Raw genomic sequence first — 56,136 nt, forward strand, 5'->3', positions numbered from 1 at the left:
CCAGGCCTTCCTTCAGCGCGGTGGCCTGCGCCTCGCTGGCGCTGACGTCGATCACCACGTAGCCCACCTTGGCATCGGTGCGCAGGAACTGGCCGTCGATGTTGACGTTGTGGCGCGAGAACAGTTCGTTGATCTTGGACAGCACGCCCGGCACGTTGCGGTGGATGTGCAGCAGGCGCAGGCTGTCGGGATGCTCGGGCAAAGTGACCTCGGGGAAGTTCACCGCCGACAGGGTGCTGCCGTTGTCGCTGTAGCGCACAAGCTTGGCGGCCACTTCGACACCGATATTGTCCTGCGCTTCCAGCGTGCTGCCGCCCACGTGCGGGGTCAGGATCACGTTGTCGTGTGCGGTCAACGGGGATTCGAACGCGTCGCCGTTGCCCTTGGGCTCGATCGGGAACACGTCCACCGCCGCGCCGCCGATCTGGCCGGAGCTCAGCGCCGCGTCCAGAGCGTCGATGTCGATCACGGTGCCACGCGAGGCGTTGATCAGGTGCGCGCCGTGTTTCATGCGCGCGATTTCCGCCGCGCCGATCATGTCCTTGGTCGACGGCGTCTCCGGCACATGCAGGGTCACCACGTCCGCGCGTGCCAGCAGGTCGTCCAGGTCGATCGCCGCGCGCGCGTTGCCCAGCGACAGCTTGGTTTCGATGTCGTGGAAGATCACCTGCATGCCCAGCGACTCGGCCAGCACGCCGACCTGGGTGCCGATATGCCCGTAACCGACGATGCCCAGCACCTTGCCGCGCGTTTCGTGGCTGCCGGCGGCCGACTTGGACCACCCGCCGCGATGGCATTCGGCATTCTTCTGCGGGATGCCGCGCAACAGCAGGATCGCCTCGGCGATGACCAGCTCGGCCACGCTGCGGGTGTTGGAGTAGGGCGCGTTGAATACCGGGATGCCGGCCAGTTCGGCCGCGTCCAGATCGACCTGGTTGGTGCCGATGCAGAAGCAGCCCACCGCGATCAACCGCTTGGCATGTGCCAGCACCTGCGCGCTCAACTGCGTGCGCGAGCGGATGCCGACGATATGCGCCTCGGCGATGCGGGCAATCAACTCGTCTTCCGGCAACGATTTGGCGTGCAGCTCGATCTGCGAATAACCGGCGGCGCGGAACACATCCACGGCAGTCTGGCTGATGCCTTCCAGCAACAGGACGCGGATGTCCTGCTTGGGAAACGAGGTTCTCTTCGGCGACATGGGGGGAGCGCATTGCAGCAATCGGGTCGGCAACTATGCCAGATGGGCTGCGCGATGGGGCGGTCGCAACGCAGTGTTTGCGCAGGCAAAGTCCTTGCGGTGCAACGGTTTCAGCTGAATCCAACACCGCCTCGGCCGCACGCCGTGCAGCTGGACGGGGCTGGCGCGCACTGGCACGCTGTGCGGTTCCTACCGCAGCGCCGTGTGCCATGACCGATCCCCGCATCCTTTCGTTGCAACAGGCCGTGCCGGCGTTGCGTTTGAAGACCGAGCCGGCCGACCTGGAACACTACGGCCGCGACTGGACGCGGCGCTGGACGCCCAACCCGCTTGCGATCGCCTTGCCCGGCTCGGTGGACGAGGTGCAGGCGGTGCTGCGCTGGGCAAATGCGCATGCGGTGGCGGTAGTGCCCTCGGGCGGGCGCACCGGCCTGTCCGGCGGCGCGGTGGCCGCCAACGGTGAGCTGGTGCTGAGCCTGGAGCGCCTGAACAAGCCGCTGGAGTTCAACGCGGTGGATCGCACGCTCACCGTCCAGGCCGGCATGCCGCTGGAGGCGGTGCACAACGCCGCGCGTGAGCATGGGCTGGTGTATCCGGTGGACTTTGCCGCACGCGGCTCGTGCTCGATCGGCGGCAATATCGCCACCAATGCCGGCGGCATCCGCGTGATCCGCTACGGCAACACCCGCGAATGGGTGGCCGGCCTGAAGGTGGTCACCGGTGCCGGCGAGCTGCTCGAACTCAACAACGCGCTGGTGAAGAATTCCAGCGGCTACGATTTCCGCCATCTGCTGATCGGCTCCGAGGGCACGCTCGGCGTGGTGGTCGAAGCGACGCTGCGATTGACCGACCCGCCGCCGCCCAGCAACGTGATGCTGCTGGCGCTGCCCTCGTTCGAGGTGCTGATGCAGGTGTTCGCCGCCTTCCGCGCGCAGCTGCGGCTGGAGGCGTTCGAATTCTTCACCGACCGCGCACTGGAGCACGTGCTGGCGCACGGCGCGCAGGCGCCGTTTGCCGAAGTGCATCCGTACTACGTGGTCACCGAGTTCGCCGCCGGCGACGCGGCGCAGGAAGCCGCGGCGATGGCGGCATTCGAGACCTGCATGGAGCAGGGCTGGGTCAGCGACGGGGTGATCAGCCAGAGCGATGCGCAGGCCGCGCAACTGTGGCGACTGCGCGAAGGCATCACCGAGGCGCTGGCACGCTACACGCCCTACAAGAACGACGTGTCGGTGCGCATCTCGGTGATGCCGGCATTCCTGGCCGAAACCCAGGCGCTGCTGCACGATGCGTATCCGCATTTCGATGTGGTGTGGTTCGGCCATATCGGCGATGGCAACCTGCATATCAACGTGCTCAAGCCCGATGGCACCAGCCAGGCCGATTTCGTCGCGGTCTGCGACCAGGTGACCAAGTTGCTGGCGCAGGCCTTGCAGCGTTTTGGCGGCAGCATCTCTGCCGAACATGGCATCGGCCTGGTCAAGAAGGCCTACCTGTGGAGCACGCGCTCGGCCGAGGAGATCGCCTTGATGCGCGGGATCAAGCATGTGTTCGATCCTCATCTTTTGCTGAATCCCGGCAAGCTGTTCGAGATCGACGACGCGCCTGCCGCTGCACGTGCCGGTTAGTCTTTCACCACCTTCACATGGAATCGATACGCCAATGATGCGCTCCCTCGTGTTTTGCGCCCTGACGCTGCTGCCGCTGGCAGCCGTTGCCTCCAGCCTGGCCGGGACCTCGGCCGGCGCATCGTCGGCCGGTTCGTCCAATTCCTCCGGCAGCAGTTCCGGCGACGACAAGGTGGTGGCCGATGCACGCGAAGATGCGGCCGGCTTCGTCGCCAGCAATGGCGCGATCCGCGGCGTGCGTCTGGAAGCGGCGCTGATTCAGCTGCGCAGCCGTAGCGATGCGGCGCGGCTGTCCAGCGACCTGGAACTGGCGCAGTCCATCCTGGCCCAGTGAGGTCTCCACGCCGGTGCTGGTGGCTGTGGCTGGCCGCAGCGATCGCACCGGCGGTGCAGGCCGAACCACGCGTCGATGTCGATCCGCAGGGCCTGTCGGCAGTGCAGATCGAGGCCTCGCATGCCTTGGTGCAGCAGGTTGCGCAGCGCCTGCCGCCGGCCTGGATGCAGCGTATCGACGCACCGATCCAGCTGCAGTGGCGTACGGATTTGCCGGCACACGTGCATGGCCGCGCGATCGGCCGGCGCATCCTGCTCGATCGTGCGCTGCTGGATGCGTGGAGCACGCAGGCTGCCGCTGCGCAGGCCGACCCCGGTGCACCGGCCACGCGCGCGGCGATGGCGGCGGTGGTGCACGAACTGGCGCACGTGCTGGACCGTGGTGCGCACGGTGGCCTGTCGCGCGACCCGCGGCTGCGCGATCTGGCTGGCTGGCAGGTGCGTCCCTGGCGGATCGGGCGTGGCGCAAACCGGTTCAGCGATCGCAGCCCCGACGATTACGAACGCCGCAGCCCGGCCGAATTCGTCGCGGTGAATCTCGAACACTACGTGCTCGATGCCGATTACCACTGCCGGCGTCCGGCGCTGGCGGCCTGGTTTGCCGAGCAGGTTGGCGCCATGCCCGATGCAACGCGCTGCGAGGCGGCGCTGCCGTATCTGCAGGCCGACAACGATGCCGGCGCAATGTCGCTGTTGGCACTGGATCCAGCGCGTGTGTACGCGGTGGACTATCTACTGGCCGAGGGCAATGCGCAGCCGATGAGCCGCTGGGGCCACAGCATGCTGCGTCTGGTGATCTGCGCCCCTGGTCGTGCGCCCGGCCCCGATTGCCGTCTGGATCTGCAGTATCACCGCGTGCTGTCGTTCCGCGCCTTCGTCGGCGATGTGCAGATTTCCAGCTGGCGCGGGCTGACCGGCGCGTATCCTTCGCGGCTGTTCGTATTGCCGTTGAATCAGGTGGTCGACGAATACACCAAGGTGGAGCTGCGTGCCCTGTCGTCGGTGCCGCTGAAGCTCACGCCCGAGGAGATCGCCGCGCTGCTCGCACGCGCCGCGCAGGTGCACTGGAGTTACGACGGGCGCTACTACTTCATCGGCAACAATTGCGCGGTGGAGACTTTCAAGCTCCTGCACGACGGCGTGCCGCGGCTGGCCGCGGCCGGGCTGTCGTCGATCACCCCGCGCGGCGTGCGCCAGCGGCTGCACCGTGCCGGCATCGCCGACCTGCAGGTGCTGGACGACCGTGCGCAGGCGACTCGCCAGGGCTATTACTTCGAGTCGGCGGCGGCGCATTACCAGGCCATGTTCGAGGTGATCCGCCGCGGCCTGCCGCTGCCGCAGACCAGCGTGGAGCAATGGCTGGACGCGCGGCCGGACGCACGTGCGCAATGGTTCGAGCGCGGCGGTCTGCGCGAGACGGCTGCAGCGTTGTTGCTGGAACAGGCCGCGTTGCGCCGCCAGGAGTTGCTGGCACGCGATGCGCTCAAGCGCCTGCTGACACCCGGCGCAGCCGGGCGTGACTCGGTGCAGGGTCAACTGCAATCACTATTTGCGCGGCAGGCCCAGCTCAGTCACCCGGCCACGTTGTTGGGCAGCGCCGGCTACGGACTGCCGCAAGCAGACGAGCAGCTGGACCTGAGCGCGCGCGTGGCGCAGGAAACCGGCGTACTGGTCGACGGCTGGAAACAGCTGCAGGCACTGGGGCGGCAGCAACTGCCGGCCGAGGTCCGCACTGGATTAGAGCAGGGCGAGGCAAATGTGCAACGTCTGCGCGCCCGCCTGCGCGTGCTAGCGCGGGGTGATGCGGCTGCCGGCAAACTGCGGTCAGGGATGGGGATACCTCTGCAGGCGCAATAGCGGTTCGGACTACGCGGGGGAGGGCGGTACCGGCCCCTCTCCCTGCGGGGCGAGAAGGCGCGGCGTGCGCGCCACCGGCGCGCGGAGCGGGGATTGGGGTCAAGGGACGGGGCGAAGCTCCCGTAGAGGTCCAACTGCATGAGGCTTCGCCCGTCCCCTCATCCGGCGCTTTGCGCCACCTTATCGAGATGGGAGAAGGGATGCGCTGTCGTCTGCAGCTGCAAGTCCCAGTTTCCAGTGCTCCGGCCAGGGACGACGCATGCGCCAGCTGGCACCTGTCACACCAGCCGGCGCAGCTCAGCCAGTCGGTTGCAGATCCGCCTGCACCGAATACTTACGCAGCCAGGCGCTGACCTGCGCGTTGTTGCGGTACTGCTGCATCAGCTGTGCAAGCCGTGCCGGTGCCGGCGTGCAGAACTGCGCGATCGCCACGTCGATTTCGTGGCGACGATCGGCGTCGTACGGCTCCTCGCCCGCGAAGTGCTCGCAGGTGTCGTAGTCCTCCACCAGCGTGCGCACATCCTCCGGCATGCCGCACAGGCCGGGCGGATGTTGCAGCCACTCCTCGTCCAGCTTGGCGTCGGTGCAGGCCACCGGCGCGGGCGTGGCTGCGGACGTCGGCGCCGTAGCCGGAGCCGGTTGCTCCGTGCAGGCAGCCAACAGCCCCAGCGCAAGGATCACGACCGGCGTGCGCATCAGTCGGCGCGGCCCGCGAATTCGCCGGTGGTGGTGTTGACCAGCACGCGCTCACCGTTGGTGATGTACTCGGGCACCATGATTTCCAGGCCGGTGTTGAGCTTGGCCGGCTTGGGCCGCTTGGTGGCGGTGCCGCCCTTGAGTTCGGGCGGGGTTTCGATCACTTCCAGCGTCACCGTCTGCGGCAGTTGCACGGCCACCGGCTGGTCGTCGATCACCTGCACGTAGATGCCGGTCAGCCCGTCGGTGATGTAGCCGGCGTCGGTGCCGATCACCTCCGCATCCAGCGTGTACGGCGTGAAGTCTTCGTCGTCCATGAACACGAACGCCTCGCCATCCTTGTACGAGAACGTGGACAGGCGACGCAGCAGTTCCACTTCCGGCAGGTTGTCGTCGGCGTCGAAGCTGGCGTCGGTTTTCACACCGCCCGGCACGCTGTACATGATGAAGCGGAAGCGCACATTGCCGCCGCGGCCCTGCGGCGAGCTGCGCTCGATGTCGCGGATCTGGTAAATGCCGCCGTTGTATTCGACGACGTTGCCTTTCTTGATGTCGTTGGCTTTCATGGGAATCGGGAGTTGGGAATGGGGAATCGAAAAAGCCGGGGGCCGGGACACTGAGAGCAGGGCGTCGTTACGATTCCCCATTCCCAACTCCCGATTCCCGCTACTTGGGTGCCAGGCGCACGCCGCCGTCCAGGCGAATCACCTCGCCATTGAGATAGCGATTGCGCAGGATGAAGGCGACGGTGTCGGCATATTCGTCGGGTTGGCCCAGGCGCGAGGGGAACGGGATCGCCGCGGCCAGCGATTGCTGCACCGCCTCGGGCATGCCGTCCACCATCGGGGTCCAGAACACGCCCGGAGCGATCGTCATCACGCGGATACCGAAGCGCGCCAGTTCGCGTGCCATCGGCAAGGTCATGCCGACCACGCCGCCCTTGCTGGCCGCATAGGCGGCCTGGCCGATCTGGCCTTCGTAGGCGGCCACCGAGGCGGTGTTGATGATCACGCCGCGCTCGCCGTCGTCGCCGGCATGGTTGTGTTGCATCACGTCGGCCGCGGCCTTGGCCACGTTGAAGCTGCCGACCAGGTTGACCAGCACGGTGGTGCGGAAGGTCGCCAGCGGCATCGGCGCTTCCTTGCCGAGCACCCGCCCCGAGCCCAGGATGCCGGCGCAATTCACCACCAGGTTGAGCCCGCCCAGCGCCTGCGCGGCCTGCGCCACGTTGGCGGCAACCTGCGCCTCGTCGGTGACATCGGTGGCGACGTACAGTGCGTTGCCCGCACCGAGCAGCGCCAGCGCCGCGTCGGCCTTGTCGGCGTTGACGTCGAACAGCGCGACCTTGCCGCCATCGGCCACGATGCGCTGCGCCACGGCCAGGCCCAGGCCGGAAACGCCGCCGGTGACGATGGCAAGAACAGAAGAAGGCTGCATGCGGTGGTTCCTCGGAGATCCTGGAGGCCGGTGATGCCGGCAGGCGAACGGGTGACGACGCAGCCGGCGATTCTAGCCGAAGCGTTAGTGCGACCGATCCTGTAATGGAGCGGGCGCGGCGACGGTGGCATGCCGGACTGGCGCCTCAGTCAGCTGCCGCCAGGGCCTTGCCGACCTTGCTGCCGGTCTGGCGGCCGAGCAACTGCGCCAGCCAGCGGCCGGTGTCGGCGAGGGCTGGCAGGTCGATGCCGGTCGGCATGCCCAGCCCGTGCAGCAGGTACACCACGTCTTCGCTGGCGACATTGCCGCTGGCGCCCTTGGCGTAGGGGCAGCCGCCGGTTCCGGACACCGCCGCATCGACCACGCGCACGCCTTGCTCCAGGCAGGCGGCGATATTGGCCAGCGCCTGGCCGTAGGTGTCGTGGAAGTGCACCGCCAATGCCGGCATCGGCACCGCCTGCGCCACGGCGGTCAGCATCTGGCGTGCCTTGCCCGGTGTGCCCACGCCGATGGTGTCGCCCAGCGAAATCTCGTAGCAGCCCAGCGTGTACAGCCGTTGCGCGACATCGACCACGTCGGCCACCGGCACCTCGCCCTGGTACGGGCAGCCCAGTACGGTGGAGACGTAACCGCGCACGCGCACGCCGTCGAGGGCGGCCTGTTCCAGGATCGGGCGAAAGCGTTCGATCGATTCGTCGATGCCGGCGTTGGTATTGGTGCGATTGAAGGCCTCCGATGCCGCGGTGAACACCGCCACTTCCCGAGCACCGGCGGCGCGTGCGCGCGCATAGCCCTGCAGGTTGGGCACCAGCACCGGATAGGCGATGCCCGGCGCCTGGGTGATGCCGGCGAACACCTCGGCCGCGTCGGCCAGTTGCGGCACCCAGCGCGGGCTGACGAAGCTGGTCGCCTCGATGCTGCGCAGCCCTGTCGCGGAAAGTCGGTCGATCAGCGCGATCTTGTCGGCGGTGGCGATCGGTGTGGCTTCGTTCTGCAGGCCATCGCGCGGGCCGACTTCGACAATGCGCACGAAGTCGCTCATGCCGCACCCTCCGGCAACCAGGCCGGGCTGCGCTTGTCGAGGAAGGCACCCAGGCCTTCCTGGCCTTCCGGGGAAACGCGCAGGCGTGCGATCCACGCGGCGTTGGCGGCGTCGATGGCGTCGCGGTCGGTCGGCGGCAGCGCCGCGCGCACCAAGGCCTTGGCGCTGGCGGCCGCCAGTGGCGCGGCCGCCAGCAACAGGCGGACCTGGCGCTCCACCGCGATATCCAGTTGGTCGGCGGTGACCAGTTGATGCAACAGGCCCAGCAACTGCGCGGTGGCCGCGTCGAAGATCTCGGCAGTGGCGAACCAGCGCCGCGCCTGGCGCGCGCCGATCGCCGCGATCACGTACGGCGAAATGACCGCCGGCAGCAGACCGAGCTTGCTCTCGGTCAGGCCGAAGCGCGCCTCGGTGCAGCCGATGGCGATATCGCAGCACGCCACCAGGCCGACGCCCCCGCCGAACGCCGCGCCGTTGACGCGCGCGATGGTCGGCTTGGGCAGTTCGTCCAGCGTGCGCATCAGGCGCGCCAGGGCGAGCGCATCGGCCGCGTTGTCGGCCTCGCTGGCGCCGGCCATGCCGCGCATCCAGTTCAGGTCGGCGCCCGCAGAGAACGCGGCGCCGGCACCGGTGATCACCACCACCCGGATCTGCGCTGCCCGGCCGGCCTGCTGCAAGGCGTCGGTGAGCGCGCTGATCAAGGTCGCATCGAAGGCGTTATGCACCGCCGGGCGGTGCAGACGTAACGTACGGACCGCTCCCTGGTCCTCCACGATCAAGCCGGTGTCCTGCATTGCGTCAACGTCCATGAATGGGATGCGAACCATGATAGTGGCACGGGTCGGCCGAGCCATGACGCGGTGCGTCGATGCTAGAATTGAGAACCATTCCTAACAATCAGGCCGTCTTTGTGACGTTGTCCGACATGCCTTTGCATCGCGCCGCCATTGTTGAATCCGTGGAGGAGCGTCTGCCCAACGACACGATCGCCAGGCGGCTGCGCGAATTGGGCTTTGTCGCTGGCGAGGAAGTCACGGTACTGGCGACCGGTCCGGTCGGGCGCGAACCCTTGCTGGTGCAGGTCGGTTACACGCGGTTCGCCCTGCGGCGCAGCGAGGCGGCCCGCGTGCAGGTGCGCGTCGATGGAGCGCAGGCATGAGCACCGCAACCGTCCCCATGCGTCTGGCGTTGGTCGGCAACCCCAACAGTGGCAAGACCGCCCTGTTCAACCAGCTGACCGGCAGCCGGCAGAAGGTCGCCAATTACACCGGCGTCACCGTCGAACGCAAGGAAGGGCATTTCCGTGCGCCGTCCGGGCGCGACTTCGCGGTGCTGGATCTGCCGGGCGCCTACAGCCTGCAGCCGGCCAGCCTGGATGAAGCGATCACCCGCGACCTGTGCCGCGGCTTCTATCCCGGTGAGCCTGCGCCGGACGTGCTGGTGTGCGTGATGGATGCGACCAACCTGCGCCTGCATCTGCGCTTTGCGCTGGAGCTGCGCGAGCTGGGCCGGCCGATGATCGTGGCGCTGAACATGGTCGACGCCGCGCAGCGGCGCGGCATCGTCATCGACCTGCCGGCGCTGGAACAGGCGCTCGGGGTGCCGGTGGTGGAAACGGTGGCGGTGCGCCGCGGCGGTGCCAAGGCCCTGGTCGAGCGGCTCGATACGCAGGCGGCCAGCCTGGCCGCGCCGTCGGCCACGCCACCGGCCGACGGCAACTACCACGCCCAGGTGCGGCAGATCCTGGGTGCGGCAGTGACCATGCCTACGCGCACCTCGCGGGTGGACGATGCGCTGGACCGCTGGCTGCTGCATCCGGTCTGGGGCCTGGTCACGCTGGCGGTGGTGATGTTCCTGATCTTCCAGGCGGTGTACGCCTGGGCCAACCCAGTGATGGACCTGATCGATGCCGGCACCGCGATGCTGGGCGAGTGGGTGGGCACCACGCTGCCGGAGGGCCCGCTCAACAGCCTGCTCAAGGACGGCATCATCACCGGTTTGGGCGGGGTGATTAAGTTCCTGCCGCAGATCCTGATCCTGTTCGCCTTCATCCTGGCGCTGGAGGAGTCCGGCTACCTGCCGCGCGCGGCCTTCCTGCTCGATCGCATGATGTCGGCGGCCGGTTTGTCCGGGCGCTCGTTCATCCCGCTGCTGTCGAGCTTTGCCTGCGCGGTGCCCGGCATCATGTCCACCCGCAGCATCCAGGACCCGCGCGACCGGCTCGCCACCATCATGGTCGCGCCCTTGATGACGTGTTCGGCGCGGTTGCCGGTGTATGCGCTGCTGATCGGCGCCTTCATTCCGCAAAAAACCGTGTGGGGCATCTTCAATCAGCAAGGCCTGATCCTGTTCGCGCTGTATGCCGCGGCCATCGTCAGCGCACTGCTGGTGTCGTGGACGATGAAGAAGTGGCGCCGCGACAAGAGCGAGCATCCGCTGATGCTGGAGCTGCCGTCCTACCGCCTGCCGCATCTGCCGGACCTGGCGCTGGGGCTGTGGGAGCGTGCGATGATCTTCCTCAAGCGCGTCGGTGGCATCATTCTGGCCCTGACCATCCTGCTGTGGTTCCTGCTGTCGTTTCCGGCCGCGCCGGCCGACGCCACCTTGCCGGCGATCGATTACAGCTTCGCCGGGCGTATCGGCCATGCGATGGCGATCTTCTTCGCACCGCTGGGCTTCAACTGGCAGATCTGCATCGCGCTGATTCCCGGCCTGGCCGCGCGCGAAGTGGCGGTTGCCTCGCTGGCGACGGTGTACGCGCTGTCGGCTGCCGACGACGATGCCGCCGCGCAGGCCCTGTCGCCGCTGATCAGCGATGGCTGGTCGCTGGCCACCGCGCTGTCGCTGCTGGTCTGGTACATCTATGCACCGATGTGCATCTCCACGCTGGCCACGATCAAGCGCGAAACCAACTCGTGGAAGCAGATGACCATCAGCGCGGTGTACCTGTTCGCGCTGGCCTACCTGGCCTCGCTGGTGACCTACCAGCTGGCCGTGCTGCTGGGAGCCGGCTGAGGTGGATCTGTCGCTCACCTTGCAATACGTGGTCATCGCCCTGGCGGTGTTGCTCAGCCTGTGGGTAGTGATGAAGAAGCAATTTCCCGGCACGCTGCGGCGCCTGCGTGGCGCAGTGGCGATCGGCCTGTTGCGCGATGGGCGGCCTGCATGGATGCGGGCGCTGGGCCGCCGCGTCGCACCGCCGGCCGCGCAGAACGCCGCGGCCTGTGGTGGCTGCGACAGCTGCGGGCCGACGCCGCCCCGTCGTCACTGACGCACTGCATCCCCTACACTTGCGCGGCCGCAGGACGCGGTGGTGCAGGGGACGCAGATGCGGTTGTTGGTGTTGTTGGCGACCCTGGCGGCGGTCGCCGGTGTTTACAACTATGGCGGCAATGCGCTGGACGAAGCGCAGGTGCGCGATTTCTACGCCGCGCACGACAAGGCGATGCGTGGTCAGGACGGCGAAGCGCTGTGTGCGATGACCGCGCCGGCGTTCGAAATGGTGGTGCTGTACCGCATGGATTCGCATCAGCAGCGGCAGACCACCACACGCGAGCAGTACTGCAAATCCAATGGCGAGTGGGCGCAGGTGCTGCGTCAGATGCGTCATGTGGCCAGCCCGGAAGAGGTGATCGACTACAAGCAGTCGATCAGCCTGCCTCATGCCGCAGGTTCGGCAGGCTTCTCGGCCAGATCGCGCTTCTCATAAGCGGTAACGATGCGCTGCACCAGCGGGTGGCGCACCACGTCGCGCGCCTCGAAGAAGGTGAAGCTGGCGCCGTCCACATCGCGCAGCACCTCGATGGCGTCGCGCAGGCCGGACTTGACGTGCTTGGGCAGGTCGATCTGGGTCAGGTCGCCGGTGACCACCGCGGTGGAGCCGAAGCCCAGGCGGGTCAGGAACATCTTCATCTGCTCGATGGTGGTGTTCTGCGCCTCGTCCAGAATCACGTAGGCATCGTTGAGCGTGCGGCCGCGCATATAGGCCAGCGGCGCAATCTCGATGACGTTCTTTTCCAGCAGCTTGACCACCTTCTCCACGCCCAGCATCTCGTACAGCGCGTCGTACAGCGGGCGCAGGTACGGGTCCACCTTCTGGCTGAGATCGCCAGGCAGGAAACCCAGCTTCTCGCCGGCTTCCACCGCCGGGCGCACCAGGATCAGGCGCTGTACGCGCGATTCGTTCAAGGCTTCCACTGCGCTGGCCACGGCCAGGAAGGTCTTGCCGGTACCGGCCGGGCCGATGCCGAAATTGATGTCGTGCGTGGCAATCGCATGCAGGTACTTGGCCTGGTTGGCGCCGCGGCCACGCACGGTGCCGCGCTTGACCTTGATCGCCACGTCCTGGGCCACGTAGGAACGATCGACCACGTGCTCGACATTGGCATCGTTCAGGCGCAGGTGGATGGCGTGGTTGTCGAACGTGGTGGCGGCGGCCTCATCGTACAAGGCCGTCAGCAGCGACTGCGCGGCGGTGATCGCCGGCTCCGGGCCGGTGACGCGGAAGATGTTGCCGCGGTTGGCGATCTCCACGCCGAGCTTGAGTTCGATCTGGCGCAGGTGCGCGTCGAACGGGCCGGCCAGATTGGCCAGGCGCTCGATGTCGTCGGGTTCCAGGGTGAAGTCGCGATGTGCAGGTGAGTTCATGGTCGGATCGGACCGCGCACGCATGCGCTGGTCGGTTGGGCGGCAGACGAGGGTAGCGCGCAGCGTGTGATCCCACCAACACGCCCGGCCGCTGCAATCACCCGGTCTGGCCGGGACCCGGCGGCGTGCGCGGGTTTTCCACAGTCGCTGTGGAGTCACGCATCACTAACCTGTGGATAAAAATTGTGGCGCCTACTCGCACAAGGTCTGGCAGGCAGGTGGCGAAAAAATCACCACTGCGATGGCGGTTGTCCACAAGCGGTGTGGATCGAATTCGGCAAAGCCTGTGGGTAAGTGCTCGCACGCCTTGTGCCGCAAGGCGTTGCAGACGGGTGGTGAAATTTTGATCACTCGGCGTGCGTGCCGCTTGCCGCTTGCCGCGTGCTGAGGCGAGTCGCTGTCGATGTCGTCGCTGTGCGCGATCAACACATTGCCCGGCCTTTGCGAACGATGCGCGCTGTCGCTGGCTTGCAGACCGAGCATGGCCCAGTGCTGCGCCACGTCACCGGGCCATTGCCGACGCTCGAGCGCCAGTTGGCGACTCAGCGCGATACGCACGCCGCTGCGTGCTCGCGAAAGATCGAGGCGCGCGGCGTGACGCGTGTGAGCTCGCTCAAGTGCCGGCGTATTGCACACACGCACGCAGCCACGCAAGGTAAGGACCATCGCAGGCAGATGCGGCATCGGGCGGCTGGCGTCAGCACCACGACCGTCGCGACCGACCAGAACGCACTCTGTCATCCATCACGAATCCGCCACCGAGCGCTAACGGAAGGCGCCAACGCAAGCCGGCGCCTGTGCCGCGTCAGCTTGCGCTGTCGTCCACCTGGATAAGGCCACGCAGCGAATTGCTCATCGCCTCGGTGATCACCACATCGACGAAGTGCCCGATCAGGCGCGGGTTGCCGGGGAAATTCACCGGGCGCATGTTCTCGCTCTTGCCGGTCAATTCGTTCGGATCGCGCCGCGACGGGCCTTCCACCAGTACCCGTTGCACGCTGCCGACCATGGACTGCGAGATACGCGTGGCGTGCGCATTGATCTGCGCCTGCAGGCGGGCAAGCCGCGCCTGCTTGACGGCTTCCGGCGTGTCGTCCTGCAGGTCCGATGCCGGCGTGCCGGGACGCCGCGAATACACGAACGAGAAACTCTGGTCGAAGCCCACATCCTCGATCAGCTTCATGGTCTTTTCGAAATCCGCTTCGGTCTCGCCGGGAAAGCCGACGATGAAGTCCGAGCTGATCGAAATGTCCGGGCGCACCGCGCGCAGCTTGCGGATCTTGGACTTGAATTCCAGTGCGGTGTAGCCACGCTTCATCGCCGACAGGATGCGGTCGCTGCCGGCCTGCACCGGCAGGTGCAGGTAATTGGCCAGCTGCGGCACGTCGCGATAGGCATCCACCAGCGAATCGGAAAATTCCAGCGGATGGGAGGTGGTGAAACGGATACGGCCGATGCCGTCGATCTGCGCGATGGTGCGGATCAACAAGCCCAGATCCGCGTACTGCGCCGCATCGCCGGCATCGGCGCCGTACGCGCCGCGATACGCGTTGACGTTCTGGCCGAGCAGGTTGATCTCGCGCACGCCCTGCGCAGCCAGTTGCGCCACCTCCACCAGCACGTCCTCGAACGGCCGGCTGACTTCCTCGCCGCGGGTGTAGGGCACCACGCAGAACGAGCAGTACTTGGAGCAGCCTTCCATGATCGACACGAATGCCGACGGGCCATCGGCACGCGGCTCGGGCAGGCGATCGAACTTCTCGATTTCCGGAAAGCTGATGTCCACCTGCGACTTGCCCGATTCGCGCCGCGCGCGGATCAGCTCCGGCAGGCGATGCAGGGTCTGCGGGCCGAACACCAGATCCACGTAGGGCGCGCGCTTGACGATGGCCTCGCCTTCCTGCGACGCCACGCAGCCGCCCACCCCGATGATCACCGGCTTGCCGCCGGCCTTCAGTGCCTTCCAGCGGCCGAGCTGGCTGAACACCTTTTCCTGCGCCTTCTCGCGGATGGAGCAGGTGTTGACCAGCACCACGTCGGCGTCTTCGGGGTTGTCGGTCAGCTCCAGGCCCTCGGAGGCGGCGAGCACGTCGGCCATCTTGGCCGAGTCGTACTCGTTCATCTGGCACCCGTGGGTCTTGATGTAGAGCTTGCCGCGCACCACGGCAGGCGCCGACGGGCGGGCTACCGGCAGCGGCAACAGGGCAGGTGCGTCCACGGCGGTGGCCGCGGACAGGTCGGAAACGGATGTCCCGGGCATGGCGCTTATTCCAGGCGGGTAGAAGATAGCCGCACAGTTTACCCGCTTGCGCCGGGCCCGTCCGCCTGGTCAGGCCTTGGCGTTGGTCGCCTCGGCACGTGCAAACGCCGGCCGGTCGGCCATGCGGGCGATGTAGGCGCGGGTGCTGGCAGGCGGATCGATCAGGCCGAAATCGAGCATCCAGCCCAGCGCGCCGCCCCACAGCACATCGGCCGCGCTGCAGCGTTCGCCCAACAGATAGTCGCCCTTGGCCAGCTGCGCATCGATCACCTGCAGCACCGTGTCGCAGTCGGCGTAGGGCGAGATCGCGCGCGGCGGCGCGTCGCGCTTCAGCGCGCGGTCGATGATCGCCGGCTCGAACGCCGAGCCGTAGAAGGCCAGCCAGCGCAGGTAGGCGCCGCGATCGGCGTCGCCCGGGGCCGGCGACAGGCCGGCTTCCGGATACAGCTCGGCCAGGTACTGGTAGATCGCACCCTGTTCGGTGACCACGCTGTCGCCGTGCCGGATCGCCGGAATCTTGCCCATCGGGTTGATCGCCAGGTATTGGCTCGTCAGTTGCTCGCCTTTTTCCAGATTGACGATCTGCAGGTCGTAACTGGCGCCGAGCTCTTCCAGCAGCACCAGCACGCCGCGCGAGCGCGAGCGGGGATTGTGGAACAGGGTGATGTGGCGCTGGTCGGACATTGCAGGTTCCTTGGTGGAGGCGGCAGGCATGGGCCGCGGTGCCAGCGCCATCCTACGCAGCCATTGCGGACAGTTCCTGTCCGCAATACGGTAGCGCGATGGCTTCGACCGCTGCCCGCTTGTTGCGTCTGCTCGCCCTGCTGCAAGGCGGCCGGACCTGGTCCGGTGCGGCGCTGGCCGAGCGCCTGGAACTGCATCCGCGCAGCGTGCGGCGCGCGGTCGAGCGCTTGCGCGAGCTGGGCTACCCGGTGCAGGCCGCGCCCGGGGCCGGAGGCGGTTATCAGCTGGGGCGGGGCGCTGCGGCCCTGCCGCTGTTGTTTGAAGAGGACGAAGCGCTGACCGTGGCGATCGCCTTGCGCGCAGCGGCTCCGGTGATGCGCGGCATGGATGCGGCGGCGACGCGGGTGTTGCGCAAGCTCGATCCGTTGTTGCCGCGGCGCAGCGGCCAGCGTGCCAGTGGTGCGCATGCGGCCACGGCCAGTCTGCCGATCACCGAGGACGCCGCTGCCTTGGTGGATGCGGCACTGCTGGCGCAACTGGCCAGCGCCTGCCGCGACCGGGCCACGCTGCGGCTGGACTATCGCCGGCATTCCGGCGCGCCGATCACGCGCTGCGTGGAGCCGGCCTTGCTGGTGAACTACGGGCGGCGCTGGTACCTGCTGGCCTGGGACTGCAAGCGTCAGGACTGGCGTACCCTGCGGGCCGACCGGATCGACCAGGCCGGCGCGACCGGCGCCCGGTTCGCCGCGCGCGCGTTGCCGGAGGAGCCGCTGCAACTCCTGCGCAAGGCGATCGGCGAGTCGCCGTTTCCGTGTCGGGCCCGGGTACGCCTGCATGGCACGCTGGACGCACTTGCCGCGCGCATCCCGCCCTGGCTGGGCGCGCTGGAAGCCGACGGGCCGGCACATTGCTGGCTGGGCCTGGGCGCACCGAGCATGCCGGCCCTGGCGGCCAACCTGCTGATGCTCGATCTACCCTTCGATGCGATCTCCCCGCAGGCCGTGCATGCACCCCTGACCCAGACGCTGAACGCGTTGCGGACGCGGCTGGAGCAACTGCCCGGATAACCGCGGCAGCCACTTGGCAAGCCTGGGCCAAGCTGGGACACTCCGCCGCATGAAGGGGATGTCAAGAGTGCTGGGGCTGCTAGTTGTCACGTTGTCGGCGGCGCCGGTCAGCGCCGGCACCTTGTACAAGTGCGTCAGCGGCGACGGGATCACCAGCTACCTGAGCAAGCGCCAGAGCGGGGCGACCTGCAGCGTCATCAGCAGCTACACCCCGGACCGGTCCGCGCGCCGCGCCGCGCCGTCCACGCTTCGGCCGACGCCGGGGGTGGCCGCCAGCCCGGCGCGCAGCAGCGCCACGATCGACAGTGGCGCGCCGGCCACGATCATCAGCCAGCCGGCCAGCCAACCGCCTCCTCGCGCTGCCGAGCTCGCCTCGGCGCTGAGGCCGCGCGCGCAGCCGGTGTCGGAGACGTCGATCGTGCAGCCGCCCGCTGCTGCCGCGGTCAATCCGCGCCGGGTGGTCAGCGGGCAGGTCTATTCGTACATGAAGGACGGTGTGCGCCATTACACCAGTGCGCGCCCGCGCCAGGTCGCCAGCATCCAGGGCCTGCGCACCATCCATTACAGCTTCATCGAAACCTGTTACGCCTGCGGGGCCAAGCCGGGCGTCAACTTCGGCGCGATCCGGCTCAATACCAACGCCTACCAGCAGGAAATCACTGCGGCAGCGCGCGAGTTCGGGGTCGAAGAGGCGATCGTGCGCGCGATCATCCATGCCGAGTCCGCCTACAACCCGCTGGCACTGAGTCGTGCCGGCGCGCAGGGGCTGATGCAGTTGATGCCCGGGACCGCACGCCGCTTCGGGGTCAGCGATGCCTATGATGCAACGCAAAATATTCGCGGTGGCGTGCAATATCTTTCGTGGTTGCTGAAGCGCTTCAACGGCGATCTCACGCTGGCTGCTGCCGGCTACAACGCGGGCGAGGGCGCGGTGGATCGCTACGGTGGCGTGCCGCCTTACAGCGAGACCCAGCGCTACGTGCAACGCGTCGGCCTGCTGGCCGGACGCTATCGTGGGCAGGCCACGGCAGCCAACTGAGCTGCGCGCCTTCGCGTGCATGTGCTGCGCGCTGCAGCCTGCCTTGACCACAACCAGTCGGGACGGATGTCGGGCGGCCACCACGTCGCGCAGGCAGCCTTCGCGGCTGCGCGCTGCCGCAGCCCACGCGCAGCAGGTCTTCGCCGGGCAGGGTCGATGCCAGCACTGCGTCACAGCTGTCGGTCCTGTGCCAGGCTGGCACGTGATGCAATCGGCGCGCGCCTGCATCCGGTGTTTGCACTGCGCCGGTCCGACTGCGTACATTGCGTTGTCTGTGTATTAAGCGTTCCGCTACACTGCGGTCGATTCATCGCGGCTGGACCCCCCGCCAGCCGTTGGCAGCCTCACGCTACCTAATCAAGATCGGAGAGCCGGATGGCCAACGATGGGGTTAACGCACCTGCGGATATCGGGCGTCGTCGGTTTTTGACCGCGACAACGGCCGTGGTCGGTGCGGTCGGAGCAGGATTTGTCGCAGTTCCGTTCGTGAAGTCGTGGAATCCCAGTGCACGCGCCAAGTTGGCCGGTGCCCCGGTGACTGCCGACATCAGCGCCTTGCAGGAGGGGCAACGGCTGGTTCTGGAATGGCGCGGTCAGCCGATCTGGATCGTCAAGCGCTCCAAGGCGATGCTCGACGCGCTGCCATCGCTGGATGACCGGCTCAAGGATCCCAAGTCCGAGAACAAGGACCAGCAGCCGGACTACGTACTGAAGAATCCCGAATACCGCTCGATCAAGTCCGACATCTCGGTGCTGGTCGGGCTGTGCACGCATCTGGGCTGCTCGCCGGAAATGGTCGCCGAAATCCGCCCCGAGCCCTACGACCCGCAATGGAAGGGCGGCTATTTCTGCCCCTGCCACAAGTCGCGTTTCGACATGTCCGGCCGCGTCTTCGACGGCGTGCCGGCACCGATCAATCTGCTGGTGCCCCCACACCACTACGTGGACGACAACACCCTGGTGATCGGCGTCGATCCCGATGGTGCCGGTACGTCGGCCAACAGCACGGGGGCTGCCTGATGAGCAATATCCTGGTCCGTACCGCCAACGGTGTGTTCGATTGGGTCAACGAACGCGCGCCCGGGCTGATGCCCATGTATCGCAAGCATGTCAGCGAGTACTACGCGCCGAAGAACTTCAACCTCTGGTACTACTTCGGCTCGCTGGCCATCGTGGTGCTGGTCAACCAGATCGTCACCGGCATCTTCCTGACGATGCACTACAAGACCAGCGCCGCCGATGCATTCGCCTCGATCGAATACATCATGCGCGACGTGGAGTGGGGCTGGCTGATCCGCTACATGCACAGCACCGGCGCCTCGCTGTTCTTCATCGTGGTGTATCTGCACATGTTCCGCGGGCTGATGTACGGCAGCTACCAGAAGCCGCGCGAATTGGTGTGGATTCTCGGCATGCTGATCTACCTGGTGCTGATGGCCGAAGCCTTCATGGGTTATGTGCTGCCGTGGGGTCAGATGTCGTTCTGGGGCGCCAAGGTCATCATCTCGCTGTTCGGTGCCATTCCGGTGATCGGCAACGGGCTGACCGAATGGATCATGGGCGACTACCTGCCCGGCGATGCCACGCTCAACCGCTTCTTCGCGCTGCACGTGATCGCGCTGCCGCTGGTGCTGTTGCTGCTGATCGTGCTGCACATCGGCGCGCTGCATGAAGTGGGTTCCAACAATCCCGATGGCGTGGACATCAAGAAGGGGCCGAAGGGCAACCGCTGGGACGCGCACAAGCCGGCCGACGGCATCCCGTTCCACCCGTATTACACGGTCAAGGATCTGGTCGGGGTCGGCTTTCTGCTGTTGATCGCGGCCTTCATCATCTTCTTCGCGCCGGCGTTTGGCGGCCTGTTCCTGGAGCACGACAACTTCACCGAGGCCAATCGCCTGGTGACTCCCGAGCACATCAAGCCGGTCTGGTACTACACGCCGTATTACGCGATGTTGCGGGTTGTGCCGAACAAGCTCGGCGGCGTGCTGGTGATGTTCTCGGCGATCGCGATCCTGTTCCTGGTGCCGTGGCTGGATCGGGCCAAGGTGCGCTCGATCCGCTACCGTGGCTGGATCTCCAAGGTCGCGCTCGGCGTGCTGGTGGTGTGCTTCGTGTGGCTGGGCGTGATCGGCTCCGGCCCCGGCACCGACGCGCACGAAACCTATGTCGGGCGCGTGCTGACCTTCCTCTACTTCGCCTTCTTCATCACCATGCCGGTGTGGACGCGGCTGGACAAGACCAAGCCGGTGCCGGAGCGGGTGACCACCCATGACTAATTCCAACGTGAGGTCATGGACGTCGCGCCTATTTGCCCTGCTGTGCGGGCTGCTCATTGGCGGCGGTGCGATTGCGGCCGAAGGCGGTGCGATGCAGCAGGCCGGCAACGACCTGAGCGACCGTGCCTCGCTGCAGCGTGGCGCGCAGTTGTTCATGAACTACTGTTCCGGCTGCCACTCGCTGAAGTACCTGCGCTATTCGCGCATGGCCAGCGATCTGGGCTTGAGCGAGGCAGAGGTCATGACCAACCTCAACTTCACCGGCGCCAAGATCGGCGAACACATCGAAGGCACCATGCCGCACGATGCGGCGGCCAAGTGGTTCGGCAAGGCGCCGCCGGACCTGACCCTGATCGCCCGCGTGCGCGGCACCGACTGGGTCTATACCTACCTGAAGTCGTTCTATCTCGATCAGACCCGCCCCCTGGGCTGGAACAACCAGTTGTTCCCGAATGCGTCCATGCCCAATCCGCTGTGGGAGCTGCAAGGACTGCAGCAGGCGCAGTTCGGCCCGCCCGACAAGGCGACCGGCGACAAGCCGGTGCAGGCGCTCAAGCTCGGCCAGCCCGGGCGACAGACGCCAATGGAGTTCGACCAGACCGTGCGCGACATCGCCAACTTCCTCGAGTACGCGGGCGAGCCGGCGGCGCTGAAACGGCAAAGCATGGGCGTGTGGGTGATCCTGTTCCTGGCCTTGCTCACCTTCATTGCCTACTTGCTCAAGAAGGAATACTGGAAGGACGTGCATTGATCGTGCGGTGAACCCGAGGCGGCGCGCAATGCCGCGGCGGCCCAGGAATAGCAACCGATCGCCCGGTGCATGCAGGCGCTGCGCAGGGCAGGGGTGCGCATGCTATGTGCCGATTCCGGGCCTGGGCCGCGTCCGTCGGCGGTGGCGCAGTCGTTGAGCGGCATGCACGCCGTTCAAGAGCCTAGATCGACTCAAGAGCCTACATGGACGTACTTGCGGCGGGTCTTGCGACGGTGGGCGGGCAAGGGCCTGCAGCCAACTCGCAGCGTCGAGGGCGCGGTGCCCTCACCGCTTGCGGGACACGCCGTGAACCCGTCCCTGGGGGCTCGGTGGCGGCATCCATGCCGCCACACGGTCCCGCAACCGGCAAGGGCACCGCACCAGACAATTGGTCGGCACTGATCTGAAAGCCGTCTGTCGTGCGGTGTGCATCAGACGTGGAGCCGCTGCTCATGATCAAACGAGGCGCTTCCAGCACTGCTATTGCCATGCACACCAACCATCTCGGCTGGTCCTTGCCCGCTCACCGTCGCGGGACCCTGAGCGGCATGGATGCCGCGCCGGAGCCTACACGGACGTACTTGCGGCGTGTCCTGCGATGGTGGGCGGGCAAGGACCCTGCAGCCAACTCGCAGCGTCGAGGACGTACTTGCGGCGTGTGCCGCGATGGTGGGCGGGCAAGGGCCCTGCAGCCAACTCGCAGCGTCAAGGACGTACTTGCGGCGTGTCCCGCGATGTTAGGCGTGCAAGGGCCTGCACAGAATCCGCAGATCCGCTGCGGACCCACCTGCCGATGACGCGTCATCGCCGGCCGCGCCCGACATTGGACGCCACAATATGGCCTGTTGGTGTTTTTGAGGGCCTATCACCCTTGGCTTTTGCGTGACGTGATTGCACACTCGAAGGACCGTGGTGACGGTCGGCGTTGGGCCGGCCGCGCCGATGCGGCCGGCGGATTCCGGTCGTCGGAGAGCCTTGAATGGCGACGAGTGTGCGTATGCGGAATACCTTGACTTTGTTTTCGTCCAACGACGACGTGTTGTGCCACCGGGTCCGTCTGGTCCTGGCGGCGAAAGGGGTGACCTACGACCTGGTGCCGGTCGACCCGCAAAATCCCCCGGAAGATCTGATCGATCTCAATCCCTATCATTCGGTCCCGACCCTGGTCGAACGCGACCTGGTGCTGTACGCCGCATCGGTGGTCAGCGAATACCTGGACGAGCGCTACCCGCATCCGCCGTTGATGCCGGTCGACCCGCTCTCGCGCGCGCGCCTGCGTCTGGCGATGTTGCGGATCGAGCACGACTGGGTGCCGCAGGTGCAGGCCATCCAGCTCGGCAACAAGACCCAGGCCGAAGCCGGCCGCAAGCGCCTGAAGGAACTGCTCACCGCGTCGGTGCCGCTGTTCAAGGCCAGCAAGTTCTTCCTCAATCCGGAAATGAGTCTGGCCGATTGCGCAATGGCGCCGATCATCTGGCGACTGGACGCGTTGGAGATCGGGCTGCCCAAGGATGGCAAGGCGATCGAAGATTACGGCAACCGGATCTTCCGCAATCCCGGCTTCATCCGCAGCCTGACCGATCAGGAAAAGAAACTGCGCGACCTGCCAGGCTGATGCGACGGCTGTATGCCAACAGACCGACGCCGCATCGCGCAGCCGCCGCTGCGGGCCGTGTGCGGGTAAAATGACGCCATGAGCGAAGATTTCCCCCGCATGACCAGCCATCGCCCGTACCTGCTGCGGGCCTTGGTCGAATGGATCAACGACAACGGCATGACGCCGCACGTTCTGGTGGACGCAGGACTGCCCGGCGTGCAGGTGCCTGCCAGTGCGGTCAAGGACGGCCGTGTGGTCCTGAACATCGCCGAGCGCGCCGTGGTCGGGCTGCAGGTCGACAACGAAAGCGTTCAGTTCACCGCGCGCTTTGGCGGCGTCAGTTATCCGGTGATGGTGCCGATGGCCGCCGTCCTGGCGGTATATGCGCGCGAGACGGGGCAGGGCATGGCCTTGCCGGACGATATCCCCGGTACCAGCACCGAACCGCCGGATCCGGGTGCGTCGCCGCCGCCGGGTGCGCCCACGCCGGACGAGCCGCCGGCTGCCGGCAAGCGTCCGCATCTGCGCGTGGTCAAGTAACCGGCAATGGGCGCGCACCGCGCGCCCGTCCCGTGCCGCGGCAGGTACGCGTGGTGTGTGCGCCGCGGTCGCCTGAGGCACCGACAGATGCGGTTGCAGTCACTGCGGCGGCTTCTTGAATGCGCTGCAGGATGCTGGTCTTCGGTCGCCGCATGCAGGCCAGGCGCCTGCAGGCGTCCACAGCGACCAGATCGCGGTCAGTTCAGGCGCTGATGATCCGGGCTCAGCGGTGTCACCGTGGCCACTTGAGGTCCGGTAAAGGCGATCAGCTGATCGCCGCGCATCACCAAGCGGCCGCTATGCCGGTCGATGCCATCGTGCGAATACTCGAACCGGAACGTCCGCTCGAAGCCCAGCCAGCCGTTGGGCTTGCGACAGATGCGCAGGTTGGTGGAATGCACGCTCTGGTCCAGCCATTGCACGTCGGCGGCGCGGCAGGCGTTGCGGCCGAGGATGTCGGCACGTTCGGCTGCGGCACGCGAGGAGTTCCAGAACGCGTACAGCGCGGCGCCGGCAATCATGAAGAGAATCAGGCTGGGCATGGGCGTCAATGTGCCATGGCACGCGCCCGGTCGACAATCGTCGCGCCGGGCCGCAGCGTTGCGTTGGCGGCCGGCGAGGTCGCGCGCCGGTCGTCCTCCGATTTCATGATGCACCGCCATTGCTGCGGCTGGCTTGTGTGGGACGCAGCGCAACCCCATCCATTGAACCTACCTTCTTGAATTCACGCGCCGTCGGTCCTGGCTTGGCATCAAGGCCTGCGGTATCGCCTATGCATCCTGTCCTGCAGCAGTTCCATCCTGTCGTGGCTGCGTGGTTCGCGCAGACCTTCGCCGAGCCCACGCCGGCGCAGATTGCCGCGTGGCCGGCGATCCAGGCCGGACGCCACACGCTGGTAGCCGCGCCCACCGGCTCGGGCAAGACATTGACGGCGTTCTTCGCGGCGATCGATGCATTGATCCGCGACGGCCTGGCCAACGGCGGCGCGCTGCCGGACGAAACCCGCGTGGTCTACGTCTCGCCGCTGAAGGCGCTGTCCAACGACATCCACCTCAATCTGGATGCGCCGTTGCAGGGCATCCGCACGGCCCTGGTTGCGAGCGGCCTGCCGGACGTGGCAGTGCGCACGGCGGTGCGTACCGGCGACACCCCGCAGCGTGAGCGGGCGCAAGCGCGCCGCACGCCACCGCATATCCTGGTGACCACGCCGGAGTCCCTATACGTGCTGTTGGGCTCGGCCTCCGGACGCCATGCGTTGCGGCATGTGCGCACCGTCATCGTCGATGAAATCCACGCGGTGGCGGCGGACAAACGCGGCAGCCACCTGAGCCTGACGCTGGAGCGACTGCAACGGCTGGCCGAGCGCCCGATCACCCGCATTGGCTTATCGGCGACGCAGAAGCCGATCGAGACCGTGGCGCAGTTCCTGGTCGGGGCGGGCGACGCCGGCCAGCCGCCGCCCTGCGAGATCGTGGACATCGGCTACACCCGCAAGCGCGATCTGGCGCTGGCCCTACCGCCGACGCCGCTGAGCGTGGTGATGTCCAACGATCAGTGGCTGCAGGTGTATGCCGATGTCGCCAGGCTTGCGCAGCAGCATCGCACCACGCTGGTGTTCGTCAATACCCGGCGCATGGCCGAGCGGGCTGCGCGCCACCTTGGCGATCTGCTCGGCAAGCAGCGCGTCGCCGCCCATCACGGCAGCCTGTCGCGCGAGACGCGGCTGCTGGCCGAGCAGCGGCTCAAGGCCGGCGACCTCACCGTGCTGGTGGCCACCGCATCGCTGGAACTGGGCCTGGATATCGGCGATGTGGATCTGGTCTGCCAGCTCGGTTCGCCACGCTCGATCGCCACCTTCCTGCAGCGCGCCGGACGCTCCGGGCACAAGGTCGGCGGCACGCCCAAGGCGCGCCTGTTCCCGCAGACCCGCGACGAGCTGATCGAATGCGCCGCGCTGCTGGACAGCGTGCGCCGCGGTGAGCTGGACGCCTTGCGCATGCCGCTGGCGCCGATCGACGTGCTTGCGCAACAGATCGTGGCCGAGGCCGCGTGCGAGGACTGGGACGAAGACGCGTTGTTCGCCTTGGTGCGTCGTGCCTGGCCGTTCGCGCAGCTGAGCCGTGCGAGCTTCGATGACGTGGTGCGCATGTTGTGCGAGGGCTTCAGCACACGGCTTGGGCCGCGTGCGGGTTACCTGCATCGCGACGCGGTGCATCGGCGCCTGCATGCGCGGCGTGGCGCACGCATGACCGCGCTGACCTCCGGCGGCACCATTCCCGAAACCGGCGACTACAGCGTGGTGCTGGAGCCGCAGGCCGAAAAGATCGGCACGGTGAACGAGGATTTTGCGGTCGAAAGCCTTACCGGCGATGTGTTCCAGCTTGGCAATGCCAGCTACCGCATCCTGCGCGTGGATGCCGGGCGCGTGCGCGTGGAAGATGCCAAGGGCGCGCCACCGAATATCCCGTTCTGGCTGGGCGAGGCGCCCGGGCGCAGCGATGAATTGTCGGCGGCGGTGTCGCGCCTGCGCGGCGAGATTGCGGTGCGGCTGGAGAGCCCGCCACATCAGGCCGCCTGCGACTGGCTGCACGACGTCTTGGGTCTGTCGGTGGAAGCTGCACGCCAACTGGTCGACTATCTCGCCCATGCCCGCACAGCCCTGGGCGCGATGCCGACCCAGCAGTGTCTGGTGATGGAGCGCTTCTTCGATGCCAGTGGCGGCACCCAGCTGGTGATCCACTCGCCGTACGGCAGCCGCATCAACCGTGCCTGGGGACTGGCGTTGCGCAAGCGCTTCTGCCGCACCTTCAACTTCGAACTGCAGGCCGCCGCGACCGAGGATGCGATCGTGTTGTCGCTGTCCACCAGCCACAGTTTTGCGCTGGAGGAGGTGGCCCGCTACCTGCATTCGTCATCGGCCGAGCATGTGTTGATCCAGGCGCTGCTGGATGCGCCGCTGTTCGGCGTGCGCTGGCGCTGGAATGCGACCAATGCGATGGCGCTGCCGCGCTTTGCCGGCGGCCACAAGGTCGCGCCGCAACTGCAACGGATGAAGTCGGAGGATCTGCTGGCGACCGTGTTCCCCGACCAGGTCGCCTGCGCGGAGAACCTGGTCGGCGAGCGCGAGGTGCCGGACCACCCGTTGGTGGCGCAGACACTGGAAGACTGCCTGCATCAGTCCATGGACAGCGAGGGCTGGTTGCAGGTGCTGCGCGGGCTGGAATCGGGCGCGATCACGTTGGTGGCGCGCGATCTGGCGGCACCGTCGCCGCTGGCGGCCGAAGCCCTGAATGCGCGGCCGTATGCCTTCCTGGACGACGCACCGCTGGAGGAGCGCCGCACCCAGGCCGTGCAGAGCCGTCGCTATACGCCGCAGAGCAGCGACGACCTGGGGCAGCTCGATCCCGAGGCCATCGCCTCGGTGCGTGAACAGGCCTGGCCGCAGCCGCGCGATGCCGAAGAAATGCACGAGGCGTTGGTCGGGCTCGGTGTGCTTCCGGTCGATGAAGCGGGCGATGCGCAATGGCAGGCGTGGCTGGCTGCACTCGCCGGCGATGGGCGCGCCAGTTGTCTTGCCTTCGACGGGGTGCCCGCGTTGTGGATCAGTGCCGAGCGTATCGACTGGTTTGTGCCGCTGTATCCGCATGCCGTTGCCCAACCGCCGCTACAGGCGCCGGCAGATTGCCGCGTTGCCGACTGGCAGCGCGACTGGGCCGTGCGCGAGCTGCTGCGCGGGCGAATGTCTGCCGTCGGCCCGGCGCAGGTGCCGGCCCTGGCCGGCGCATTGCGCCTGCCCGAATCCGAGATCGTGCTCGCCCTGGCCGCGCTGCAGCGCGAGGGCTATGTCATGGCCGGCCACTTCAGCGCGCAGGCGCAGTCGGAAGAATGGTGCGAACGTCATCTGCTGGCGCGCATCCATCGCTATACCTTGGGGCGGTTGCGCCGCGAGATCGAGCCGGTGTCGCAACGCGACTACGCGCGTTTCCTGTTCGAGTGGCAGCACGTCGATGGCGCCAGCCGTGTGGCAGGGCCGGACGCACTGGCCGGCGTGGTCGGGCAGCTGGAAGGCTTCGAGGCCCCCGCAGTGCTGTGGGAGAGCGAGCTGCTGCCGGCACGCGTGCGCGACTACCAACCGGCCTGGCTGGACGAGCTGTGCACCGCCGGGCGCACCGTGTGGGCGCGGCTGCGGCCCGGCGGCAGCCGTGGCGGTGCCGCGCTGCGCAGCACGCCGATCGTGTTGCTGCCGCGCCGCGCGGCGCAACGCTGGAGCAGCCTGGCACGCGATGGCGACGACGCACCATTGGGTTCGCGCGCGCAACGGGTGGCGGAGGTCCTGCAGCAGCAAGGCGCCTTGTTCTTCGACGAGATTGCCGATGCGGCCCGGCTGATGAGCACCGAATTGGAAGATGCCCTGAGCGAACTGGTGATGCGCGGGCGTGCGCATTGCGACAGTTATGCCGGGCTGCGCGCGTTGCTGGTGCCGGCATCCAAGCGGCCCTCGGCGCTGTCGCGTCACCGGCGCCGCGCCAGTGCCCTGGGCATTCGCGATGCCGGGCGCTGGGCGCCGGTGCGCGCGCTGCCGGAGTTGCCGCTGGCCGAGGCCGGCGAGCGTCATCAGGACATGCTCGAACATGTGGCGCACACCTTGTTGCGTCGCTACGGCGTGGTCTGTTGGCGGCTGCTGGAGCGCGAGGCGGCATGGTTGCCGCCGTGGCGCGAATTGCTGCGCATGTACCAACGCCTGGAAGCGCGTGGCGAAATCCGTGGCGGGCGTTTCATCGCCGGCCTGTCCGGCGAGCAGTTCGCGTTGCCGGATGCGATCGCCGCCCTGCGCCGCGTACGTGCGCAAGCCTTGCCGCAACAGTGGGTGTGCGTGAGTGCGAGTGACCCGTGCAATCTGCTGGGCAGCCTCCTGCCGGGCGAGCGCGTCGCGCGCGTGCCCGGCAACCGTGTGGCGTATCTCGATGGCCTGCCGATGGCGGTATGGGCGGCCGATCGCTTCCAGCCGCTGCAGGACCTGAGCACCGAGCAGGCCGAGCAGGCCCTGCGCCTGCTGCAGCGCGGGCCTGGCGCCGCCGAGCAGACGCCGATGGAGCAGTGGCTGGCTCAGTCGCCCGGCAGCACCGCGCGCGCGCCTGTCGCCCGTGGCAGCGGACGCGACAGATAGCGGCTATCGGGCACCACCCAGCGCCATGGTGCATCCATCGCCTTGCGGATGCCGATGCGCGGCGTTGCAAGCGGCCCGGATGGCGGCGGCAGGCCGTCGTCCTCGATCCACAGGCGTGCGCGCGCGTCGGTCAGGTCCAGCCCGTTGTCCGCGGCGTTCACGCCAAATGCCTGGGCCAGGCGACCGGGGCCGGTGGTCAATGTCTTGAGCGGGGCGGCGCTGCGCGCGGCCTGCATGGCGGCGATTGCGGCCAGCGGCTCGAGCGCGCGGATCAGCACCGCATGTCCGGGCGCACCACCGCACACCGCGTTGATCGCCCAATGCATGCCGTAGATGAAATACACATACAGATGCCCCGGTGCGCCGAACATCACCTGCGTGCGTGGGGTCATGCCGCGAAACGAATGCGCGGCCGGATCTTCGCTGCCGCAATACGCCTCGACCTCGGTGATGCGGCCGCGGCGCCCGTCCGCGCTGACCAGCACCTTGTTGAGCAATCGCGGTGCGACCTGGCGGGCATCGTGCGCATAGAAGCTACGTGGAAGTGGCTGTGGCGACATGCGCCAAGCCTAACCGTGCAGTCGTGATGTCGCTGCGGACTGTCCGGGCATCAATCCGGGGGTAGGAATTTTCTGAATGCCTGGCCCTGTGAGCGCGTGACCGGTCACAAAAGCGCATATCCGATGGCGTGAATACGCGGTTAAGCACCGTTTGTGTCTCAAGCGCGTTTTGGCGTCGCCGATAGCCATTAGCGATTGGTTAGACAAGCCGCATCGCAGCGAGCGGCATCCGCATCACGCCACCGGGCGACCCTGCACTGCAGGTCGCACATGCACCATCTCAAGAGAACTTCCCAATGTTAGGCAACTTCAGAATTGGAACCAGGCTGATCGTGGCGTTCCTGATCGTCTCGGCGATCGGTGCATGCATCGGCTGGGTGGGCTATTCCAACTCCGGTCGTATCAGCGACCTGTCGACCTCGCTGTACCAGCGCGAGCTGCTCGGCCTGTCGAACGTGAAGGAGGCCAATATCAACCTCATCTACGCCGGCCGCGCACGCGCCAACCTGTTGTTGGCCAGCAGCGCCGAAGAGCGTCAGTCGCATGTGCAGAACATCGACAAGTACACCGCCAAGGTGGTCGACTACATGACGCGCGCGCGGCCCAGTTTCCAGACCGAGGAAGGCAGGAACAAGCTGGCGCAATTCGACCGCGCCTGGCAGAAATACCTGGAAGAGCGCGGCCGCTTCATCGACGCCGCCAACCGCGAAGCCTTGCGCGACGCCAATCCGGAACTGGCCGAGTTGTCGCGCGCGGTACGTGCCAGCTCGGATGAAGTCGATAGCCTGATGACCGACCTGAGCGGGCTGCGCGAGCGCAGTGCCGCCTCGGCCAATGCCGAAGCCGGCAGCATCCACACGCGCAGCTCCCAGCTGCTGATCGCCATCATCTGCGGCGGCGTGCTGCTCGGCGCGATTCTCGGCGTGGTGATCAGCCGTAGCGTCACCGGCCCGATCCGCCGCGCGGTGACGGTGGCCAACGGGCTGTCCGAAGGCGACCTGACCATGCGCATCGACGTGCATGGCCGCGACGAGACCGCGCAGCTGCTCGAAGCGATGCGTACGATGGTGCAGAAGCTGTCGCAGGTGGTCGGCGAGGTCAACACCAGTGCCGAAACCCTGGCCAGCGCGTCGGAAGAAGTCAGTGCCACCGCACAGTCGTTGTCGCAGGCTGCCAGCGAACAGGCCGCCGGCGTCGAAGAGACCAGCGCCTCGCTGGAACAGATGACCGCATCGATCAGCCAGAACACCGAAAATGCCCGCATCACCGATGGCATGGCCACGCAGGCCGCCAAAGAAACCATCGAGGGCGGCGAAGCGGTGGTCGCCACCACCCAGGCGATGAAGCAGATCGCGCAGAAGATCGGCATCATCGACGACATCGCGTACCAGACCAATCTGCTCGCGCTCAACGCGGCGATCGAGGCGGCGCGCGCCGGCGAGCATGGCAAGGGCTTTGCCGTGGTGGCCGCCGAGGTGCGCAAGCTGGCCGAACGCAGCCAGGTGGCCGCGCAGGAGATTGGCGAGGTGGCCAGTTCCAGCGTCGAACTGGCCGATCGTGCCGGCCGCCTGCTCGACACCATCGTGCCCAGCATCAAGCGCACCTCGGACCTGGTGCAGGAGATTTCCGCCGCGTCCGAGGAACAATCCTCCGGTGTCAGCCAGATCAATTCGGCGGTGGTGCAGCTGAGCCAGACCACCCAGCAGAACGCCAGTGCCTCGGAAGAACTGGCCGCCACTGCCGAGGAAATGAGCGCCCAGGCCGAGCAGCTGCAGCAGAGCATGGCGTTCTTCCGCCTGGGCGGGCAGGGGCCTGCAAACACCCCGCCCAAGCGCGGCAAGGTGGCGGTCGCAGGCCCGGCACGTGCGCCCGGCACGCGCGGCTGGCGCAGCACCGCGGCGCCGGCCTATGCGATGTCCGAGGGCCCGGACGAAGGCCAGTTCGCCCGCTTCTGAGAGACCGATCGATGACTGCACAGACCCCCGATGTGATGCCTGGCGACGCCGATGCGGCGGCCCAGTACCTGACCTTCCAGCTGGATGGTGAAATCTTCGCCATCAGCATTGTTGGCATTCGCGAAATCATCCAGTACCGCGCGCCCACGCCGGTGCCGTCGATGCCGGCCTGCGTGCGCGGGGTGATCAATCTGCGCGGCGCGGTGGTACCGGTGGTGGATCTGCAGGCGCGGCTGGGACGTGCCGACAGTGCGATCAGCAAACGCAGCTGCATCGTGATCCTGGCCACCGAACAGGCGCAGGGACCGCAGGTGATCGGGGTGCTGGTCGATGCGGTCAACGCTGTGATCGAACTGGCCGATCAGGACATCGAAGCGGCGCCGTCATTCGGCACGCATATCCGCCGCGACCTGCTGCGCGGCATGGGCAAGGTGGGCGAGCGCTTCGTGGTGCTGCTGGAGATGGACCAGGTGCTGCAAGTGGATGAGATTGCCGGCAACACCGATGCCTTGGCAGCCTGAGCCTGGCCAGGCGCAGCCCACCAACACCACTGCGGATTCGCCGGGCGGCTGCCCGCCACGTGTGATCGACCATTAAAGGAAGCGGGCGCGGGTGGAAGCACTGCAACCGCAACCGCAACGACTGCAGCCGGACACCGGCATCGACCACGCCGCCGGAGGCTGCGTGGCCGGGGCGATCCGCGCCCTGGTGACCGACCTCCTCAGACCTGGGTGTGGTCTGCCGCTCAGTCCTGCCGATGCCAGCCATCGAAGCGACGCACGCAGTTGCGTCCCTTGCCGATCGCGCCCTGCAGGGCGTGCCGTGCACGCGCCAGCAAGGCATTGCTGTCGAGCGACGCATCGGCTGCCACCTCGACCAGGCCGGCGCTGATCGTCAGTGCACCGGCTGGCCAGCGCGCCGCTTCGATCGCCCTGCGCACGGCCTCGATCATCTCCATGGCCTCGGTCGCCGCTGTCTCCGGCACTGCGACACAGAACTGGTCGCGGCTCAACCGCGCCACCGTGGCGGTCTCCGGCAGCTGCGCTTCGATCATCCTGGCAGCCTGGACCAGCGTGGCGTCCGCTGCTGCCGTTCCAGCCTGCAGCTTCAGCCGCTTGAAGCCGTCCAGGTCGATCAGTGCCAGCGCAAGCGATGGCGACGCGGCCGTCTCCGATCCCTGTGCCAGCGTCTGCAGTGCCTGCTCCAGGCCGGCGCGATTCCACACGCCGGTGAGGTCATCGCGCAATGCGTCCAGCTCGACCAGTCTGGCCGCACGCTGCAACTCGATGGTGTTGACGACCTGCCTGGCCAGTGCCTGCAGTGCGTCGCGCTCGGCGACCGACAGGCGGCGGGGTGTGCGATCCAGCACGCACAGCGTGCCCAGCGCGATCCCGTCGGAGGTCAGCAGCGGGGCGCCGGCATAGAAGCGGATCTGCGGCTCGCCGGTGACCAGCGCGTTGCGCACGAAGCGCGCATCCAGCTGGGTGTCGCCCACTTCCATCACATGATCGGGTTCGAGGATGGCGTGGGCACAGAACGACAGCTCGCGCGGGGTTTCACTCGGCGCCATGCCCAGCTTCGACTTGAACCACTGGCGCTGCGTGTCGATCAGCGAAATCAGTGCCATCGGCGTACGGCAGACCGCCGCCGCGATCGAGGTGAATTCGTCGTAGACCGGCTCCGGAGCGGTGTCCAGAAGCTGGTAGTCCTGCAGTGCAGCCAGGCGTTCGTCTTCGTTGGCCGGTACCTGCGCCGCTACGGCGGCATCGCCTGGCAACAGCGTCGCGTGGAAGAGTTGCAGCGCGGACGCATCAGGAATCTGCATACGAAGACCACCGGAACAGGGCGCCGTCAGGCGAGGGAGGTGTGCGTGCGGCGAGGGCGTGTCGCAGCCCATCGCGCGCGCTGGTTGGCGTAGGCCTCATCCACCCCGGCGGATGACGGCTGTCGCCGATCTTGCCACATCGGGCAGGGCGGAGCAGCGCCAGCGAACCCGCGCTGAGGCGCTGCGAAACCGCCCTGCTCGGCAGGTCATTCGCCCTGGCCGGCGTTGCCCTTGGGGCGGCGGGTCTGTTCGTCATGGACCTGCAGGTCTTTCTGTCCGGGGCGCTGCTTGGCGGCCTCATCCTGTTTGCGATCCTGCTGGCTCTCCGAAACACCGTGCTGGTTGTCGGCGGCCTTGTCGGGCTGGCTCTGCTTGTTGTTCATGGCTTGCGTCCGGCGTGATGATGAGACGGACGTTAGCGCGCACGATGTGATCCCGGCGACATGGCCGTGACCGGCACCGGCACTGCACTAGCCGACGCGCTCCCGATGCACACGCCCGACACGAAAAGGCCCCGGAAACATGGCGTTTCCGAGGCCCTACGGTTGAAGCAATGGTGGAGCGGAAGGGGATCGAACCCTCGACCTTCGCGATGCGAACGCGACGCTCTCCCAGCTGAGCTACCGCCCCACGTGTCCTGATTCTACCCACATGTGGCGCGATTCGCCAAGCAGGCCGGCGGCGTGGATCGCCTCCCGAAGGCGCGATCCTGCGGCAATCACTCGCGGACGAGCGGGAACTTGAGGTCCGGATTCTTGGCCTTCCATTCCTTGTACGACACCGACCCTTCCCAGGCGGCGAAGGCCTTGGGCGTGCGGCCGCGACCGGACCAGGTCTCGCCGGTGTGCGGCAGTTCGTACTTCGGCTTGACTTCGCTGCGGCCGCTCTTGACCACGTCCTTGCGTGCAGCAGTGGTGCCCAGGTAAGCGGCAATATCGTTGCGCTGCTTGGTGTTGAAGTGGCCGGCAAACTGTTCCAGCAGCGAGACGATGGTGGCATGCGCAGAGGATGCCTCGCTGGCGCGCTCGGTCTTTTCCTGTTCTTCCAGCTTCTGCAGCTCGTCCAGCAGCTTGGCTTTGGCTTGTGCGATGGAATCCAGTTTGGAAGTGGTATTGCTCACAGAGGTATAGCCTCGGAATAAGTGGTGGAGACGTTGCCCGATGGACACGCGTCATTATGGCATGTGGCCCGGGGGCGGCCGTTGCGCGCGCGCCTGCAGATAGTGAGCAGGCCTTTCACAGGGCCTGTTCGCGCGTTCGCGGTGTCTGGCGAGGCCGCCGAACATGCTTGCGCACACGGCGACCCCGGCCGTAACGATACAGCAGCAGGCCAGGCGAGATGACACATCCATGCAGTTCTGGTCAGACACTGACCGCTTCGTGACCAAAACATGTCCTGACTGCGCCAGCTTCGATGGCGCGATATCAATCAGATGAGGCGATCGACGGAGATGCTGCTCGCGCGTGTGGTCCGATCCACGGGCTGCGCTGTGGAAGTGAAGCTGGCTGAAAACCACCTGCGCTTTGCCCGCCTCGCGGCGGGCGCATGGAGGCGTGATCTCAGGACCGCTGCACCACGTCACTGCGTCGCAGTGTCTTCCAGCAGTGGTGTCAGCTGCGCTTCCAGGGCATGGCGGCGCCATTGTCCCAACGGTGCAGGCCAGCTGCGTTGCTCGATCAGGGTTTCCAGGTGCCGGCGCGAGGCCAGGATGCCGTCGGGCAATCCCAGCTCGCGGCTGCGCTGGGCCACCGCATCCTGCAGGCGCTTGAGCACGACCTTGTTGCCGTCGGTGGCGGCCTGCGCCAGCGGCGCGTGCTCCTCGTCGGGCAGCGGCGTGTTGAGCGCTTCCCATACGGCGGCGGCGAGCTTGCGCGGCGCCTTGGGGAACTTGTCGAACTGACGCAGCAGGGCGTCCAGATCAGCCGGCGGAAACCGTGCCAGCTGGCTGGCCAGTTCATTGTCCAGGATCCAGCTGCGCGGGCGATCGCTCTGACGCGCCTGCAGGTCGCGCCAGCGCAGCAGGCGCAACAGGCGACGTTGCGCCGCCGGTTCCAGGAACTGCGCGGTGCGCAGGCTCACGTGCGGCCAGCGCTCGCCGTCGTCGTGCTCCACCGTGGCGAGCAGGCGCTCGGCATCTTCGGCCAGCCAGCCCAGGCGATCCTGCTCGGTCAGGCGACGGGTGAGTTCGTCGTGGATGGCGAACAGGTAGCGCACATCGTCGGCGGCGTATTCCAGCTGCGCCGGCGACAGCGGGCGGCGCATCCAGTCCGAGCGCGTCTCGCCCTTGCTCAGCAAGGTGCCGGTCACTTCCTGCACCAGTTTCTGATAGCCCATGCCGCCACCCACACCCGCCAGCGCGGCGGCGATCTGGGTGTCGAACAACGGCCGCGGCAATACCCCGCACGCGCATTTGAAGGTGACCAGATCCTCGCTGGCGCTATGCATCACCTTGACGATGTCGGTGGCGGTCAACCACGCCTTGAGCGCCTCGTTCATGCCCGGGATCAGTGGGTCGATCAACAGGATCTCCTCGCCGATGGCCATCTGCACCAGTGCCAGTTGCGGCCAGTAGGTGCGTTCGCGAATGAATTCGGTATCCAGGCCAATGCGGGACGGACGCGACGCCTGCAGGCGTTCGGTCAGCTCGGAGGGGTGGGTGATCCAATGGGGCACGTGATTTCCGTCGACAGCGAGGGTTTGCGCAGAACGCGCAGAATAGCCTAACGTCGCGATCGCCTGTCGTGCGGCAGAGCACTGGAAGGAGCAGGTGGTGGGTGAGTGCGGTAACCGGATCGCAGCATGGGCCTTGCTCGCGCTAGGCGTGTGCGCCTGTTCGCGGACACCGACGCCGGCGCCTGCCGCGGCGCCCCCAGCCGCCGCCGCGCCGTCGAGCCAGCCGAATGTGTCCATCGGTGGCGAAGAGTCCGCCGAGACCGTGGCGCAATGGCGGCCACCGCCGGTGGACCTGGGCGACGAGACACTGGCGCAGGCGCGCAAGCGCGCCGACCAGGCGTTGCAGGATGACCGGCTGTATCGCAATGCGGACGACGCGATTCCGCTGTACCTGGCGATCCAGCAGCGCGCCGGCGGCAAGGACGCGGCCAGCCGGCGCGGGCTGGAACAGGCGCGGCGTCGCTTGATCGAGCTGGGCGAAGCGCTGATCGAGCAGACCGACCGCCAGGACAGTGCACTGGAACAGGCACGTGAGCTGGCCATCGTGGCGCTGGCGCTCGCTCCGCAGGATCCGAAGGTGCGTACGCTGCAACGCGCGGTGGAAACCGCGCAGCGGGTGCTGAGCTTCAACCGTGCCGGCGAGGAGGATCTGCGCGGCGGCCGCCTGGGCGAGGACGGCAACGGGGCGCTGGTGAACTTTCGCGATGCGGCGCAGCTGGATCCGGACAACCCGCGCACGCGCCAGGGGCTGGCTGCGGTGGAAAGCGGCCTGCTGGCACGCGCCGAACAGGCTGCGGAGGCGAGCGACTTCATCGGCGCGCGCTACTGGTTGCAGATGGCCGGGCAGGTACGTGAGCGCGCCCCGACCATTGCAGACGCACGCGCGCGCATCGAGCGCATGCGCCGTGCCCAGATCGCCGCATTGCACGACGCCGGCCTGCACGATCTGACCTCCCCGCGCGGCCTCAAGGCGGCCGGCGAGACCCTGGCCGAAGTGCTGCGCATCGCGGACCCGGGCGATGCGGTGGCTGGCGATCTGCGGCGGCGGCTGGAATTGGCCACCCATTACGGCAGCTTCCGCCCCGGGCAGGTGTTCACCGACGGGCTCAAGGTCGGCGGGCGTGGTCCGCAGATGATCGTGGTGCCGCATGGCGCGTTCCAGATGGGCGCAGGCGATGCCGAGCCCGGCGCTTCCGACAACGAGCGGCCGTCGCATTACGTGCGTTTCGCGCGCGGCTTTGCGTTGTCGATCACCGAAGTGACGGTCGCCGAGTTCCGCCAGTTCGTCGAGGCGACCGGCGCCCGCCCGCGCGCCACCCGGCGCGGGCATTCGGTGGTGTACGACGAGCGCAGCGGCAACTTCATCCGCCGCAACGGGGTGGATTGGCAGTCCGACTACAACGGCGCGCAGGCCGCCCCCAACAGCCCGGTGATGCACGTCAGCATCCGCGACGCCGAAGCCTATGCGAGCTGGCTGTCGGAACAGACCGGCCGCCACTACCACGTGCCCAGCGAGGCCGAATTCGAATACGCGGTGCGCGCCGGCACCACCGGGCGCTATCCCTGGGGCAATGCCGGCTCGCCGCCGCTGGATGCGGGCAACTTCACCGGCGGCAACGATGTCTCGCGCAGCGGCCGGCACTGGAACAACGGCTTTGTCGGCTACGGCGATGGCTTCTGGGGCCCGGCGCCGGTCGGCAGCTTTCGCGCCAACGCCTGGGGGCTGCACGACATGGGCGGCAACCTGAGCGAGTGGGTGGCCGACTGCTGGCATGCCAGCTACCGCCGCGCGCCGGCCGACGGTGCGGCGTGGTTCAACCCCGGCTGCCGGCAGCGCATGATCCGCGGCGGCAGCTGGGCCAATTCGCCGCAGCAGACGCGTGCGGCCTGGCGGCAGTCGCAGGATTCGGACAGCACCAGCGCGCGGATCGGCTTTCGCCTGGCGCGCGGCATCTAGGGCGCAGTTGCATTGCCGCTGCGCATGCGCGGTCTGCGCCCGCATGGCCAGTGATCGCCGATCGCCATGTTGTGTGCCATACCCGCGTCTCGGGGCACGACATCGACGACGACGTGCACGGTCTTCCGCGTCGCGGCGGCCACACACCGAGGTGAGCGCGCTGGCTTAACCGCAGCGAACACCGACCGTGATCGCGCTGGAACCGGTCACCCTGGCCGCGGTCCAAGCGCCAGCGCTTGCGAGGATTGCGGTGATGGGCTGGGGAATCAAACTGTTTCGTTGGGTCGTCGCACTACTGCTGATCGGCGGCAGCGGCTACGCCGTGGCGCGGCATCTGCAGGACGGAAATACCGCCGGGCATTACCGCTCGGTGGAGGTGCTGCGTCCGGAAGGCACGCCGAAGGCCATGGTGGTGCTGTTGCCCGACAGCGGCCATGCGCAGGACGGCCAGCGGCTTGCCGAGATGCTGAGCAACGATGGCGCGCTGGTCGCGGTGATCGACACCGCCAGCTATCGCGAACGCGTGCGCGCGCATCATGCGGCCTGCAGTTCCCTGGCCGACGATGCCGAACGCTTGGGCAAGAAGTTGCTGCGCGCCGAGCATGTCGACGCATTCCTGCCGCCGGTCCTGGTGGGGCAGGGCGATGGCGCGGTGCTAGCGCGGCAGGCGCTGGCCTCGGCCGCGCCCGACGTGCTGGGTGGCGCGGTTGTCGCCGATGGCGGCGCCAGCACTGGCGGCCTGGCCTGCGCACGCGACATGCCCGATGCCAACCAGGGCTTCCTCGACGATCTGGTCGACGCTGCCAGCCCCACGCAGATCGCTGCCGCCACCCGCGGCCATTTCCTCACGGCCCAGGCGCACGGTGTGGGCGATCTGCCGCTGGTCGAACTGCATGCGCCCGGCAGCGACCGCATGGTGGTGATGCTGTCCGGCGACGGCGGCTGGCGCGAACTGGACAAGGGCATCGCCGCGCAATTGCAGCAGCAGGGGGTGTCGGTGGTGGGCTGGAACAGCCTGCGCTACTTCTGGGCGAGCCGCACGCCGCAGCAGGTCGGGGCGGACCTGGATCGGGTGATCGCAAGCTATCGGCAGCGCTGGCATATCCAGCACGTTGCCTTGGTGGGCTACTCGTTCGGTGCCGATGTGCTGCCGTTTGCCTATCCCGAGCTGTCGCCGCAGCAACGTGCATCGGTGCAGTTCGTCAGCCTGCTGGGCCTTGCCCATCAAGCCAATTTCAAGGTGCGCGTCGGTGGCTGGCTGGGCTGGCACAACGATGCCGAGCGTGATGTGGAACCGGCGATCCAGTCGCTGGACGCGCATCGCCTGCAATGCATCTACGGCGAGCAGGAAAAGGACACGCTGTGCCCGGAGCTGCGCGCGCGGGGCGTGCAGGTGGTGGCGCGCCCGGGCGGGCATCATTTCGACCATGATCCGGTCGCGCTGGCCGGGCTGCTGCTGCAAGGTTGGCAGCAGGCGGCGCAGACGCCCGATCACGGTTAGCGCGCGCGTGATGTCTTGCCGGATGTCAGGCGTCCCCCGGCTCGACCCGTACCGCGATGCTGCCATCGGCCAGCTGCGCACGCAGGCGTTCGCCGGCGCTGACTTCGGCGGCGCTGCGCACCACGCTGCCATCGGCGGGGCGGGTCACGATGGCGTAGCCACGCGCGACGGTGGCGAGCGGGCTGACCGCTTCCAGCGAGCGTGCCAGGCTGCGTAGCCGCAGCTGGTCGTGCTGCAGGCGCCGCTGCATCGCTGCCTGCGGATGCAGTGCACGCAGCCGTTGTTGCAGCGTGGCCAGGTCGCGTTGCGGGTTGTGCGCCTGCAGGCGCGCCTGCGACCGTTGCACACGCGCCTGCAGGCGCTCCAGCACCTGGGTCAGGCGCGCGCGCAGCTGGCGTCCGGCATCCTGCTGGCGGCGTTGCAGCAGCTGCAGCCGCGCCTGCGGACTGTGTGCACGCAGGCGCAGGGCGAGCCGGTCGGCGCGCTGCATCGCAGTGGCCAGCGCATGCTGCTGCAGCTGGGCCATGCGCGCATGCGCGCGCCGCACGCGCGCAACCAGCTCGCGCTGATCGGGCACCAGTAGTTCGGCCGCGACCGACGGCGTGGGCGCACGCACATCGGCCACGAAATCGCTGAGGCTGAAGTCGGTCTCGTGCCCGACCGCCGACACCACCGGCGTGCGCGTGGCGGCAATCGTGCGGGCCAGGCGTTCGTCGTTGAAGGCCCACAGGTCTTCCAGCGAGCCGCCACCACGGGTGATCAGAATGACGTCGTAGCGCCCGGACGCATCGGCGCGCTGCAACAGCGAGGTGATCTGCGCAGCGGCGCTGTCGCCCTGCACCAGCGAGGGCAACAGGTCCACTTCCAGCAACGGAAAGCGGCGCGCCAGGACGCTGAGCACGTCGCGTACCGCCGCCCCGCTGGGCGAGGTGATCACCGCCAGCCGCCGCACATGCGCCGGCAACGGCTGCTTGCGCTCGGTATCGAACAGGCCTTCGGCGGCCAGGCGCGCACGCAGTTCGTCGAAGGCGCGCCGCAGGGCGCCTTCGCCGGCCTCTTCCATGTGGTCGAGCACCAACTGGTAGTCGCCGCGCGCTTCGTACAGCGTCAGGCGTCCGCGCGCGAGCACGCGCAGGCCCTCGCGCGGCTGGAACTTCAGCCAGGTGCTCTTGGGCTTGAACATCGCGCAACGGATCTGCGCGCGCGCGTCCTTGAGCGTGAAGTACAGATGGCCCGAGGACGGGCGCGTGACGCTGCTCAGCTCTGCTTCCACCCACACCAGCGGGAAGCTGCCTTCCAGCAGGTCGCGCGCGAGCGTGTTGAGCTGGCTGGGGGTGAGGATCTGTTCGTTGCGGTCGGCCATCGCCGCATTATCCCGCAGCGGCGATGCGCATGCGTGAGCGCATCGGGCGCAAACCTACAAACCGTGTTGCGCCAGCGCCCAGCCCACGTGTTCGCGTACCAGTTCCGAGTCGTCGTGGCGGCGCGCCTCCAGCGCCGCCAGCACCTCCGGCGTGCCGGGCGCATTGCCCAGGCCGACGGCGATGTTGCGCAACCACCGCTGATGGCCGCTGCGGCGGATCGGGCTGCCTTCGGTGCGGCGCAGGAATTCGTCTTCGTCCCAGGCGAACAGTTGCGGCAGCGTTGCCACATCCAGCTCGTTGCGGGCGCGGAAATCGGCTTCGTCGGTGCGCTGGGCGAACTTGTTCCACGGGCAGACCAGCTGGCAGTCGTCGCAGCCGAAGATGCGGTTGCCGATCGGCTTGCGCATCTGCTCGGGAATCGCGCCCTCGTGCTCGATGGTGAGATAGGCGATGCAGCGGCGCGCATCCAGCCGGTACGGGGCGATGATGGCCTGGGTCGGGCAGATGTCGATGCAGCGCGTGCAGGTGCCGCAATGCGCGGTGGCCGGGGTGTCGATGGGCAAGGGCAGATCGAGGTAGATCTCGCCCAGGAAGAACCACGACCCGCCCTTGCGATCGATCAGGCAGGTGTGTTTGCCGATCCAGCCCAGGCCCGCGTTACGCGCCAGCGCCCGCTCCAGCACCGGCGCCGAATCGACGAACACCCGATAGCCGAATGCGCCGACTTCGCCCTGGATGCGCTCGGCCAGTTTCTGCAGCCGGTTGCGCATCAGCTTGTGATAGTCGCGCCCCAGCGCGTACCGCGCCACGTAAGCGCGGCGGCCGTCGTGCAGGGTGTTCCAGGCTTCGCTGTCGTCCTTGCGGCCGTAGTCCATGCCCACCGACAACACGCGCAGGGTGCCGGGCACCAGCTCCTGCGGGCGCGAGCGCTTGTCGCCGTGCTGGGCCATCCAGTGCATGGTCCCGTACAGGCCTTCTTCCAGCCAGCTGCGCAGGTGTCCCTCGTCTTCGCCCAGCTCGATGCCGGTGATGCCGCAGCGCTGGAAGCCCGCCTCGCGCGCGAGCGCACGGATGCGCGCGGCGGCGTCGGTGGGGTCGGGACGGGCGAGGACGGCAGACATGGCGACAAGTATAGAATTCCCGGCATGTACGCACCGCTCGATCTTTACGACACCGCCGCCGCGCGCAGGCTGGACACGCAGGCCACCACGCTGCTCGGCGGCGACGGCTATACCTTGATGCAACGCGCCGGGCAGGCCGCCTGGCAGGTCCTGCCGGAACGCTGGCCACGGGCACGCCGCATCGTGGTGGTCTGCGGCACCGGCAACAACGGGGGCGATGGCTATGTGCTGGCACGCCTGGCGCAGCGGGCCGGGCGCCAGGTGCAGGTGGTGCATCTTCCCGGGCACGGCCCGGCCGCGCCGCTGGCGCAGCGCGCCTGCACCGACTATCTGGGCGTGGGCGGTGCGATCGACCTGTTTCCATCTCCGCTGGCGCAGGCCGATGTGATCGTCGATGCGCTGTTCGGCATCGGCCTCAACCGCGCGCCCGACAGCGAGACCGGCGCGTTGATCGATGCCATCAACGCCGCCGGCGTGCCGGTGTTTGCGCTGGATGTGCCCAGCGGCATCGATGCCGATCACGGCGTGGCCTTCGGTGCCGCGGTGCGCGCGGACGCCACCTTGCAGTTCATCGTGCCGCACGTGGGGCTCTACACCGGCGATGCGCTGGAGTATGCGGGCACGCGCGCAGTCGCATCGCTGGACGTGCCGGATGCGGCATTCGACGGGCTGACGCCGGCCGCGCACAGCTGGGACATCGCAGCCCTGGCCGCGCAGTTGCGCCCGCGCCGACGCAATACGCACAAGGGCGAATCCGGGCGCGTGTTGTGTGTCGGCGGCAACCTCGGCAGCGGCGGCGCGATCATGCTGACCGCCGAAGCGGCCTTGCGCAGCGGCGCCGGGCTGGTGCAGGTCGCCACCCGCGCCGAGCATGTCGCGCCATTGCTGGCGCGCTGCCCGGAAGCGATGGTGCGCGCGCTGCAGGCCGGCGACGACATCGCCGCGCTGGCCGATGCGGCCGACGTGGTCGCACTGGGGCCAGGGCTGGGTCAGGACGCCTGGGCGCAGCCGTTGTGGCACGGCGTGTTGGCGTCTGACAGTGCCGTCGTCATCGATGCCGATGGCCTGAACCTGCTGGCCGCCAACCAGGTGCCGACACGCGGCCCGCGCGTGCTGACACCGCATCCGGGCGAAGCCGGTCGCCTGCTGGGGATGTCGACCGGGCAGGTTCAGCACGACCGCCTGGCTGCCGCAGACGCCTTGGCCAAACGTTTCGATGCCGTGGTGGTGCTCAAGGGCGCCGGCAGCGTGATCGCCGCGCCGCACGCAGTGCCGCGCATCATCGATGCCGGTAATCCGGGCATGGCGGTCGGCGGCATGGGCGACCTGCTGACCGGCGTGATCGCCGCCTTGCTGGCACAGGGCTGGTCGCCATTCGATGCGGCAAGCCTGGGCGCCTTGCTGCATGCCTGCGCCGGCGATGCGGCTGCGCGCGCGGGCGAGCGCGGCCTGCTGCCGACCGATCTGCTGCCCGAGCTGCGTCGCTTCGCCAATGCCGGAGCCATTGCATGAGCCAGCTCAGCGCACACCTGGCCGATGCGCAGGCCACCGAAAGCCTGGGGCAGGCCCTGGCGGCGGTACGGCCCACCCGCGCGATGGTGCAACTGCACGGCGATCTCGGCGCAGGCAAGTCCACACTGGCGCGTGCGCTGCTGCGCGCACTCGGCGTCACCGGCCCGATTCGCAGCCCCACCTACACCCTGGTCGAGCGTTATCCGCTCAGCACCGGCGACGAGGCCTGGCACCTGGATCTGTACCGCATCGGGCAGGCCGGAGAACTGGATTTTCTCGGGCTCGACGAGGGCAGCGCGAGCCTGTGGCTGGTCGAATGGCCCGAGCGCGGCGCGGGCGCGCTGCCGCCGGTGGACCTTGACGTGGAACTGGCGGTCGATGGCGAGGGACGCAGCGTCACGCTGCTGGGCCGCAGCCAACCCGGGCGCGACTGGGTGACGCGGCTGTCAGGCTTGCCGCAGTTGCAGTCTCTTTTTGCCGGCTCACAACAACAATGAACGCCAGGTTGTGGATTATTAAGGGAAATCACCTTGCAATTCACACGCTCGGGTGTTTGAATCCAGCGCCATGACACCGGGGTTCCGCCAGTTCTGTGTTTCCGCCCTGACCGCCAGCCTCAGCCTGGCGGTTTTTGCTGCGTGGGCCGGCGAAATCAAGGGTGTCGGCATCAGCACCGGTGCCACCGGCACGCGTGCGGAGATCCAGCTGGCCGGCAGCGGCGGATTCAAGACGCTGTCGCTGGCCAACCCCAATCGCCTGGTGGTGGATTTTCCCGATTCTTCCGGTGTGCGTGGCCTCAAATTGCCGCCCGCAGCCGGCCTGGTGACCTCGGTGCGGACCGGCCAACCGGTGCCGGGCACCTTCCGGGTGGTCTTTGAGCTGGCGACGCCGGTCACGCCGTTGAAGCCGCAGATGCAGACGCTGGGCAGTGCGTCGACCCTGGTGATCGAGTGGCCGGGCGATTCGCCGGTCTCCGCCGGCACGGTGGCTGCCAACCCGACAACACCTGCGACGCCGCCGCCGCGCCCGGCCAATGCACAATCCGAGGCGGCCCGCGCGACCGCTGCGTTGGCGGCGTCTGCGCAGCGTGCGTCGGTGGTGCCGCCTGCGCCGGCGCCCGCACCGTATGTCCCTGCCTCGGCCATGCCCAGCGTGACCCCGGCGCCGGTACCGACGACGGTGGCCACCGGCGTGCCGACACCGCGTCCAGGCACGGCCGCGGCCGCGGTAACCACCAGCACGTCCGCGCCAGCCGGCACTGCCGGCAACTCCTCCAATCGCACCGTCGCCACCGCCGGTACGTCGCCAGCACCCGCGATGACAGGCAACGCCGCATCGCCGGCTGCCATCTTGAATGGCGGCAATGCGCCGATGGGCGCCGCGTCGGGTAATGCCGTGACTGCCACACCGAATACCGCCGGCGGCGTTGCCGCGGCGGACAGCGACGATTTGCCGCCGCGTCCGGTACTGCCCAGCGAGGCCTCGCGGATCAAGATGGCACCCGGAATGCGGCCGCTGATCGTTGCGATCGATCCGGGACACGGTGGCCAGGATCCGGGCGCCATGGGCCCCACCGGCAAGCGCGAAAAGGATGTCACCCTGGCCGTCGGGCGCGAACTGGCGCGCCAGATTAACGCCACGCCCGGCATGAAGGCCTACCTGACACGCGATACCGACGTGTTCATTCCGCTGCCGATGCGCGCGCAGAAGGCACGCGCCGCCAAGGCCGACATCTTCATCTCCATCCATGCCGACGCTGCCGAGAATCGCAGTGCGACCGGCTCGTCGGTCTATGTGCTGTCGACCAAGGGGGCTTCCTCGCAGCGCGCGCGCTGGCTGGCCGACAAGGAAAATGCCGCCGACTTGGTCGGCGGCGTGCGTCTGCAGCAGACCGAAAGCACGCTGGCCAATGTGCTGCTGGATCTGGCCCAGAGCGGCCACATGAAGGCCTCCGAGGATGCGGCAGGGCACGTGCTTGGCGGCCTCAAGCGGATCGGCAACAACCACAAGCCGCAGCTGGAACGCGCCAACTTCGCGGTGCTGCGCACCTCCGACATGCCGGCGATGCTGGTGGAGACCGCCTTCATTTCCAATCCGGACGAAGAGCGTCGCCTGATCGACCCGGCCTACCAGCGCAAGATCGCCGCGGCCGTGCTGGATGGCATCGATACCTTCTTCACCCGCCAGCCACCGCCAGGCACCTTGTTTGCCGCGCGCGCGCAGGCCGAAGCCGATGCCGGCGTCGGCACCGTGGCCGGCGGCAGCCGCTGAGCCGCTCGGCTATCATTCCGCACTGATTCCTTGATGACGGCGCCCGTGCGCCGCCGGATTGCCGTGCCGACGTCTGCCTTACCTGTTACACCCTCGATGCGCGTGGACCTTTGCGTCCGGCACGAGCGCCTGCGCTGATGGCGATCCGTCAGCTCCCCGAGATCCTGATCAACCAGATTGCCGCCGGCGAAGTCGTCGAGCGGCCTGCGTCGGTGGTCAAGGAACTGGTCGAAAACGCACTCGATGCCGGTGCCACCCGCGTGGATATCGAGCTGGAAGAGGGCGGCGTGCGGCTGATCCGCATCCGCGACAACGGCGGCGGCATCACCCCCGACGAACTGCCGCTGGCGGTGTCGCGGCATGCCACCAGCAAAATCGCATCGCTGGACGATCTGGAGACCGTGGCCACGCTCGGCTTTCGTGGCGAAGCGTTGCCGTCGATCGCCTCGGTCAGCCGTTTCACCCTGATTTCGCGCCGCCACGATGCCGAACATGGCTCCGCGCTGGAGATCGACGGTGGCCGCCTGGGCGAGGTGATGCCACGTGCACACGCGCCCGGCACCACGGTCGAAGTGCGCGAGCTGTTCTTCAACGTACCGGCGCGGCGCAAGTTCCTGCGTGCCGAGCGCACCGAGCTGGGGCATATCGAAGAGTGGCTACGCTCACTGGCGTTGGCGCGGCCCGATGTGGAATTGCGGGTTTCGCACAACGGCAAACCCTCGCGTCGCTACAAGCCGGGCGACCTGTATTCGGATGCGCGTCTGGGCGAAACCCTGGGCGAGGATTTCGCACGACAGGCCTTGCGCGTCGATCACAGTGGCGCCGGTCTGCGGCTGCACGGCTGGGTCGCCCAACCGCATTACTCGCGCGCCAGTACCGACCAACAGTATCTTTACGTCAACGGCCGCTCGGTGCGCGATCGCAGCGTCGCGCACGCGGTCAAGATGGCCTATGGCGATGTGCTGTTCCATGGCCGCCAGCCGGCCTACGTGCTGTTCCTGGAGCTGGATCCGGCGCGCGTGGACGTCAACGTGCATCCGGCCAAGCACGAGGTGCGTTTCCGCGAGGCGCGGCTGATCCACGACTTCGTCTACCGCACCTTGCAGGACGCGCTGGCGCAGACGCGCGCCGGCGCGATGCCCAACAGCAGCGCTACGGAAGGCACCGGCGATGTCGGCGCGGTGCCGGGCGGCATGCTCGATCGTCCAGGCTACGGAAGCGGAAGCAGCAGTGGCGGCGGTGGCACCGGCTACGGCCAGTGGACGCCATCGCAGACCCCGCTGGGTCTGCGCGTGGATGAGGCGCGTGCGGCCTACAGCGCGCTGTATGCGCCGCCGCCCAGCGGCGCGCAGCAGCAGTCGGCACGCTTGCCCGAGGGCGCGGGAATGGGCCTGCCGGCGACTGCCGCAGACAGCGGCGTGCCGCCGCTGGGCTATGCCGTCGCGCAGTTGCACGGCATCTACATCCTGGCCGAGAACGCCGAAGGCCTGATCGTGGTGGACATGCATGCCGCGCACGAACGCATCGGCTACGAGCGGCTCAAGAACGCGCACGACAGCATCGGCCTGCACGCGCAACCGCTGTTGGTGCCGATGACGCTGGCGGTGGGCGAGCGCGAGGCCGACACCGCCGAGCGCGAAGCCGACACGCTGGCCAGCCTGGGCTTCGAGGTCACCCGCGCCGGCCCGCAATCGCTGCACGTGCGCAGCATTCCCGCATTGCTTGCCAATGCCGACCCCGAGGCGCTGTTGCGCGATGTGCTCGGCGACCTGCGCGAACATGGCCAGAGCCGGCGCATTGCCGGGGCGCGCGACGAGCTGCTCTCCACCATGGCGTGCCACGGCGCGGTGCGCGCGAACCGGCGCCTGACCGTGCCGGAAATGAACGCACTGCTGCGCGATATGGAAATCACCGAGCGCTCGGGCCAATGCAACCACGGTCGGCCGACCTGGGCACGGTTTACGCTGGGCGAAATCGATCGCTGGTTCCTGAGGGGGCGCTGATGGCTGCATTGCACAGGGGGAACCGCTGGCTGCTCGGCACGCTGGTGTGTGCGGCGCTGGCCGGCTGCGGCAAGGACGCACCGCCGCCGGCGGCACCGGCCGCACTCGACAAGGCCTTCCTGGCCGACAACGCGGCCTGGCGCGAAGCGCGCCTGACCGAGCTGCGCGCGCCCGATGGCTGGACCAGCCTGGTCGGCCTGCACTGGCTGTCGCTGAAGGCGCACTACATCGGCAGCAGTGCCGACAGCGGCATCAGGCTGGCGGTCGGGCCGCCCAAGCTGGGCATGGTCTCCACCGAGGCCGACACGGTCTGGTTCGTGCCCGAGCGCGGCGCGGAATTGAGCGTTGATGGCAAGCCGCTGACCGGCCGGATCCGCTTCCAGTCCGATCGCGACCCGCAGCCGACCTTCATCCATTTCGATGGCGGCAAGGGCGTGTTGAGCCTGATCCATCGCGGCGACCGCAACGCGCTGCGGGTCAAGCATGCCGACGCGCCGTCGCGCAGCCACTTCGCCGGGCTGGAGTACTGGCCGGCCGATCCGTCCTGGCGCATCAGCGCACGCTATGTGCCCAACGATGTCGGCAAGACCATTCCGATCGTGGACATCGTCGGCATCAGCAGCGAGCAGCCCAATGCCGGGGCCATCGCCTTCGAGCGCGATGGCAAGGCGTATCGGCTGCAGACCATCGGCGAACCGGGGCGGCCGATGTTCGTGGTGTTCGCCGACCGCACCAGCGGGCACGGCAGCTATCCGGCCGGGCGCTTCCTGGACCTGGACGTGCCCGATGCCTCCGGGCATGTGGTCGTGGATTTCAACCGTGCCTACAACCCGCCGTGCGCGTTCACTCCGTTTGCGACCTGTCCGCTGCCGCCGCCGGAAAACCGCATCGACCTGGCGGTATCGGCAGGCGAGAAAACCTACAAGGTGCCGCACTGACGTGGAGACAGCGACGTGGTAGAGGCAAGCATGCGCACCCGGCTGGCCGCCTGGTGCTGCGGCGCGGTGATCGCGCTGGGGCTGTGGAGCGGGGCAGCCGCACCGACCTGGGCACGTGCCGGCCACGACACGCCTGCCGGGCCGCCGGTGCCGTTGTTGTGGAGGGTCGATGGCAAGGGCGGCACGCTGTATCTGCTGGGCTCGTTCCATGTGCTCAAGCCCAGCGATTACCCCTTGTCGCCGGATGTGATGCAGGCATTCGCCAAGGCTGACAGGTTGGTGTTCGAATTGCCGCCGTCCGACGCGCAATCGCCCGAACTGGCCGGCCGCATGCTGCAGGCGGCGCGGCGCAGCGACGGGCGTCGCCTGCAGGACGTACTCGATCCAAAGACCTGGCAGGCGCTGACCAGCTACGCACGCAAGCGCGGGATGCAGGTGGACAGCTTGCAGCCACTGGAACCCTGGTTCGTGGCGTTGACGATCAGCCTGGCGGAGATGAGCCGGCAAGGCATGGATCCGGCTGCCGGCCTGGACCATTACCTGATGGCGCAGGCGCAAGCCCAGGGTAAACCGGCCGATGGGCTGGAGCGCGCCCAGGAGCAGATTGCCTTGCTCGACGGCATGTCGCCCACCGAGCAGCATCAGCTGCTGGAAGAGGCGCTGGACGACGCCGGCACCACCGATCAGCTGCGTCAGTTGCACGCGGCCTGGCGCAATGGCGATGTGCACACCCTGTCCACGCAGATGGCCGAGCAGATGCGGCAGCACTATCCGGCGCTGTACCAGGACATCAATGTCGAGCGCAATGCGCGCTGGGTGCCGCGGCTGGAACAGCGGCTGGGCAAAGGGAGCGGGACCACGCTGGTTGTGGTCGGTGCGCTGCATCTGCTGGGAAGCGATGGAGTGGTCGAGCGCCTGCGCGCGCGTGGGTACCACGTGGAGCGGATCTGCGCGGCTTGCGCGGAGCAGGCCGGCCGCTGACTGGCGGCGCCGTGGAGCGTCTCACGCTCCAGGCGCCGCGCTTGCGTTACCCGCGGTTGCGGGCCTTGCCGGTGGTGCCGGCGCTACCGGCGGCAGTGCCGTGGGTGCCGGTGCCCATCGGGCCGCTGCCCATGCCGCTCGCCCCCGGCGGCGGCGTACCAGGGCCGCCCGGACGCCCGAAACCGGCGCCGAAGTTGCGCTGGAACTCCTGCCACAACTCCAGGTTGCGCTCGGTCAGCTGGTTCATCATCGCCCACGGGGTCTGCCCGAGCAGGTTGCCCATCTGCTGGCGGAACTGCTGCTGCTGATCCAGGAACACCTGCATGCTGCGCTCCAGGTAGTTGCCCATGAAGCCCTGCAGCGAGTCGCCGTAGAAACGGATGATCTGGCTCAGCAGCTGGGTCGACAGCATCGGCTCGCCGTCCTGTTCACGGTCGGCAATGATCTGTAGCAAGACGGCGCGACTGAGGTCTTCACCGCTCTTGGCGTCGCGTACTTCGAATTCTTCGCCGTCGATGATGAGCTGGCGCACATCTTCGATGGTGATGTAGCTGGAGATTTCCGTGTCGTAGAGACGGCGATTGGGATACTTCTTGATGATGCGAAGTCCGGCCATGGAACGTTCACTCACAACGATAGTGCGCGCAGGATGGCGCACCGCAGCAGCCCTTGCAACCGCCGCAAGGCCTTATTTTCTTAAGCGCACACCAAAAAAATGCTGCGCAGCATGATTTTCAAGGGATTTTCATGCTGCATCGCGAAGTTGCAGCAAACGTTACCAGCCCATGTGGTGGCCGCCGTTGATATCCAGATTGGAGCCCGTGATCCAGGCGGCCTCTTCCGCCACCAGGAAGGCCACCGCATAGGCGATTTCCTCCGGGCGGCCCAGGCGGCCTGTGGGGATGTCGGCGACGATCTTGGCGCGCACCTCTTCCGGGACCGCCATCACCATGTCGGTGGCCACATAGCCCGGCGACACGGTATTGACGGTCACCCCGAACGCGGCATTTTCGCGTGCCAGCGAGATGGTAAAGCCGTGCATGCCGGCCTTGGCGGCCGCGTAGTTGGCCTGCCCGTATTGGCCCTTCAGGCCATTGATCGAGCTGATCTGGATCACCCGTCCCCAGCCGCGCTGGCGCATGCCTTCGATCACGGGACGGGTGACGTTGAAGACCGAGTTGAGGTTGGTGTTGATGACGTCATGCCATTGTTCGGCGGTCATGCGATGGAAGGTGGTGTCGCGGGTGATGCCGGCGTTGTTGACCAGAATTTCGATCGGCCCAAGCGCTGCCTGGACGTCCTCGACCAGGCTGCGCGCATGCTCGGAAGACGCCACGTCGCCGCGGAACAGGGCGATGTCGTAGCCCTGGCCCTGCATGCGCTGCTGCCAGGCCTGGGCTTTTTCGGCATTGCGGAAGTTGCTGGCCACCCGGTGGCCCTGGTCTGCCAGGCGCTTGCAGATGGCGGTGCCGATACCGCCGGTGCCGCCGGTGACCAATACGACGCGAGATGTCATGACGACTCCAATGGACAGAAGAAAGACTGCGGCGGTCAGGGCACAGGCGCGCTGCCTGGCCCGACGCCGGTGCTGGGGCGCAATTCTAGTCACGCCGGGGCGGTGATGCGCGTCCGTTGGCATCCAGATGCAGCTGCCGGGGCAACCGCTGCGGCAAAAAATGCTGCACCGCATGCTGCAGCACGGTGTCGAGCGCGGCACGGCGCGGCAATGCCGCCGGATCCTGTCCCAGGACCGCCCAGGCGGCGTGCAGCGCCGGTTGTGGGTCTGCATCGTCCAGCGCAGGCGCGGCGTGCGATTTGGACAGCTTGCGGCCGGCGTGGTCCAGGATCAGCGGCAGGTGCAGATAGCGTGGCTGCGGCAGGCCCAACGCGCGCTGCAGCAGCAACTGACGTGGGGTGGAATCGAGCAGGTCGGCGCCGCGCACGACATCGGTGATGGCCTGCGCGGCATCGTCGACCACCACCGCCAGCTGGTACGCCCAGTAGCCGTCGGCGCGGCGCAGCACCACATCGCCGACATCGGCATGCACATCCTGCACCACGTGGCCCTGCAGCGCGTCGTCGAAGCCGACCGGTGGCTGCGGCGGCACCCGCAGGCGTACCGCGCGGCGGGCACTCAGCGGCGCCACGCAGGCATGGTGGATGCCGCCCATGCCGGCAAGATCGGCGCGGCTGCAGCTGCATTCGAAGGCCAGTCCCGCCTCCAGCAAGCTGGTGACGGCGGCGTCGTAGTGCGCGTGGCGGTCGGATTGATACAGCACCGGCAGGTCCGGGCGCAGGCCGAAGGCGGCCAGGGTGTGCAGTTGACGTTCGCAGGCGCCGGGCTCGGCGCGCGGTGGATCGATGTCTTCGACGCGCACGCACCACTGGCCACCGGCGTGCCGCGCGAGCAGCCAGCTGCCGAATGCCGCCAGCAGGGAGCCGAAGTGCAGCGGGCCGGTCGGGGAGGGCGCGAAGCGGCCGCGGTAGAGGAGGGCTGGCATGATCGGCTGAATCGTCGGTCAGGTGATCGCTTGATTTCAAGCGCTGACGACCGCAGATCCGCTGCAGGTCATCCTGCTCGCGTGGAGTCATCGCACCATGTTCAACCGCATTTTCCTGTTCCTGCTGACCAATTTTGCGGTGTTGATGCTGGCCGGCATCGTGATGTCGGTCGCGGGCGTCAATCCCGCGCGGATGAGCGGCCTGCTGGTGATGGCGGCCGTGTTCGGGTTCGGCGGCTCGTTCATCTCGTTGCTGATGTCCAAGTTCATGGCCAAGCGCAGCACTGGCGCGCAGGTGATCACCGAGCCACGCACGCCGACCGAGCGCTGGTTGCTGGAGACGGTGCGCCGTCAGGCCCAGGCGGCCGGCATCGGCATGCCGGAAGTGGCGGTTTACGACGGCCCGGAAATCAATGCCTTCGCCACGGGCGCCAACCGCAACAACGCGCTGGTCGCGGTGTCCACCGGGCTGCTGCAGAACATGAGCCAGGACGAGGCCGAGGCGGTGCTGGGCCATGAAATCGCACATGTCGCCAATGGCGACATGGTCACCATGGCCTTGCTGCAAGGCGTGCTCAATACCTTCGTGATCGTGCTGGCACGCGTGGTCGGCGGCATCATCGACAGTGCCATGTCGGGCAACCGCGATGGTGGCCGTGGCTTTGCCTACTACATCATCGTGTTCGTGCTGGAGATGGTGTTCGGCCTGTTCGCGACGATGATCGCGATGTGGTTCTCGCGTCGCCGCGAATTCCGCGCCGATGCCGGTGGTGCGCAGCTGGCGGGTCGCGGCAAGATGATTGCCGCACTGGAGCGCCTGTCGCTGAACCACGGCCAGAACACCTTGCCCTCGCAGGTGCAGGCCTTCGGCATCTCCGGCGGTGTGGGCGACGGGCTGCGCCGGCTGTTCCTGAGCCACCCGCCGCTGGCCGAGCGCATCGCCGCGTTGCGTGCCGCCAACGGTGCGGCGATGTAAGACGGCCTTGCCAGATGCCCGCGTGACGCATTGGTTTACGCCAGCCAACAAAAAACCCGCAGCACGCGGGTTTTTTGTTGCCTGGCGCGAGGTGCCAGCGATGCGGCTGCGGCCTCAGCCGAACTCGTAGTTCATCAACGGCCCGGTCGGTGCGACGAAATCGCCTTGCACATAGTCCACCCCCGCGCTGAAGAAGCTGCTCATCGACTGCGCATCGGCCACGAACTCGGCCACGGTAAGGATGCCGGCCGGCTGCGCGCGCGAGGTGATCTCGCGGATCTTTTCCTGGCTTTCGCGGGCCGAGGCCACTTCGCCGGTGATGCCGCGATCGAGCTTGAGGAAGGCCGGCTGGAAATGCGCCAGCAGCTGGAACGAATCCAGGCCCGAGCCGAACTGTTCCAGCCCGACCTTGCAGCCCATCGCCGACACCGCCGCCAGGAACTGCTGGGCGTTGCGCAGGTGCGTGAACACCTTCGATTCGGGCGTCTGCAACCACAGCCGTTCGCCCGGCACGCCATACACGGCCAGCTGCTCGCGGATGATGTCGACCATCTGCGGATCGGAAAACGAGTTGGGCCCAATGCGTACCAGCAGGTGCGTGGCGTGTCCCGCACGCTGCCGCTCGCCAAGCTGGCGGATCGCGCGCGCCACCACCCAGCGGTCGATCTCGGTGATCAGATCGTGTTCTTCGGCGATCGCCATGAAGGCGTTTGGCGACATCATCTCGCCGTTGCGCTCCAGCCGCAGGAAGACCTGATACAGCTCCAGCGGCTCGCCCTGCAGGTTGAGCACCGGCTGGTAATGCAGCAGGAAGCCGTCGCCGGCCAGTGCCTCGCGCAGCTGTTGCACCCAGCGTTCGATGCGTTCTTCTTCGGCCCGGTCGGCCGCTGCCGGGTCGTAGATGCTGACTGCATTGCCGCCCAGCTCGGCGGTGGTGCGTACCGCCTCGGTGCCGCGGTTGAGCACCTGCCCGATGCTGGCGATCTTCTCGCCGATCTGCACGCCGCCGATGCTCACCGTCACCGTGGCCGAGCGCGCGCCAATGCTGAAGACGTGCTGCGCGAACGCGTCGCGCACCAGTTCCGCCAATGCGTGCGTGCGCGCGTAATTGCCGTCCATCAGCAACGCGAAGCTGTGCTCGCCGAAACGCGCGGCGACCACGCTGTCATCGGTCACGCTGGCCACATGCGCGGCCAGGGCAGCGATCAGCGCGTCGGCCGAATCCAGGCCGATCTCGGGCAGCAGGCGCGCGTAATGGTCGGGCTCGATCAGCAGGAAGCCGGACTGGCCTTCGCTGCGGCCGGCGCGCGCCACCGCCTGTTCCAGTGCCACCATGAAGGCGGGGCGGTTGAGCAGGCCGGTGACCTGGTCGCGCTGACGCAGGTCCTCGACCTCGCGCGCCAGCTCCGGGTCGAATTCCTCGCGGCGGCGGAACACCACCTGGATGCACGGCTCGCCTTCATACGTGGCGGTGGCGAACTCCATCGTCGCCGGGAAGGTGTCGCCTTCCAGCCGGCGCGCGTCAACCTTGTACTGCGCCGGCGGCGGCTCGCCCTTGGACATCGCCTTGAGCAACTGCTTGAAGTCGTCGACGTACTGCGCGGCGATCATGTCCAGCAGCGACACGCCCTCGACATCGTCGAACGACTCGAAGCCGAACATGTCCAGGTACGCCTCGTTGGCACGGATATGCATGCCTTCGTGCACATAGGCAATCGGGTCGCGCGAGGAGGCGATCAAGGCATCGCAGCGCCGTTCGGTTTCGCGCATCTGCGCCTCGATGCGGCGCAGCCCGCGGCGTGCCTGCAGGTCGGCCCATTCCGAGCGCACCAGCGCCAGCAGGTGTTCGGGGCGATGACGCAGCACGATGGCGCGGATGCCATGCGCGGCGGCCTCGACCAGCGCGTCTTCCTCGATCCGCTCGGCCAGCAGGATGATCGGGATGTCCTTGCCGCTGCCGGCGATCTGCTGCTGCAACACACTCATCGGGATCTGCAGCGCCTGCCCGTACAGGGCCAGGTCGATCTGCCCCGACAGCATGCTGGCGAGCTCTTCCGGGGTCTGCGGTCGCGATGGGCGCACCGCGATGCCGCCGTTGCGCAACGCGGTCACGATCGCCTCTGCGCCTTCGACGCTGTCGTCGACCATCATCAAGCGGAGGGTGAGATCTTTACCTTTTTGCATGCGCGTTTCCCTGGCGACGGGCTTTAATATACGAAGGAACTCGACTGCGTCCATGTCTGTGGACAAGGCCGCATCCGGGGTGAGACTCAGGCCACGTTTGCGCCTGTGGACGTTGCATCAGGCTACGCTCCCGGCGGCGTGACCGGACGCCCATGCCCACTGAAAGTTGTAGCCGCCCAGCCATCCGGTCACATCCAGCACCTCGCCGACGAAGTACAGGCCGGCCACCAGGCGCGACTCCATGCTCGCACTGGAGACCTGGTGGGTATCGACACCGCCCAGCGTTACTTCAGCGGTGCGATAGCCTTCGGTTCCACTGGCGATCAGCGGAAAGGCGGCCAGCAGGTCGGCGGCGGCCTGCAACTGCGGGGGGTCGAGCTGGCGGACCGGCTTGTCCGGTAACCACACCTCGCACAGGCGCTGGGCAAACCGCCGTGGCAGCACGTCGGCCAGCACGTTGCGCAGCTCGGTGGCGCCCCGCTGGCGTTTTTGTTCGCGCAGCCACGCGGCGGCGTCCTGGCCCGGCAGCAGGTCCAGGCGCAGCTCGTCGCCGGGTTGCCAGTACGAGGAGATCTGCAGGATGGCCGGGCCGCTGACGCCGCGATGGGTGATCAGCATGAAGTTGCGGAAGCTGGCGCCGTTGCACTGCGCCTGGACCGGCACCGCCAGCCCGGACAGATCCTGCAGCCGCTCCTGGTGCTTGCCGCTCAAGGTCAGCGGCACCAGCCCGGCGCGCGTCGGCAACAGCGTGTGGCCGAACTGCTGGGCCAGCGCGTAACCGAAGCCGCTGGCGCCCATGCTCGGGATCGACAGCCCGCCGGTGGCCACGATCAGCGACTGCGCCTGCACGCGTCCCTGGCTGGTCTCCACGGTGAAGCCATCGCTGTCACGCTGCACCGAATGCACCTTGCAGTCGGTACGCACCTGCACGCCGGCCGCGTCGCATTCGTCCAGCAGCATGCGCACGATCTGCTTGGACGAGATGTCGCAAAACAGCTGGCCCAGCTCTTTCTCGTGATAGGCGATGCCGTGGCGCTCGACCATCTCCACGAAATCCAGCGGGCTGTAGCGGGCGAGGGCGGACTTGCAGAAGTGGCGGTTGGCCGAGAGGAAGTTGCCCGGGGTGGTGCCGGTGTTGGTGAAGTTGCAGCGCCCGCCACCGGACATCAGGATCTTCTTGCCGACCTTGTTGGCATGGTCGATCACCAGCACCTGGCGGCCGCGCCGGCCGGCGGTGAAGGCGCTCATCAGTCCGGCCGCGCCGGCGCCGACGACCAGCACGTCGCAACGCGTGCTCATTCGGCCGGAGCTTGCCGCACCATCGGGGTCAGGGTGACGCTGCCGTGGTCGGCCAGCATCTGCACCTCGCCGTCCTGGATGATCACATCGAAGCGCATGCCGCGCTGGATCAGCGCGCCCAGCGCTTCGGTGGCCTGCGACTCCAGTTCGAGCACCCGCAGGTTGCGGTGCCGGCCCAGCGCGTTGGCATGCTTCTTCCACCAGGTTTCGGTGGCCTGGCCGCCGTAGCCGATCACCACCACCTCGCGCGAGCGGTTGCAGGCCTTGCGCACGCGGCTCTCGTCCGGCTG

General features: G+C 67.6%; 48 protein-coding genes, 1 tRNA gene and 2 pseudogenes (2 of these 51 only partly in view). 26 read left to right on the forward strand and 25 right to left on the reverse strand.

Annotated features, from left to right (window positions below; genetic code table 11):
• Positions 1-1,201, reverse strand: the 5' portion of a protein-coding gene (serA, locus tag CPBF1521_RS09935; RefSeq protein WP_104648634.1) for a phosphoglycerate dehydrogenase. Its footprint begins 41 nt before the window's first position; only the first 1,201 of its 1,242 coding nucleotides appear in the window; the start codon lies at positions 1,199-1,201; the stop codon falls past the left edge of the window.
• A 209-nt stretch (positions 1,202-1,410) separates the two neighbouring features.
• On the opposite strand from serA, the gene CPBF1521_RS09940 reads away from it, so the two are divergent.
• From CPBF1521_RS09940 to CPBF1521_RS09950, 3 genes are read left to right on the forward strand one after another with little or no spacing between them, the layout of a single operon-like run.
• Complete coding sequence (locus tag CPBF1521_RS09940) at positions 1,411-2,829, forward strand: FAD-binding oxidoreductase (protein WP_115676857.1); 1,419 nt, start codon at positions 1,411-1,413, stop codon at positions 2,827-2,829.
• A 34-nt stretch (positions 2,830-2,863) separates the two neighbouring features.
• Complete coding sequence (locus CPBF1521_RS09945; protein WP_115676858.1) at positions 2,864-3,163, forward strand: DUF2388 domain-containing protein; 300 nt, start codon at positions 2,864-2,866, stop codon at positions 3,161-3,163.
• Positions 3,160-5,019 (forward strand): DUF7844 domain-containing protein, encoded by a 1,860-nt coding sequence (locus CPBF1521_RS09950; RefSeq protein ID WP_115676859.1) that lies wholly within the window; start codon positions 3,160-3,162, stop codon positions 5,017-5,019. Before CPBF1521_RS09945 ends, CPBF1521_RS09950 begins: the two co-directional genes overlap by 4 nt.
• Before the next feature lie 297 nt (positions 5,020-5,316).
• On the opposite strand, the gene CPBF1521_RS09955 is transcribed toward CPBF1521_RS09950, so the two are convergent.
• The 5 genes from CPBF1521_RS09955 to CPBF1521_RS09975 form a co-directional block, all read right to left on the reverse strand.
• Positions 5,317-5,715, reverse strand: coding sequence for a hypothetical protein (locus tag CPBF1521_RS09955; protein WP_181901187.1), 399 nt, complete (start codon positions 5,713-5,715; stop codon positions 5,317-5,319).
• Positions 5,715-6,281, reverse strand: coding sequence for an elongation factor P-like protein YeiP (gene yeiP, locus CPBF1521_RS09960; protein ID WP_115676860.1), 567 nt, complete (start codon positions 6,279-6,281; stop codon positions 5,715-5,717). Before yeiP ends, CPBF1521_RS09955 begins: the two co-directional genes overlap by 1 nt.
• A gap of 100 nt (positions 6,282-6,381) precedes the next feature.
• Positions 6,382-7,152 carry an SDR family NAD(P)-dependent oxidoreductase gene (locus CPBF1521_RS09965; RefSeq protein WP_104648639.1) on the reverse strand — a complete coding sequence of 257 codons (771 nt, stop codon included), beginning with the start codon at positions 7,150-7,152 and terminating at the stop codon, positions 6,382-6,384.
• Between the two features lie 145 nt (positions 7,153-7,297).
• On the reverse strand, positions 7,298-8,194 hold the full coding sequence (locus CPBF1521_RS09970; protein WP_115676861.1) for a hydroxymethylglutaryl-CoA lyase: 897 nt from the start codon (positions 8,192-8,194) through the stop codon (positions 7,298-7,300).
• Positions 8,191-8,988 (reverse strand): enoyl-CoA hydratase-related protein, encoded by a 798-nt coding sequence (locus tag CPBF1521_RS09975; RefSeq protein ID WP_115676862.1) that lies wholly within the window; start codon positions 8,986-8,988, stop codon positions 8,191-8,193. The genes CPBF1521_RS09970 and CPBF1521_RS09975 overlap by 4 nt, the downstream gene beginning before the upstream one ends.
• 116 nt (positions 8,989-9,104) lie before the next feature.
• On the opposite strand from CPBF1521_RS09975, the gene CPBF1521_RS09980 reads away from it, so the two are divergent.
• The 4 genes and pseudogenes from CPBF1521_RS09980 to CPBF1521_RS09995 all read left to right on the forward strand — a co-directional run.
• On the forward strand, positions 9,105-9,353 hold the full coding sequence (locus CPBF1521_RS09980) for a FeoA family protein (RefSeq protein WP_104585288.1): 249 nt from the start codon (positions 9,105-9,107) through the stop codon (positions 9,351-9,353).
• Positions 9,350-11,209, forward strand: a complete 1,860-nt coding sequence (feoB, locus tag CPBF1521_RS09985; protein ID WP_104648642.1) for a ferrous iron transporter B — start codon at positions 9,350-9,352, stop codon at positions 11,207-11,209. The genes CPBF1521_RS09980 and feoB overlap by 4 nt, the downstream gene beginning before the upstream one ends.
• 1 nt (position 11,210) lies before the next feature.
• Positions 11,211-11,465: a DUF6587 family protein gene (locus CPBF1521_RS09990; RefSeq protein WP_016904924.1), complete on the forward strand. Its 255-nt coding sequence runs from the start codon at positions 11,211-11,213 to the stop codon at positions 11,463-11,465.
• 57 nt (positions 11,466-11,522) lie between these two features.
• A pseudogene (locus tag CPBF1521_RS09995) lies at positions 11,523-11,849 on the forward strand (nuclear transport factor 2 family protein); the annotation flags it as partial.
• A 5-nt stretch (positions 11,850-11,854) separates the two neighbouring features.
• Here CPBF1521_RS09995 and CPBF1521_RS10000 read toward each other — a convergent pair.
• The 4 genes and pseudogenes from CPBF1521_RS10000 to CPBF1521_RS10015 all read right to left on the reverse strand — a co-directional run bounded on the left by CPBF1521_RS10000 (position 11,855) and on the right by CPBF1521_RS10015 (position 15,728).
• Positions 11,855-12,841, reverse strand: coding sequence for a PhoH family protein (locus CPBF1521_RS10000; protein WP_115677108.1), 987 nt, complete (start codon positions 12,839-12,841; stop codon positions 11,855-11,857).
• Between the two features lie 192 nt (positions 12,842-13,033).
• On the reverse strand, positions 13,034-13,399 hold the full coding sequence (locus tag CPBF1521_RS10005) for a hypothetical protein (protein ID WP_115676863.1): 366 nt from the start codon (positions 13,397-13,399) through the stop codon (positions 13,034-13,036).
• A 247-nt stretch (positions 13,400-13,646) separates the two neighbouring features.
• The gene (gene miaB / locus CPBF1521_RS10010) at positions 13,647-15,101 is read right to left on the reverse strand and encodes a tRNA (N6-isopentenyl adenosine(37)-C2)-methylthiotransferase MiaB (RefSeq protein ID WP_115676864.1); all 1,455 of its coding nucleotides are present in this window, start codon (positions 15,099-15,101) and stop codon (positions 13,647-13,649) included.
• A 38-nt stretch (positions 15,102-15,139) separates the two neighbouring features.
• A pseudogene (locus CPBF1521_RS10015) lies at positions 15,140-15,728 on the reverse strand (glutathione S-transferase family protein).
• 155 nt (positions 15,729-15,883) lie between these two features.
• Between CPBF1521_RS10015 and CPBF1521_RS10020 the strand changes: the two are divergent.
• The 7 genes from CPBF1521_RS10020 to CPBF1521_RS10055 all read left to right on the forward strand — a co-directional run bounded on the left by CPBF1521_RS10020 (position 15,884) and on the right by CPBF1521_RS10055 (position 23,058).
• Complete coding sequence (locus CPBF1521_RS10020; RefSeq protein WP_115676865.1) at positions 15,884-16,852, forward strand: helix-turn-helix transcriptional regulator; 969 nt, start codon at positions 15,884-15,886, stop codon at positions 16,850-16,852.
• A gap of 49 nt (positions 16,853-16,901) precedes the next feature.
• Positions 16,902-17,891 carry a lytic transglycosylase domain-containing protein gene (locus CPBF1521_RS10025; protein WP_115676866.1) on the forward strand — a complete coding sequence of 330 codons (990 nt, stop codon included), beginning with the start codon at positions 16,902-16,904 and terminating at the stop codon, positions 17,889-17,891.
• A gap of 375 nt (positions 17,892-18,266) precedes the next feature.
• Entirely contained in the window at positions 18,267-18,911 is a 645-nt protein-coding gene (gene petA / locus CPBF1521_RS10030; RefSeq protein WP_026064126.1) for a ubiquinol-cytochrome c reductase iron-sulfur subunit, read from the forward strand.
• Positions 18,911-20,170 carry a cytochrome b gene (locus CPBF1521_RS10035; RefSeq protein WP_104649060.1) on the forward strand — a complete coding sequence of 420 codons (1,260 nt, stop codon included), beginning with the start codon at positions 18,911-18,913 and terminating at the stop codon, positions 20,168-20,170. The genes petA and CPBF1521_RS10035 overlap by 1 nt, the downstream gene beginning before the upstream one ends.
• Positions 20,163-20,921, forward strand: a complete 759-nt coding sequence (locus CPBF1521_RS10040) for a cytochrome c1 (RefSeq protein ID WP_181901188.1) — start codon at positions 20,163-20,165, stop codon at positions 20,919-20,921. The genes CPBF1521_RS10035 and CPBF1521_RS10040 overlap by 8 nt, the downstream gene beginning before the upstream one ends.
• Positions 20,922-21,900: 979 nt before the next feature.
• On the forward strand, positions 21,901-22,536 hold the full coding sequence (locus CPBF1521_RS10050; protein WP_024939278.1) for a glutathione S-transferase N-terminal domain-containing protein: 636 nt from the start codon (positions 21,901-21,903) through the stop codon (positions 22,534-22,536).
• Positions 22,537-22,614: 78 nt separating this feature from the next.
• Positions 22,615-23,058: a ClpXP protease specificity-enhancing factor gene (locus tag CPBF1521_RS10055; RefSeq protein WP_104582164.1), complete on the forward strand. Its 444-nt coding sequence runs from the start codon at positions 22,615-22,617 to the stop codon at positions 23,056-23,058.
• A gap of 197 nt (positions 23,059-23,255) precedes the next feature.
• Here the strand turns inward: CPBF1521_RS10055 and CPBF1521_RS10060 are convergent, their stop codons facing one another.
• A complete protein-coding gene (locus CPBF1521_RS10060) occupies positions 23,256-23,600 on the reverse strand; it encodes a DUF3301 domain-containing protein (RefSeq protein WP_104582165.1) in 345 nt (114 codons plus the stop codon).
• Positions 23,601-23,830: 230 nt separating this feature from the next.
• Between CPBF1521_RS10060 and CPBF1521_RS10065 the strand changes: the two genes are divergently transcribed.
• Positions 23,831-28,225: a DEAD/DEAH box helicase gene (locus CPBF1521_RS10065; protein WP_115676868.1), complete on the forward strand. Its 4,395-nt coding sequence runs from the start codon at positions 23,831-23,833 to the stop codon at positions 28,223-28,225.
• On the opposite strand, the gene CPBF1521_RS10070 is transcribed toward CPBF1521_RS10065, so the two are convergent.
• Positions 28,165-28,785 carry a DNA-3-methyladenine glycosylase gene (locus CPBF1521_RS10070; RefSeq protein WP_115676869.1) on the reverse strand — a complete coding sequence of 207 codons (621 nt, stop codon included), beginning with the start codon at positions 28,783-28,785 and terminating at the stop codon, positions 28,165-28,167. The two genes, CPBF1521_RS10065 and CPBF1521_RS10070, sit on opposite strands and share 61 nt — an antisense overlap.
• A 296-nt stretch (positions 28,786-29,081) precedes the next feature.
• On the opposite strand from CPBF1521_RS10070, the gene CPBF1521_RS10075 reads away from it, so the two are divergent.
• Both CPBF1521_RS10075 and CPBF1521_RS10080 read left to right on the forward strand, forming a co-directional pair.
• Positions 29,082-30,740 (forward strand): methyl-accepting chemotaxis protein, encoded by a 1,659-nt coding sequence (locus CPBF1521_RS10075; protein ID WP_115676870.1) that lies wholly within the window; start codon positions 29,082-29,084, stop codon positions 30,738-30,740.
• An 11-nt stretch (positions 30,741-30,751) separates the two neighbouring features.
• A complete protein-coding gene (locus tag CPBF1521_RS10080; RefSeq protein WP_115676871.1) occupies positions 30,752-31,261 on the forward strand; it encodes a chemotaxis protein CheW in 510 nt (169 codons plus the stop codon).
• Positions 31,262-31,485: 224 nt separating this feature from the next.
• Here CPBF1521_RS10080 and CPBF1521_RS10085 read toward each other — a convergent pair whose 3' ends face one another.
• The 5 genes from CPBF1521_RS10085 to rnd all read right to left on the reverse strand — a co-directional run bounded on the left by CPBF1521_RS10085 (position 31,486) and on the right by rnd (position 35,238).
• Positions 31,486-32,565: a sensor domain-containing diguanylate cyclase gene (locus tag CPBF1521_RS10085; RefSeq protein WP_115676872.1), complete on the reverse strand. Its 1,080-nt coding sequence runs from the start codon at positions 32,563-32,565 to the stop codon at positions 31,486-31,488.
• 206 nt (positions 32,566-32,771) lie between these two features.
• Positions 32,772-32,948 (reverse strand): hypothetical protein, encoded by a 177-nt coding sequence (locus tag CPBF1521_RS21495; RefSeq protein WP_164739860.1) that lies wholly within the window; start codon positions 32,946-32,948, stop codon positions 32,772-32,774.
• A 171-nt stretch (positions 32,949-33,119) separates the two neighbouring features.
• Positions 33,120-33,195: transfer RNA gene (locus tag CPBF1521_RS10090), tRNA-Ala, on the reverse strand.
• An 88-nt stretch (positions 33,196-33,283) separates the two neighbouring features.
• Positions 33,284-33,685, reverse strand: coding sequence for an H-NS histone family protein (locus CPBF1521_RS10095; protein WP_104649055.1), 402 nt, complete (start codon positions 33,683-33,685; stop codon positions 33,284-33,286).
• 458 nt (positions 33,686-34,143) lie between these two features.
• The gene (gene rnd / locus CPBF1521_RS10100; protein WP_115676873.1) at positions 34,144-35,238 is read right to left on the reverse strand and encodes a ribonuclease D; all 1,095 of its coding nucleotides are present in this window, start codon (positions 35,236-35,238) and stop codon (positions 34,144-34,146) included.
• 97 nt (positions 35,239-35,335) lie between these two features.
• Here rnd and CPBF1521_RS10110 point away from each other — a divergent pair, with 97 nt between their 5' ends.
• Entirely contained in the window at positions 35,336-37,195 is a 1,860-nt protein-coding gene (locus CPBF1521_RS10110) for a formylglycine-generating enzyme family protein (RefSeq protein WP_181901189.1), read from the forward strand.
• 253 nt (positions 37,196-37,448) lie between these two features.
• Positions 37,449-38,696: a virulence factor gene (locus CPBF1521_RS10115; protein ID WP_115677111.1), complete on the forward strand. Its 1,248-nt coding sequence runs from the start codon at positions 37,449-37,451 to the stop codon at positions 38,694-38,696.
• 25 nt (positions 38,697-38,721) lie between these two features.
• Here the strand turns inward: CPBF1521_RS10115 and xseA are convergent, their stop codons facing one another.
• Both xseA and queG read right to left on the reverse strand, forming a co-directional pair.
• Complete coding sequence (gene xseA / locus CPBF1521_RS10120; protein WP_115676874.1) at positions 38,722-40,059, reverse strand: exodeoxyribonuclease VII large subunit; 1,338 nt, start codon at positions 40,057-40,059, stop codon at positions 38,722-38,724.
• A gap of 54 nt (positions 40,060-40,113) precedes the next feature.
• Positions 40,114-41,181, reverse strand: coding sequence for a tRNA epoxyqueuosine(34) reductase QueG (queG, locus tag CPBF1521_RS10125; RefSeq protein ID WP_104649052.1), 1,068 nt, complete (start codon positions 41,179-41,181; stop codon positions 40,114-40,116).
• Positions 41,182-41,205: 24 nt separating this feature from the next.
• On the opposite strand from queG, the gene CPBF1521_RS10130 reads away from it, so the two are divergent.
• The 6 genes from CPBF1521_RS10130 (at position 41,206) to CPBF1521_RS10155 (ending at position 48,886) form a co-directional block, all read left to right on the forward strand.
• Entirely contained in the window at positions 41,206-42,693 is a 1,488-nt protein-coding gene (locus CPBF1521_RS10130; protein WP_115676875.1) for an NAD(P)H-hydrate dehydratase, read from the forward strand.
• On the forward strand, positions 42,690-43,190 hold the full coding sequence (gene tsaE / locus CPBF1521_RS10135) for a tRNA (adenosine(37)-N6)-threonylcarbamoyltransferase complex ATPase subunit type 1 TsaE (protein WP_115676876.1): 501 nt from the start codon (positions 42,690-42,692) through the stop codon (positions 43,188-43,190). Before CPBF1521_RS10130 ends, tsaE begins: the two co-directional genes overlap by 4 nt.
• A gap of 70 nt (positions 43,191-43,260) precedes the next feature.
• A complete protein-coding gene (locus CPBF1521_RS10140; protein WP_115676877.1) occupies positions 43,261-44,964 on the forward strand; it encodes an N-acetylmuramoyl-L-alanine amidase in 1,704 nt (567 codons plus the stop codon).
• Positions 44,965-45,101: 137 nt separating this feature from the next.
• Positions 45,102-46,967, forward strand: coding sequence for a DNA mismatch repair endonuclease MutL (mutL, locus tag CPBF1521_RS10145; protein WP_115676878.1), 1,866 nt, complete (start codon positions 45,102-45,104; stop codon positions 46,965-46,967).
• Positions 46,967-47,905 (forward strand): DUF1684 domain-containing protein, encoded by a 939-nt coding sequence (locus CPBF1521_RS10150; protein ID WP_164740221.1) that lies wholly within the window; start codon positions 46,967-46,969, stop codon positions 47,903-47,905. Before mutL ends, CPBF1521_RS10150 begins: the two co-directional genes overlap by 1 nt.
• A gap of 30 nt (positions 47,906-47,935) precedes the next feature.
• Entirely contained in the window at positions 47,936-48,886 is a 951-nt protein-coding gene (locus tag CPBF1521_RS10155; protein ID WP_115676879.1) for a TraB/GumN family protein, read from the forward strand.
• Positions 48,887-48,932: 46 nt separating this feature from the next.
• Here CPBF1521_RS10155 and phaR read toward each other — a convergent pair whose 3' ends face one another.
• From phaR to gluQRS, 3 genes are all read right to left on the reverse strand, one after another.
• Positions 48,933-49,502: a polyhydroxyalkanoate synthesis repressor PhaR gene (gene phaR, locus CPBF1521_RS10160; RefSeq protein WP_104582180.1), complete on the reverse strand. Its 570-nt coding sequence runs from the start codon at positions 49,500-49,502 to the stop codon at positions 48,933-48,935.
• A gap of 159 nt (positions 49,503-49,661) precedes the next feature.
• Positions 49,662-50,402 carry a beta-ketoacyl-ACP reductase gene (phbB, locus tag CPBF1521_RS10165; protein WP_115676880.1) on the reverse strand — a complete coding sequence of 247 codons (741 nt, stop codon included), beginning with the start codon at positions 50,400-50,402 and terminating at the stop codon, positions 49,662-49,664.
• Positions 50,403-50,487: 85 nt separating this feature from the next.
• Entirely contained in the window at positions 50,488-51,387 is a 900-nt protein-coding gene (gluQRS, locus tag CPBF1521_RS10170; RefSeq protein ID WP_115676881.1) for a tRNA glutamyl-Q(34) synthetase GluQRS, read from the reverse strand.
• A gap of 97 nt (positions 51,388-51,484) precedes the next feature.
• On the opposite strand from gluQRS, the gene htpX reads away from it, so the two are divergent.
• Positions 51,485-52,363, forward strand: a complete 879-nt coding sequence (gene htpX / locus CPBF1521_RS10175; protein WP_115676882.1) for a protease HtpX — start codon at positions 51,485-51,487, stop codon at positions 52,361-52,363.
• A 114-nt stretch (positions 52,364-52,477) separates the two neighbouring features.
• On the opposite strand, the gene CPBF1521_RS10180 is transcribed toward htpX, so the two are convergent.
• The 3 genes from CPBF1521_RS10180 to CPBF1521_RS10190 all read right to left on the reverse strand — a co-directional run.
• A complete protein-coding gene (locus CPBF1521_RS10180; protein ID WP_104649041.1) occupies positions 52,478-54,547 on the reverse strand; it encodes a GGDEF/EAL domain-containing response regulator in 2,070 nt (689 codons plus the stop codon).
• Positions 54,548-54,664: 117 nt separating this feature from the next.
• On the reverse strand, positions 54,665-55,846 hold the full coding sequence (locus CPBF1521_RS10185) for a BaiN/RdsA family NAD(P)/FAD-dependent oxidoreductase (RefSeq protein ID WP_115676883.1): 1,182 nt from the start codon (positions 55,844-55,846) through the stop codon (positions 54,665-54,667).
• Positions 55,843-56,136 carry the 3' portion of a YaeQ family protein gene (locus CPBF1521_RS10190; RefSeq protein WP_104582185.1) on the reverse strand. The gene runs 255 nt beyond the window's last position, so the window shows 294 of its 549 coding nt (coding positions 256-549); the start codon falls outside the window, past its right edge; its stop codon occupies positions 55,843-55,845. The genes CPBF1521_RS10185 and CPBF1521_RS10190 overlap by 4 nt, the downstream gene beginning before the upstream one ends.

The sequence above is a fragment of the Xanthomonas euroxanthea genome (assembly GCF_900476395.1).
Taxonomy (GTDB): domain Bacteria; phylum Pseudomonadota; class Gammaproteobacteria; order Xanthomonadales; family Xanthomonadaceae; genus Xanthomonas; species Xanthomonas euroxanthea.

Excerpts from the sequence above, each read along its gene's own strand:
- phaR (WP_104582180.1), bottom strand. The coding sequence starts at position 49,502 with ATGGCCGGACTTCGCATCATCAAGAAGTATCCCAATCGCCGTCTCTAC.
- CPBF1521_RS10180 (WP_104649041.1), bottom strand. The coding sequence starts at position 54,547 with ATGCAAAAAGGTAAAGATCTCACCCTCCGCTTGATGATGGTCGACGAC.
- CPBF1521_RS10020 (WP_115676865.1), top strand. The coding sequence starts at position 15,884 with ATGGCTTCGACCGCTGCCCGCTTGTTGCGTCTGCTCGCCCTGCTGCAA.
- petA (WP_026064126.1), top strand. The coding sequence starts at position 18,267 with ATGGCCAACGATGGGGTTAACGCACCTGCGGATATCGGGCGTCGTCGG.
- miaB (WP_115676864.1), bottom strand. The coding sequence starts at position 15,101 with ATGCCCGGGACATCCGTTTCCGACCTGTCCGCGGCCACCGCCGTGGAC.
- CPBF1521_RS09970 (WP_115676861.1), bottom strand. The coding sequence starts at position 8,194 with ATGAGCGACTTCGTGCGCATTGTCGAAGTCGGCCCGCGCGATGGCCTG.
- CPBF1521_RS10050 (WP_024939278.1), top strand. The coding sequence starts at position 21,901 with ATGGCGACGAGTGTGCGTATGCGGAATACCTTGACTTTGTTTTCGTCC.
- CPBF1521_RS09945 (WP_115676858.1), top strand. The coding sequence starts at position 2,864 with ATGATGCGCTCCCTCGTGTTTTGCGCCCTGACGCTGCTGCCGCTGGCA.
- CPBF1521_RS10080 (WP_115676871.1), top strand. The coding sequence starts at position 30,752 with ATGACTGCACAGACCCCCGATGTGATGCCTGGCGACGCCGATGCGGCG.
- CPBF1521_RS10115 (WP_115677111.1), top strand. The coding sequence starts at position 37,449 with ATGGGCTGGGGAATCAAACTGTTTCGTTGGGTCGTCGCACTACTGCTG.
- yeiP (WP_115676860.1), bottom strand. The coding sequence starts at position 6,281 with ATGAAAGCCAACGACATCAAGAAAGGCAACGTCGTCGAATACAACGGC.
- CPBF1521_RS10085 (WP_115676872.1), bottom strand. The coding sequence starts at position 32,565 with ATGCAGATTCCTGATGCGTCCGCGCTGCAACTCTTCCACGCGACGCTG.
- CPBF1521_RS10185 (WP_115676883.1), bottom strand. The coding sequence starts at position 55,846 with ATGAGCACGCGTTGCGACGTGCTGGTCGTCGGCGCCGGCGCGGCCGGA.
- tsaE (WP_115676876.1), top strand. The coding sequence starts at position 42,690 with ATGAGCCAGCTCAGCGCACACCTGGCCGATGCGCAGGCCACCGAAAGC.
- phbB (WP_115676880.1), bottom strand. The coding sequence starts at position 50,402 with ATGACATCTCGCGTCGTATTGGTCACCGGCGGCACCGGCGGTATCGGC.
- CPBF1521_RS09975 (WP_115676862.1), bottom strand. The coding sequence starts at position 8,988 with ATGCAGGACACCGGCTTGATCGTGGAGGACCAGGGAGCGGTCCGTACG.
- feoB (WP_104648642.1), top strand. The coding sequence starts at position 9,350 with ATGAGCACCGCAACCGTCCCCATGCGTCTGGCGTTGGTCGGCAACCCC.
- CPBF1521_RS09965 (WP_104648639.1), bottom strand. The coding sequence starts at position 7,152 with ATGCAGCCTTCTTCTGTTCTTGCCATCGTCACCGGCGGCGTTTCCGGC.
- CPBF1521_RS10040 (WP_181901188.1), top strand. The coding sequence starts at position 20,163 with ATGACTAATTCCAACGTGAGGTCATGGACGTCGCGCCTATTTGCCCTG.
- queG (WP_104649052.1), bottom strand. The coding sequence starts at position 41,181 with ATGTCTGCCGTCCTCGCCCGTCCCGACCCCACCGACGCCGCCGCGCGC.
- CPBF1521_RS10060 (WP_104582165.1), bottom strand. The coding sequence starts at position 23,600 with ATGCCCAGCCTGATTCTCTTCATGATTGCCGGCGCCGCGCTGTACGCG.
- CPBF1521_RS10055 (WP_104582164.1), top strand. The coding sequence starts at position 22,615 with ATGAGCGAAGATTTCCCCCGCATGACCAGCCATCGCCCGTACCTGCTG.
- CPBF1521_RS10140 (WP_115676877.1), top strand. The coding sequence starts at position 43,261 with ATGACACCGGGGTTCCGCCAGTTCTGTGTTTCCGCCCTGACCGCCAGC.
- gluQRS (WP_115676881.1), bottom strand. The coding sequence starts at position 51,387 with ATGCCAGCCCTCCTCTACCGCGGCCGCTTCGCGCCCTCCCCGACCGGC.
- mutL (WP_115676878.1), top strand. The coding sequence starts at position 45,102 with ATGGCGATCCGTCAGCTCCCCGAGATCCTGATCAACCAGATTGCCGCC.
- CPBF1521_RS10065 (WP_115676868.1), top strand. The coding sequence starts at position 23,831 with ATGCATCCTGTCCTGCAGCAGTTCCATCCTGTCGTGGCTGCGTGGTTC.
- CPBF1521_RS10000 (WP_115677108.1), bottom strand. The coding sequence starts at position 12,841 with ATGAACTCACCTGCACATCGCGACTTCACCCTGGAACCCGACGACATC.
- CPBF1521_RS09940 (WP_115676857.1), top strand. The coding sequence starts at position 1,411 with ATGACCGATCCCCGCATCCTTTCGTTGCAACAGGCCGTGCCGGCGTTG.
- CPBF1521_RS10075 (WP_115676870.1), top strand. The coding sequence starts at position 29,082 with ATGTTAGGCAACTTCAGAATTGGAACCAGGCTGATCGTGGCGTTCCTG.
- CPBF1521_RS10130 (WP_115676875.1), top strand. The coding sequence starts at position 41,206 with ATGTACGCACCGCTCGATCTTTACGACACCGCCGCCGCGCGCAGGCTG.
- CPBF1521_RS10155 (WP_115676879.1), top strand. The coding sequence starts at position 47,936 with ATGCGCACCCGGCTGGCCGCCTGGTGCTGCGGCGCGGTGATCGCGCTG.
- CPBF1521_RS10150 (WP_164740221.1), top strand. The coding sequence starts at position 46,967 with ATGGCTGCATTGCACAGGGGGAACCGCTGGCTGCTCGGCACGCTGGTG.
- CPBF1521_RS21495 (WP_164739860.1), bottom strand. The coding sequence starts at position 32,948 with ATGAACAACAAGCAGAGCCAGCCCGACAAGGCCGCCGACAACCAGCAC.
- CPBF1521_RS10070 (WP_115676869.1), bottom strand. The coding sequence starts at position 28,785 with ATGTCGCCACAGCCACTTCCACGTAGCTTCTATGCGCACGATGCCCGC.
- xseA (WP_115676874.1), bottom strand. The coding sequence starts at position 40,059 with ATGGCCGACCGCAACGAACAGATCCTCACCCCCAGCCAGCTCAACACG.
- CPBF1521_RS10035 (WP_104649060.1), top strand. The coding sequence starts at position 18,911 with ATGAGCAATATCCTGGTCCGTACCGCCAACGGTGTGTTCGATTGGGTC.
- CPBF1521_RS09955 (WP_181901187.1), bottom strand. The coding sequence starts at position 5,715 with ATGCGCACGCCGGTCGTGATCCTTGCGCTGGGGCTGTTGGCTGCCTGC.
- CPBF1521_RS10025 (WP_115676866.1), top strand. The coding sequence starts at position 16,902 with ATGAAGGGGATGTCAAGAGTGCTGGGGCTGCTAGTTGTCACGTTGTCG.
- htpX (WP_115676882.1), top strand. The coding sequence starts at position 51,485 with ATGTTCAACCGCATTTTCCTGTTCCTGCTGACCAATTTTGCGGTGTTG.